Below are 54297 nucleotides of genomic sequence, written 5' to 3'. Positions count from 1 at the left end.
CCCGGACGGTGTGCGGGGACGAGCGGGGGAAGTCGGTGGGGGCCCGGCTGCTCAGGGGCCGTCCGCGCCGGTCAGCAGCCGGTGGACGGTGTGCCGGCGCGCGGGGGAGAGCAGCGCGAAGTAGTCGAGCCACTGGGGGAGGAGGATGTCCCGGTCGAGGATGTCCTTGGCGATGTCGACGATCACCGGCAGCGAGTACGCCAGCAGCAGCGGCATCAGCCGTGCCTCGTCGCCGACACCGAGCAGCCCCCGCCGCCGTCCCTCGGCGAGGAATCCGGCGAGCGCCCGGCGGGCCCCCGCACGGTCCGCGCCGCAGGCGTGCGTCGCCGTGTCGGCGAGCCAGGCCAGGTCGAGCAGCCGGTCGCCGACGTGCAGGTTGTCGAAGTCCAGCACGGCCACGACCCGGGCCGGCTCCCGCGCCAGCAGGAAGTGCTGAAGATGCAGGTCGCCGTGGACGACCCCCGGACGGGAGACGGTGAGGGCGCCACCGTCCTCCCCGGCGCGCCGCACCAGCGGTGCCGCGGCGCACAGATCGCGCAGCACCTCGGCGGCGGCGTGATGCCACGGACCGCTCCCGCGCTCCGCCTCGGGCAGCAGCCGCCGCTCGGCGTCGTCGAGGGCGGCCGCCCAGTCCTCCTCCTCGACCAGCCGGGGCAGCGGTACGCGGGCCAGCTCGTCCGCGACGGCGGGCGGCAGACCGTCCAGCGCCTCGCGCAGGTCCAGGCCCGTGCGGACGACGGCCTCGACCTGGTCCGGCGCACCGGTGGTGACCGTGCCGGCGCTGAGCGGGCTCAGTTCGCAGACCAGCCCGTCGAGGCGGACGCCAGGACTCCCGTCCGCGGCCGGCACCAGTGGCAGCGCCGGCACGCCCCGGCCACGGCAGTGGGTGATGACGCGGTCCTTGAGCACGGCGAACCGGTCGGCCCGTACGGCCTCGGGGTTGAGCTGCACCTTCAGCACGTGCCCGGCCCCGGGACCCGACACGTGCCACAGTCCCGCCGTATGGGTCAGGGGGCGCGCGCCGCCCACGGTGAGCGGCCGCAGTTCGCACTCCTCCCAGGGACCGGCCCAGTGGGCGCGCAGCACGCGGCGTACCCACTCCTCGGTTCCGGCGGACACGGCGACGGTCATGGACTTCTCCCCTCTAGGGCTGCTCGACGTCGTAGAAGCGCTCGCCGTCGAGGTAGCGGACGGTGGCGAGGTCGCGCAGGACGACGTCCTGGACCTCGTGGCGCAGCTCGACGAGCAGCGGATAGGTGAGGTCGTCGACGGTCCGTTCGATCCGGCCGCCGGGCTGCACGAACGTCCGCAGCCCGTGGTAGCTCTCCAGACGCTTCAGCTCCTCGAGCCCTCGGTACGCCCGCAGGGTGCCCTCGACCGGCGAGATCAGGGGTGCACCCGCGATGAACTCCCTTATCCGGTAGCGCTCCTGATGTCGTGCCAGGAAGCGTTCCGGGGCGGTGTAGGCGTCGACCGTCCAGTTGAGCTGGGACTCACCGGTGCCCATCCGCGCGTAGTGGTCAGTCCATCCGCCGCCCATCCGCGCGCCGACCTCGATGAGGCAGGGCCCGGACGGGGTCAGCTTCACGTCGAGATGGGCGGGGCCGTGGCGGATGCCCATGGCGTCCAGCACCCGCTCGCAGTAGGCGACCACCGTCTCGACCCGTTCGCCCTCGTGCGGGAGCAGGACGAGGCCGTCACAGAGGTCGAGGACCCCGTTCGCGGTGATCTGCGTCGCCTTCCAGATGTCGCACAGGTGGTGCCTGCCGTCCCGGCTGACGGTGTTGACCGAGTACTCGGTGCCGACGAGGTACTCCTGGGCCACGACCGCGTCGTTGCGCATCGAGAAGATGTTCTCCGTACCGATCAGGGACCGGTAGGCCTCCACCGCCCGCTCGGGGGTGTCGCAGTAGTGCACGCCCTGGCTGCCGGCGCTGCTCAGCGGCTTGATCACGATCCGGCCGCCCAGCTCCCGGTGCCAGGACGCCAGCTCGTCCGCGTCCGTGACCAGCAGTTGCCGGGCACCGCGCAGGCCGGCCGCCTTGACCGTCTCGATCATCAGGTACTTGTCGCGCCGCGCGGCGCTGAGCCCCGTCCCGTTCGTCGGCAGCCCCGCCCGTTCGCTCAGCAGATCCGCGAAGGGCACGCCGAACTCGCTGTCCGGCACCACCGCGACCGGCTCGTGCCGGGCGAGCAGCCCGATCGTCCTGTCGAGGTCCCCGTCGTGCACGATCTCGTCCACGAAACCGGTGGGCACCAGGGACTCGTACATCTTCGGGCGTACGGGCGTGCTCTGGACGTAGACGCACTCGTACCCGGCCTTGCCGAACTCGGAGACGAGGTTGCCGGTGGGGCCGACGGGGCTCGGGTCGACGATCGCGACGCGACCTTTCAGCATGGTGGCTCTTCCTCACTGGGGTTCACGGGGACGGGAGAGGGAGTACGGGGCCGCCGGGCACCGCCCGGCGTACGACGGAGTCCGTGAGCAGCTGTCGGGCCTCGAACAGGTCCGCCACCACGTGGTCGGCCCACGGGTGGGAGAGATGGCGGGTGAGGGCGGTCGGGACCGCGACGACCGTGCATCCGGCCGCCCGGGCCGCCGCCGTACCGGTCGGCGAGTCCTCCACCGCGACACACCGGCGCGCCGGCACTCCCAGCCGGCCGGCCGCGCGGAGATGGGCCATCGGGTCGGGTTTGCGCCGGGTGACCTCGTCCCCCGACACGACCACCGCGAACCGGTCCGTCAGACCGAAGTGGCCGAGCCAGCGCTCGACCCACTCCCTTGCGGACGAGGACGCGACGGCCAGGGGTTTCCCCGCGGCGCGCAGACCGTCGAGCAGGGGGAACACGCCGGGCATCAGCACGACATGGTCAGGGGTGAAGAACCGCTCCCAGTGGGCGCGCAGCCGGTCCTGGAGCTCCGCGTCGGTGCGGCCGGTCCCGGCCCGCTCCCTGAGCACCTCGAACAGCGCCGGGTAGCCTTCGGCGTTGCCGCACACGTGCTCGGCCCAGAACTCCGGCACGAACGCCGCACCGAACTCCTCGAACAGGGCCGTGCAGGCCAGGAAGTCCGGCCGTACCGAATCGATGAGGGTTCCGTCGAGGTCGAACACCACCGCGTCGAACGAGGGGTTCGGGCCCGTGGCTCTCATGACGCCCGCTCCGCGTCCTGGTCCACCAGCCGCACCACGCGCGCGGGATTGCCCACGGCGACGGCGTTCGCCGGCAGATCCCCGGTGACCACGCTGCCGGCTCCCACGACGGCGTCGGCGCCGATCGTGACCCCCGGAAGGACGGTCACCCCGCCGCCGAGCCATACGCCGTCCTCGATGCGGATCGGCTTCGCGCTCTCCCACATCCCGTGCCGCAGGGCGGCGCCGTGCGGGTGGTCGGCGGTGTACAGCTGGCAGCGCGGACCCATCCGGACGTCGGACCCGATGACGATCGGAGCACAATCGAGGAGGACCGCGTCGAAATTGATCCGGGACCGTTCACCGATCTCGATGAAGAACCCGAATTCACACAGGAATCGAGGCACTATCCGTACCCCCGCCCCCACCGCTCCCAGCAGTTCGGGCAGGATCGCGTCCCTGGCCGGCTGGTCGGCGAGCGCGGTGGCGTTGAAGCGGTCCAGCAGACTTTCGCACCGTTTGCGGTACGGACGCAGCGACGGATCGCTGGCCAGGTACGGTTCACCGCCCGCCATCCGGCGTCTGAGTTCGTCGAATTCCACAGGGCGACCTCTGACTCTTCTCGGAATGGCCGGGGGCCGACAGGAAGTCGGCCCCCGGCTGGCCGTTCGTGATGCGTCAGCGCTGGTAGTGGACCTTGATGGTGCGGGCGGAAACCGGCTTTGCGGACAGCTCGATCTTCTTCATGGGAGGTGCCTCTCGGTGAGTGGATTCGGCCGGTGAATCCGGTCGGTGCGCGCTCGGCGAGCACGTCCGGTGAATTCGCCGGGAATCCGGTGGGTGAGCCCGTTCGGCTCGACACCAAGTAGAGCCGGGAGGTAAGCCGGTCGGCATCGGTCACCCGACTGGTACTGACTGCCGGATGCCGGTGGTGGGGTGACGGACAGTCGGGTGAAGGGCCGATCCGAGGCCCTTCACCTGCGGGTTCCTGCGATCCACCGGCCCGGCGGGCAATGTCGCGCCGGCGCGGCGGGCCGGCCGCCGGCTCTGGCGGAAGGCCTCGGCGGGCCTTTTTGCTCCCGCTCCTTTCGTCCTGAAGCCGACCGGCGACCGCCGCTCGTCATTTCCCCGTCCGCCCGTCCGTCGACCACCGGCGCGAACGGTCCGGCAGGACCGGTCGGGCGACCGATACCGACGACCTGACCACCCGGCTCTACTGGATGGCGAGCCAGACGGGCTCACCCATCGAGAGGAGCACACCATGAAGAAGATCGAGCTGTCCGCGAAGCCGGTTTCCGCCCGCACCATCAAGGTTCACTACCAGCGCTGACGCATCACGAACGGCCAGCCGGGGGCCGACTTCCTGTCGGCCCCCGGCCATTCCGAGGAGAATCCATGCTGCTCCGGCGCGCGCACAACATCGTCTGCTACTGGCTCGACGGTTCCTTCGTCATCCAGAACTACCTCACCGGCACCCAGATCTCGCTCGCGACGGGCGCGGCCGACATACTCGCCGCGTTCACCGACTGGACGTCGGAGGAGGACGCCGTCTCGGCCTTTCCCGACTACGACCCGGAATCCTGCCGCGCGGCGGTACGGCAACTCCACTCCTACGGCTTCCTCGTCGCCCCCGACGAGAGCGAACGCGACGACCGGCTCGCCGAACACTGGCAGACCTGGTCGCCGGAGGCGGCCGCCCTGCACTTCTCCAGCAAGCACGCCGACTACACCGAATCGCCCGAGATCAACGACGAGTTCCGGGCCGGGAAGCGCTCGGCGCTCTTCAAGCACTACCCGGACGCCGACCGGATCCTGCTGCCCCGCGTCCCGCCCGACCTGGACGCCCCCTTCGTCGGCACCCTGTACCGCCGCCGCACCCACCGCAGCTTCCGGCGCACCGCGCTGCCCCTGACACGGCTGTCCCAGCTGCTCGCCATGGTCTTCGGCCCGAGCGAGTTCCTCGACGGCCAGGACTTCGGCGCCCTGATGAAACGGACCAGCGCGGCCGGCGGCGCACGCCAGGAACTCGAGGCGTACGTCGCCGTGTTCGCCGCCGAGGGCGTGGCGCCCGGCCTCTACCACTACAACGTCCTGGAGCACTCCCTGGAACTCCTGGACGACGGCTTCACCCGCGAACAGGCCGCACACCTGTGCTGCGACCAGACGGCGATCGGCGAGGCGGCGATGACCGTGTTCGTCACCGGCGTGATCGAACGCATGAGCAGCAAGTACCGGGCGCCCCGCGCCTACCGGGTCATGCTCACGAACGCCGGCCACCTCGGCCAGACCTTCGCCCTCACCGCCACCGCCCTGGGCCTCGGGCCCTTCCAGACGCTGGCCTTCCGGGACGAGGAGGCCGAGGACGCCCTCGGGGTGGACGGCATCGGCGAAACCCTCCTCTACGTCCTCGCCGCCGGCCTCCCCGACGAGGAGCCGGAGACCGAGTACGGCGCCGACCTGGACGCCTTCCGGCGAGCCGACCTGTACCCGGGCTGAGAGCCGCCACGGAAACCGGCGAGCCCCCGTTCCGCACCGTCATCACGACGTGCCGGAACGGGGGTTCCTCCTTCGGCGGGCCCGGCCCTCGGGGCCGAGCCGGGCCACACCGGGGCTACGCGCGGTCGGCGGCCGGAGCGTGCGGCACGTCCAGACGCAGCGTGCGCAGCTGATGCCGCGACGTGATCCCCAGTTTGGGGAACACCTTGTAGAGGTGGTGCCCCACGGTCCGGGGACTGAGGAACAGCTGCCGGGCGATGTCGCTGTTGGTCTTGCCCTCGGCGGCGAGCCGCACTATCTGGCTCTCCCTCGGCGTGAGACCGGCCCGCGTGTCCGCGTGCCCGCCGGCCGGCTTCTCGATCTGCTCACCGGCCGCCCGCAGCTCCTCCGACGCCATGTCCGCCCAGGGGGCCGCCCCCGCGCCGCGGAAGAGACGCAGCGCCTGGTGCAGCTGGTCCCGGGCGGATTTGATACGACGCGCCCGCCGCAGCCACTCCCCGTACAGCAGATGGGTGCGTCCGGCCTCGAACGGCGACGGGGCGGCCGCGTCGAGCGCCGCGCCGAACAGCGCGTCCACCCGCTCCGGGGTGCTCGCACCTTCGCCCTCGGCGAGCAGCGCCCGGCAGCGCAGCCATGCCGCGCGAAGGACCGGCACGTCGGCCCGCGCGGCCCAGCGTTCGAACCGCTCCAGGGCAGCGCGGGCGGGCCCGGTCTCCCCGGCCCGTGCACAGGCCTCGACCAGGTCGGGCAGCACGAGCCGGCTGATCGCGAAGTGCTCCGCGGGCGCGCCCGGCGTGGTGACCTCGCGCAGCAGCCGGGCCGCGCCCGCCGCGTTGCCCTCGGCCAGCGCGTTCAGCCCGAGGGCCCAGTGGACGAGCGCGAGGGCGGCGGCGCTCTCACGCGGCCCGGCGACGGCGAGGACCTCGTCGGCGAGCGCCCGGCACTCGGCACCCTCGCCGTGCACGGCGGCGGTCCAGGCGAGGACGGCGCGCAGCTGGGCGGCGGCGGCGAACTGGCCGGACTCGTCGGCGGCCGCGAGCGCCTCGCGGGCGTGGGCCGCCGCCGCGGTCCACTGCCCGGTGACCAGCTGGAGCGAGACCAGGGGCAGCACCGTCAGCGGCAGCGCCCCCGTGGCGCCGTTCCTGCGCACGGCCGCGACCGCCTGCCGCAGGGCCTCCGACGCGGATTCGGTCTCGCCCGTGAAGAACGGCAGGAAGTCCGAAAGCCACCAGGTCCAGGACGGCACCACACGGCCGATCCCGCCCCCGCTCCCGCCCGCGCCCGGTGCCGCGCCGGGGGAGCCGGGACCGGCGAGCCGGCGCAGCCGCGCGCGGAAGTGGTCCGGGGTGCGGCCGGTGGCCGGGCCTGTGCGCTCCATCAGGAGCGCCGTCCTCGCCAGCTCCCGCGGGCGGTTCGCGGCCCACGCGGCGCGGGCGGCCGTCACCAGCAGCTCCTCCGCGAGGTGGGGATCGTCGTCGAGGACGAGCCGCGCGCCGTCCAGGAGGGTGCGCACGGCATGGGCCGGATTGCCCGCGGCGAGGGTCATGGTGCCGTGCACCCGGGCCGCACGGGCCCGGACGGCCGGCTCGCGGGTCAGGTCCTCGGCCTCGTCCAGCAGGGCGCGGGCCTGGGCGGGTTCGGCCGTGTCCCAGGCGCAGGCGGCGGCATCGGTGAGCCACCGGGCACGCGTCCGGGGCGAGGTGGCGAACAGGGCGGCGCGGCGCAGGGCCCGGCCCGCGGTCACGGGGCGGCCCGCCTGACGGGAGCGGGTGCCGCAGTCCGCCAGGAGCCCGGCGACGGTGTCGTCCTGGCCCACCGTGGAAGCGGCGAGATGCCAGACCCGGCGGTCGTCGTCCTCGTCGAGGATCCGGGCCAGGGCCCGGTGCGCGGCATGGCGGGCACCCAGGGGCGCCGCCTGGTAGAGCGCGGAACGGACCAGCGGGTGGCGGAAGTGCACCCGTTGCTCGTCCAGGTCGATCAGGCCGGCGGCCGCCGCGGCGTACAGCGAGGCCGTCGCCGCGTCCCGGTCACCGGCGGCGGTGAGGATCGCGGTGAGGTCCCCGTCGTCCTGGAGCACCGCCAGCAGGAGCACCTCGCCGTGCCGCTCGGCGACCCCGGCCGCGCTGTCGAGGTGGATCTGCCGCAGCCGGGGTTCGAGGGGCAGATGGTCGGGCAGCGGCGAACCGCCGCGCAGCTGGGCGGTGGTGAGCGCCGCCGGCAGCGCGTGCAGGGCGAGCGGGCTGCCCTCCGCCTCGCGCAGGATGCGCCGCCGTACGCTGCGGACCGCCTGCGGAGCCGTACGGTCCAGCAGGGCCTCGGCGTCGTCGGGCGTCAGCGGGCCCAGCACGATGCCGGGCAGGTCCGGTGCGGCGAAGGGGCGGGAGCCGTCACGGGCGGCGAACACCATGGCCAGGCCCTCGGTCTCCAGCCGTCGGGCGATGAAGAGCAGCACATCGGCCGAGGCGGGGTCCAGCCACTGCGCGTCGTCCACGAGCAGCGCGGCGGGACCGTCCGCGCCGGCCCGCGACAGCAGGGACAGCGCGCCCAGGGAGAGGAAGAAGGGGTCGACGGTGTCCGGCCCGAGCCCGAACGCGGCCCGCAACGCCACGGCCTGCGGTTCGGGCAGCTCGTGCAGACCGGGCAGCAGCGGCCGCAGCACCTGGTGCAGCCCGGCCCAGGGCAGCTCGGCCTCGCTCTCGACCCCCGCGGCCCGCAGCACCCGCACCTGCGGGGGGACGTCGTGCGCCAGGTCGTCCAGCAGGGCGGTTCTGCCGATGCCGCCCGGACCGCGCAGCACGAGCGAGCCGCTGTGCCCCAGACGCGCACCGCTCACCAGGCCGCGCAGCCGCTCCCGCTCGGCTCCTCGCCCCACGATCACGGTCCCTGCTCCCTTCGCCGAGGCGGACTCCGCTCCGTTCACCGAGGAGCATCCCGTGGACTCCATGCCGTTCCTCCCGTCACCGAAGGCCGGACGGCGTACCGGACACCGTCCGACGCGCCGCCGCTCCCGGGCATCGCGCCGGATGCCGGGCAGGACGCCGTCGCGGTCCCGGACACGGCGGCCCTGGGCACCACGACGATCACCATGTCGATGATTTCCCGCGCCCGTGCCCCGCTCAAGTCACGTGATCTCGTGTGGTGTCGGGACCGGACGCGGGCATGGACCCCGCGTCCGCGACGTGATCGGCCGGTCAGGCCACCCGTAGTGCTTCGACGGGTTCCGGCGCTGGTTCTGCCGGTGGTGAGGGGAGACCGCAGGTGGTGCAGGCGCCGGTCCAGCACCTCAGCAGGCCTGCTGGACACCTACGACCGGGCCGGTGAGAACACCCTCACGGAAACCGATGTGATCCCGGTGATCCGTTGCTGAGTCCGCAGTCAGGCCTCAGCGTTCCGGGCACTTCGGCCCGGAACGTCCGTCACGTCAACAGAGCGTCCGGGGGCTCGGCTTGAGTACGGTCTCTCGTTTCCGCCTGCCGCTGGTGCGGCAGGGTTGCGCCACCTGCCCGCCCCGCCTCCGCCTTGCGGCGGGGGCGGGTGGTGCGGGTCTTCCGGTCGGCTCCGCGAGGCGTCGATCCCGCTCGCGCAGGTCTGGGGCGGTGGCCTGGTCGCCTCCGTCGACGGCATGCGCTTCGTCGTACCGGTGTCCCCGGTGTACGCCAGGCTGAACCCGAAGTACTTCGGCACCTCCACCGGCGGCGGACGCCGCTCAGGGGCGACGTGGCTGAACCTGATCAACGACCAGGCCGCCGGGCTCGGCGGGAAGGTCGTGGCCGGCACCCCGCGCGACTCCCTGTACGTGCTGGATGTCCTCTACGACCGCGACGGCGGGCGGCGCCCGGAGATGGTCGTCACCGACACCGCCTCGCACTCCGACATCGTCTTCGGCCTGCTCACCCTGGCCGGGTTCTCCTACGCGCCGCAGCCGGCGGACCTGCGCGACCAGAAGCTGTGGCGGATCGACCGGACCGCCGACTGCGGCGCCTTCAACGACGCCGCCTGCGGCCGGGTCGACCCGGAGCGCATCGAGCGGAACTGGGAGGACGTGCTGCGGATCACCGGCTCGATCCACACCGGCGCGGTGCGGGCTTACGACGTGATCCGCATGCTCTCCCGGGACGGCCGCCCGACCGTGCTCGGCGACGCCATCGCTCACTACGGCCGGATCGCCAAGACCCTGCACATCCTGCGCCTGGCCGACGAACCGTCCTACCGCCGGCAGATCAAGGCCCAGGCCAACCTCCAGGAGGGCCGCCACGCGCTCGCCCGGAAGATCTTCCACGGCCGCGTCGGCCAGCTCCACCAGCACTACCAGGAGGGCATGGAGGACCAGATCGGCGCGCTCGGCCTGGTCCTCAACGCCTTGGTGCTGTGCAACACCCGCTACATGGACGCAGCCCTGGACCGGCTGCGCGCCGACGGCTTCGACGTGCGTGAGCAGGACATCGACCGGCTGTCCCCGTTCGTACGGCACCACGTCGACATGCTCGGCCGGTACTCGTTTCTGCTGCCCGAGATGCCCGGCGGCCTGCGGCCGCTGCGCGACCCCGAGCAGGCCGACCGGGGCTGAGCGCACGGCACACCCGCTCCTCCGCACAGCGACGGCGCCCACCGGCCGGAGGCTCGCGGGCGCGGGTCAGCCGTCGAGGCGGCGCTTGCTGAGCCAGGCGACCATCTCGGGGTCGTGGTGGTCGAAGAACAGGGTCTTGCCGGTGTCGAGGGCGGCGATCTGCGTCATTTGGTCGTCGGTGAGCCGGAAGTCGAAGACGTCGATGTTCTGCGCCATCCGGTCCGGGTTGACGGACTTGGGGATGGTGACGATGTCGCTCTGGATCAGCCAGCGCAGTACGACCTGGGCAACCGACTTGCCGTGCGTCTCGCCGATGCCGGCGAGGACGGGGTTGGTGAACAGGTCGTTCTTGCCTTCGGCGAAGCCGCCCCACGCCTGGTGCTGCACACGGTGCTCGCGCATCAGGGCGTGGTCGGCGGTCCGCTGGAAGAAGGGGTGGGTCTCGATCTGGTTGACGGCCGGGGCGATCTCGTTGTTGAGGATCAGGTCCAGCAGCCGGTCGGGGTAGAAGTTGGCGACGCCGATCGCCCGGGTCAGGCCCTCGCGCTGGGCGGCCTCCATGGCGCGCCACTGGCCGTAGACGTCGCCGTAGGGCTGGTGCATCAGGTACAGGTCGACGTGGTCGAGGCCGAGCTTGGCCAGGGAGGTCTCCAGGGCGCGGCGGGTGTTGTCCTGGGCGGGGGCGTCTTGGACCCACAGCTTGGTGGTGACGAACAGTTCCTCGCGTGGGATGCCGCTGTTCTTGATGGCGTGGCCGACGGCTTCCTCGTTGCCGTAGGCGGCGGCGGTGTCCAGCAGCCGGTAGCCGGCCTCCAGGGCCTGGGTGACGGCCTGCTCGGTCTTGTCCGCGTCGATCTGGAAGACGCCGAAGCCGAGGATCGGCATCTGGACGGCGTTGTTCAAGGTGACGTGCTGCTGCACGGGATTCTCCTGGAAGGGACGGGTGGTCGGCCGATGGGCCGGCTCAGCGGGTGGGTTCGGTGACCTGGGCCAGGACGCCGGTGGCGCTCATCGCGGTGGGCCAGCCGGCGTAGAAGGCGAGGTGGGTGATCGCTTCGGCGAGTTCGCCGGGGGTGAGGCCGTTGTCGAGGGCGCGGTTCAGGTGGCCGGTGAGCTGGGCATCGCGGCCCAGCGCCACCAGGGCGGCCACGGTGACCAGGCTGCGCTCGCGCGGGGACAGCTCCGGGCGCTGCCAGAGGTCGGCGAACAGGACGTCGTCGGTGAGGTCGGCGAGTTTCGGGGCGGTGCGGCGGACGAGGTCCGGTGCGATGCGCGGGTTGGTGCCGGTCATCCGCGTTCCATCATGCGCATCAGGGCCTCGTTCATGCGCATCAGGGCCTCGTTGTGGGTGTCGCCGGCGGCCGGGGGCAGGCTGCTGAGCGTGGTGAGCTCGTCGTCGGTGCCGCAGCGCGGTGTTCTCTTTCCGTGCGGACGCGAGCGCGGACGGCGCTCGCCGCGGGAGGGCAGGTCAGAGCGCCTGGCCGGCGGGGCGGAGCAGGATCTCGTTGATGGCCAGGTGCCGGGGGCGCTGGAGGGCGAAGGTGACGACCTCGGCGATGTCCTCGGCGGTGACCTCGGCGACGTCGTACAGCTCCTTGGCGCCCTGGCGGGTGGCTTCGTGGGTGATGTGAGTGGGCAGCTCGGTGGCAACGACGCCCGGCTCGATCACGGTGACTCGCACGTCGGGCAGGAGCTCCTTGCGCAGGGACTCCGACCAGCCATTGATGCCGAACTTGGTGGCCGCGTACACGCCGCTGCCAACGTTGGCGACCCGGCCCGCGACGGAGGAGACGTTCACGATGTCGCCACCGCCGTCCTTGAGCTGGCTGAGGAACACCTCGGTGGCCGTGATCGCCCCGAGCAGGTTGACCTCGATCATCTTGCGGTAGTCCTCGCGCTGCTCGGCCGAGAACGGACCCAGCAGCATGACCCCGGCGTTGTTCACCAGCACGTCCGTGCCTCCGAACTCCCGCTTCACCTGTTCGGCCGCCGCGACCAGGGCGCCGCGGTCGGTGACGTCGGCGGAGACGGCGATCGCACCGTCGCCGAGCTCGTCGGCGAGGGCCTTGATGCGGTCCGTGCGGCGGGCGAGAAGCGCGACCCGGTAGCCGGCGGCGTGCAGGGACCGGGCGGTCGCGGCACCGATCCCGGAGGAAGCACCGGTGATGACGGCGACGCGCCCCTGCTGCTGGTCCTGGCTCATCGTATTGCCTGTCCTTCATTGTCACGTTGCGTGGCCGACCGCCCGGCGGAGGTCGAAGCCCGGCGGTCCGAAAGGTCCGGATCACCCGGACGTAGCCATTCCAGCACCGCTCCGCGGACGGCGCGAGGAACCGCTTATACGTGTACTGGCAGTCACTCCTACACGTCCCCGCACGGCCGTACCGTGGAGGCCATGGACAACCAGGCTGAGGTACGGGACTTCCTGCGCACCCGACGCGACCGCATCACCCCCGAGCAGGCAGGCATCGTCACCGGAGGCCGCCGCCGCCTGCCCGGCCTGCGCCGCGAGGAAGTCGCCATGATCGCCGGAATGAGCAGCGACTACTACGCCAAGATGGAGCGCGGCAACCTCGCCGGTGTCTCCCCCGAAGTACTCGACGCCCTCGCCCGCGCCCTGCGCCTGGACGACGCGGAGACCGAGCACCTGCACGACCTCGCCCGCGCCGCGAACCCCTCACCAAGCCGCCGCCGGGCCCGTCCCGCCCAGTCGACGATCCGCCCCTCCCTCCAGCGGTTCCTCGACGCGATCACCGGCGCACCCGCATGGATCGTCAACCAGCGGGGCGACATCCTCGCCACCAACCCACTCGCCCGGGCCCTGCTCGCCCCGATGCTCGACGACCCGGACACCCGGAACAACACCGCACGGTTCATCTTCCTCAGCCCCGCCGCGCGCACCTTCTACCCGCAGTGGGAGCACGCAGCAGACGCCTCCGTCGCCAACCTGCGCACCGCCGCAGGACGCAACCCGCGCGACAAGGCCCTTTCCGACCTCATCGGGGAACTCGCAACACGCGGCGACGCCTTCAGCCGCCGCTGGTCGGCCCACGACGTCCGCCTGCACCGCACCGGCACCAAGCACATCCACCACCCCGCCGTCGGCGACCTCGAATTCGTCTACGAAGGCGTCGAACTGCCCGACCATCCCGGCTGGATGATGTTCGCCTACACCAGCGCCGCCGGCTCACCGACCGAAGACCGGGTCAAACTCCTCGGCAGTCTCGCCGCCACACAAGCCGACGCACAGGCCCCCGCACCCGTCTCCCAGCCCGGCGAGACATGAGCCACTGCGACGGCAGGCCGGTGAAGCCGTGAAGTAGCGGCGGACGTTCTCAACCTTCTTGTGTCGCGACTTGGCCATCAGCATCAGCTCGGATGCCCCCTGCTCGCCGAGGTGGGTACCGGTTCGCCGTGTACGCCGGCTCGTGCCCGCTCACGCCGGAGATGTGGCGAGCCGCGTTCCCGCTGCCTCACGGTGGCGGTGCTCCAGCTCCCTCGACGCCGTTGCCTGCGCTCGACGCGGGCGTGCGTCAGGGCCGGGCTCTGGGGCGGGCGATGAGTAGCGACACGTCGTCGTGGTCGTCCGGATCGCGCAGTGTTTCCAGGAGCCGGTCGCAGGTCTCTTCCAGAGAAGGGTCGTGGCTGTCGAGTACGCGCAGGAGGAGGTCGAGGCGTTCATCGATGGCGTCGCGGCGTGTTTCGACCAAGCCATCGGTGTAGAGGGCCAGTTGATCGCAGGGGCGCAAGGGCACGGTGGTCGTTTCGAAGGGGACGCCGCCGACTCCGAGGGGTGCACCGGACGGCAGGTCGAGCAGTTCGGGGGGCCCGCCGGCAGGTGTCAGTGCGGGGGGCAGATGTCCGGCTGCGGCGATTCGGCACCGGTCGCTGTGCGGGTCGTATTCGGCGTAGATGCAGGTGGCGATGTAGGGGTCCAGGCCGGCGGTGATCTTGTCAAGGCGTTGCAGGACTTGGGCGGGTGGGAGGTCGAGGTCGGCCAGGGTCGCGGTGGCGGTGCGCAGGCGGCCCATCGTGGCGGCCGCATCGATGCCGCTGCCCATCACGTCGCCCACCACGAGCGCGGTCTTGTCCTGCGCGAGGGGGATGACGTCGAACCAGTCACCACCGACCTCGTTGGAGGTTCCGGCGGGTTGGTAGCGGGTGGCGATCTCCAGATTCTCGGGTGGTGTCGGCCGGGGCAGCAGGCTGCGCTGGAGTGTCACCGCAGTGTTGCGGACGCTTTGGTGCAGGCGCGCGTTGTCGAGGGACACCGCAGTTCGGCCGGCGAGCTCCACGGCCAGGGTGACGTCGTCCGCGTTGAAGGGCAGTTGATTGCGACCGCGCATCAGCCCCAGGACGCCGAGTGACCGGCCCTGCGCGGCCAGCGGTATCGCGAGATACGAGTGGATGCCGACACTGGCCAGGACAGCGGCTGCTGCGGCGTCACGGGCGATGCGCGCCAGATCCCAGTCGTCCACGCGGGGCACCATGATCGGCTGACCGGTCCGTACGCATCGAGTGGGCAGTCGGTCGGCGTCGTAGCTGACCGGTTGGCCTGCCGTGCCGGCGGCGTTGCTCGCCTCGGCAATATAGGCGGCCTTCACGGCCAGGGTGCGAAAGAGCGCCGGGCCGCTGTCGGGTGTCGCTGGGCGGCGATCGTCCAGGGCGGAGTCGAGTACGTCTACGACCGCGACGTCGGCGAGCTCGGGCACTGCGACGTCAGCCAGCTCGCGGGCGGTCTGTCGCATGTCCAGCGTGGTGCCGATACGGGCGGATCCCTCGGCGACCTGGGCCAGGCGATGTCGGGCCTGGGCCGCCGCTGTGATCGCGCCGTGCCGATCAGTGACGTCTATCACCGATGTGGCGACACCGAGAACCTGACCGCCCGGATCCTCCAACCGGTAGACGGAGACGGACCAGGCATGATCGTTGTCCGGGTCGGCCGGGGTGCGGCCGATGGTGTACTTGTCCACCAGGGGACGTCCGGTCTCGAGCACTTCTCTGACTGCCGCCTCGGATGCGTCGACACTGTCGGAGGACAGGACCTCGCGGAAGCCCCGGCCGAGGTGCTCCTCGGCGGACAGGCCATGCATCCGTTCCATCGCCGGATTGACAGCCACATAACGCAGATCGGTGTCCAGAACCTCCAGCGCGATCGGCGACTGGGCGATCAGCTGCGTGGACAACGCCAGGTCCTGCTCCACCTTACGCAGCGTCGACGCATCGGTGGCGATGCCCAGAGCGTAGAAGTCGCCCTGCCGGTCCGGCAGGCGACTGCAGCGGAATTCCACCAGCCGCGTACTGCCGTCCTTGGTCCGGAGGGGAAGGAGGCCGGCCCAGCTCCGGCCGGTCTCCATCATCTGCTCGCACTTGCCGGCCACCAGGTCCCTGCACGAGTCATGGAGCAACAGCTGAGCCGCGTGCCGGCCCAGCACTTCCTGCGCGGAATAGCCGAGAAGCTCCTCGGCCCGCGAGTCCCACAACACGAACCGCCCGGCCGTATCCAGCGCCACCACCGCCGCACCGAGTGTATCCAGCATCCCGAGCGGCAGCTCCAGCCGGAGGTCGGGCGAGCCGCTGTCGGCACCGAAGGATCCCGTGCCACTCATCGGGTTGCCTCCGTGGAAACCCCGGCCTTCGCGCCGGGGTCGGGGTACCTTCCGCTGGCGCTGGAGAAACGTACTCCTGCGGAACAGGGCACGAAGAGCCGGATCGCCGTCAGGGCGGTTCGGTGTTCGCCGACGACCGGCCGACACCCTGGGCCCGTACGGACGCCGAGAACTTCTTCGCCGAGCGCGCGCAATACCCGCGCTGCAAGTCCCGCAAGAAGTCCCGTGCTTCGGCCGAGTGGACCCGCCGCGCCTTCACGTGGCGTGGCCGACGTCTGACCCTGGCGAAGAGTACGGGGCCCCTGGACATCCGCTGGTCTCGTCACCTCCCGCAGCGTGCGCAGCCGTCGGCCGTGACCGTCTCCCACGACAGCGCGGGCCGCTGGTTCGTGTCTCTCCTGTGGGAGACGGACCTGTCCTTCATGCTGGAGTACCCATGCGCCTGGAACGGGCGCAACCTCGTCGTGGCCGACCGTTGATTCCCCGGTTCGAAACTGTGCGGGAACTGCGGCACGGTCCGCGGGGGACGGCTGCTGGACGTCTGCACCTGGAAGCGCGGCCCCGGCGGGACGCGCGATGGCGACGGGAACGCGACGTGCACCATCCTGCCCGCCGGGTCGGCGGCGTCTGCCTGTGGAGACGGTGTGGGACCTCAACGGGAATCCTCCCGGACGTGGCAGCCGTCGGTGGAGCAGGAACCCCAGCGGGCGATCGCTGGAATCCCCCGCCTTCGGCAGGGGAGGAGGTCACCCCGGGTGCTCCTTCCACCTGCCAGGGCGGCGCGCTCCGAGCGCAGGCCCTGGAGCGACAGCGCTGGGATGTCTTTAGTGCCTTTCTGTTGCTTCCATAGTCTCCTGGGACGACCGAGGACGCACAGCGCCGGGTGAGAACGTGTGGTCGCCGGGTGTGCGTGGTTGAGGTACGGGCAGTAACGCCAGGATCGATCACGGCCGGCCACCGCAGCAGCCTCCGCGGGCGGAGAGAAGCGGACCAGCGCCCTTCGGGCAACTGTTGCACCGGACGCCGGTGAAGAGGATTCCGTACAGTACCTTGCGGTCGTCCGGAGCTCTCGGTTCGATCCTGCGTCCGCAGACTCGCCACGGCCGGCCACGGGACAGGAGGACCGCTCCTGACCCGCGGAGGACCGAGTCGCCCGGGCGCAGCCCAGGACCGCCCCGCGTGCCGGCCGGAGCACGCTCAGCCGCGGTGGGTCTCCAGCAGCCGCAGCCAGACCTCGCCGAGCGTGGGGAAGGCGGGGACCGCGTGCCAGAGCCGGTCCAGGGGCACCTCGCCGGCGACCGCGATGGTGGCCGAATGCACCAGTTCTCCGACGCCGGGGCCGGCGAAGGTGACGCCCACCACGGTGTTGCGGTCGGTGTCGATGAGCATGCGGGCCCGGCCGCGGTAGTCCTCGCCGTACTGGTGGGCGCCGGCGACCTGGGCGAGGTCGTAGTCGACGACCTCGATGCGGCGCCCACTCTGCTCGGCCTCACGGCTGGTCAGGCCGACGGAGGCGACCTCGGGGGTGGTGAAGACGACCTGGGGGACAGCCGCGTGGTCGGCGGTGGCGACATGCGCGCCCCAGGGGGCGTCGTCGATGGGCTCCTTCTTGGCGCGGGCGCCGATGACGGCGCCGGCGATCCGGGCCTGGTACTTGCCCTGATGCGTCATCAGGGCGCGGCGGTTGACGTCGCCGACGGCGTAGAGCCAGCCGCCGTCGACGCCGGTGACACGGAAGGTGTCGTCGACGCTCAGCCAGTCGCCGGGGGTGAGACCGACGGTCTGTAGGCCGACGTCGTGAGTCTGCGGGGCGCGGCCGGTCGCCAGCAGGATCTCGTCCGCGGCCAGCTCCCCGCCGTCGGCCAGCGTGATCCGTACCTCGCCGTCCTCACGGGCCAGGGAGGCGACGGAGGTGTCGAAGCGGATGTCGACGCCTGCTTCGCGCAGTCCGTCGGTGACCAGTTCGCCGGCGAACGGCTCCATCCGCTCGAGGAGCCCGTTGTCGAGGACGAGCATGGTGACCTGGGAGCCGAGGGCCTGCCAGGCGGTGGCCATCTCGACGGCGACGACACCGCCTCCGACGACGGCGAGGCGGCCGGGCACCTTGTCGGCGCTGGTGGCCTCGCGGCTGGTCCAGGGACGGACGGTATCGAGTCCGGGGATGGGGGGCAGGGCGGCGCGGGTGCCGGTGGAGACGGCGACGGCGTGCCGGGCGGTCAGGGCGACGGTGTCGCCCTCCGGGGTCTGCACGGCCACCTGCTTGGGGCCGGTGAGGCGGCCGTGGCCGCGTATGAGGTCGACGGAGACCGAGTTCAGCCAGTCGACCTGGTCCTCGTCCTTCCAGTACGAGGACATCTTGTCGCGGTGGGCGAGGACTGCCTCGACGTCCAGCGGGCCGGCCACCGCCGGGTCGAGTCCGGGTATGCGGCTGGCGTCGGCACGTGCCACCACCGGCCGCAGCAGCGCCTTGCTGGGGTCGCAGGCCCAGAACGAGCACTCGCCGCCCAGTAGTTCGCGCTCCACAATTACGGTGCTGAGCCCTGCGGCGCGGGCGCGTTCGGCCACGTTCTCGCCGACCGGCCCTCCGCCGATGACGATCACGTCGTAGGTGCGGGTCGTCTCGTTCATCACTGCTGCGTTCCTCACTGTTTCGTTCCTCATTGCTTGTCCGGACTGCCGGGAGCGGAGAGCACCCTTGCGCTCGCCCGGCGGTCCGGTGCCGGCCCTCGGCCCGGACCGCCGGGCGGCCGCTGGGCCGGACCGGCTGCCATCCGGGCCGGACAGGGCCCGTTGCAGCCGGTTGACGGTGGTCTGTGGGTTTGTCAGCGGCCGGGGAGGCGCTGCGAGATCTCCTGGAGCACCCAGCCGTTGCCGTCCGGGTCGTTGAAGGTGGCGAAGGAGCCGTAGGAGGCACGCTCGGGGTGCAGGCCGGCGAGCCGCTCCTGGCTGGGGCCGCGGTGGGTGACGTCCCCGCCCTCGTGGCCGTGGAAGAGGCCGCCCGCGTCGTGGAAGATCTCGCTGACCTCGATGCCGCGGTCGGTGAGTTCCGCGCGGGCCTCCTCGATGTCCGGGACGATGAGGTACAGGCCCTGGAACGAGCCAGGTGCGGTGGACGTCATCCCCTCGCCGAAGATGATCGAGCACTCGGAGCCGGGCGGCGTGAAGTGCACGATCCGGAAGTCCTGGCCCGCCGTGTAGTCGACGTCCAGGCGGAAGCCGGCCTTCTCGTAGAAGGCCTTGGCCCGGTCGATGTCGGAGATGGGCAGCACGATCATTTCGAGCTTCAGATTCATGGGGATGTCCTTGCTTCTTGACGTCGGTGGATTACGCCGAATGCGTCACCGGACCGTCGAACGGGGATTCACCTTGGTCTGCGAGGCCTGAGTGTTCTGTGGGCCTTGCGCTGACCTGCAATCCAGAGAACCAGTCCGAAAGCCGTCTGGGGGCGGTCAAGCAGGCCTGCTTCGGCCGTGGCCCGCTGGTCCAGGTACTGGCAGACCCCCCTTCCCTGTAGCTGGGCAACCGCCCAGTCGGCTCCATCGCCGGCCCCGCTGTCAAAGTGATTTGGAATCTCTTTTCATTCGCCGAGACCATATTCGGAAAGCGGCTGACAGTGAGTGGCTCACGAGGTCACGCTATTTCGGAGTGCGTTTGCCGGGATGGCGGATCGAGGGCTAGCCTCCATATATGGGCACGATGCCATCAGGGTCAGGAGGCAACAAAGAGCTGAGCGATTTTCTGCGCTCCAGGCGCGCCCGGGTGACTCCTGAGCAGGTCGGGGTCACGCCGGGGGCGAGTCGACGTGTTCCGGGACTGCGGCGTGAAGAGGTTGCGCTCTTGGCCGGACTGAGCGTGGACTACTACATCCGTCTGGAACGCGGCCGCGTGGCCAACGCCTCGGAAGCGGTGCTGGAAGCTGTGGCCCGCGCTCTGCGACTGGATGATGCCGAACGGGCGCATCTGTTCAACCTGGCCAGACCGCAGTCCGTGGTCAGAGCGAGCCGTCCCGCCGTTCCGTGGAGGGTGCGCCCGGGTGCGTACGCGCTGCTTGAGGTTCTCCGGGATGCCCCCGCCATGATTCTGGACGGCCGCATGGATGTCCTCGCCCTTAATCGAATGGCTTGCGCGATATACGCCGATTTCGATGCCGTACCGGCCCGCGAGCGCAATTTGGCGCGATTTATATTTCTCGACCCTGCGGCGCGTGAACTGTTTATCGACTGGGATATGGCCGCCCACATGGTCGTCACGGGTTTGCACCTGTATGCGGGCCGGAATCCGGAAGATCTGCAACTGACCGAACTGGTTGATCAGCTGTCGGCCGTGGACAAAGACTTTCGCCGGTGGTGGGCCGCACACGATGTGGAGGAGTTCTCCCACGGCACCCGGCACTACCGGCACCCTCTGCTCGGCGAGGTCACCTTGGACTATGAGGTCCTGGTCTTTCCCGGTGATCCGGACCAGTGGCTGTTCGTGAATACAGCTCGGCCCGGCTCCGCGTCTGTCGAAGCCTTGCGGACACTCGCCTGTCGGATCGGCGCCCTGGACACCTAAGAGGCGCATGCAGGTTCCGTGAGCAGTCCCGAGCGAGTGTCTGACTGTCAGCTTCAGGTCCGTCGGGAGAAGGGTCCACTGCCCCTGGGCGATCCGGACGCGCCCGAGCCGGACGAGGATGACGACGCAGAGCAGCCCCGGCCGTCAGGAGCCGGCCAGGGCGTGGTCGACCGGCGCGCCTTCGCCGACCGCTTCTCGGCGTCGCGGTCCGCTTCCGGGGCGCGCGGTTCGATGCCGGTGACCTCGACCGCCTCGGTGAACTCGGTGGCGATCCGTTCGTGCCGGGCGTGCGACCGAGTTGGCCGGTCCGCGTGCGCGACGAATTCAGCCGCAGGCCCGGGGTGGCGTTCCTCCGGGCTGGGCGCTCGCTGGATTCGTCAGGATCGCGCTGGAGACAACGTCGAAGAGGTGATCGGCGCGCGGCGCGAGCGAGGGCTGATCGCCGAGCCAAGCGAGCGCCGCCACCAGCGCGAACAGGTCGGCGCCATCGATGTCGGTCCGCGCTATGCCCGCGGCCTGGGCGCGGGCGAGGAGTCGCGCACCGGCCGCGCGCAGGGTGACGCACGAAGCGTGGAGTGCGGACTCGGTGTCCTCGATCGCGGCTGCCATCAGTACGACCGCGCCCCGGTACTCCGTTGTCCATGCGACGCAGTCGCGCAGCCACGAAACGAGAGCATCGCCGGGCGAGCCGGACGTTTCGAGGGCGTCGGCCGTGGCGGTCATCTCGTCGAAGCTCGTGCGGAGCAGGGCGTCGAGCAGCGCCTCGCGCGTCGGGAAGTGACGCAGCAGTGTGGCGAGTCCCACATCGGCCCTGCGCGCGATGTCGCGCAGTGACACGTCGACGCCTTGCTCGGTGATGGCGGTGCCCGCCACTGCGAGCAGGTGGTCGCGGTTCTTCCTGGCGTCGGCGCGCATCTGTCCCTCTTGACTATCCGGATCAGTGGTCCATATATTCGGATCAGTGGTCCGGTTATGTGGATCGCTGATCCGAATAAGCCTATCCCGCGCTGCGGGCAGGAGGAAACGATGCCGACACACACGATGAGGGCAATCCGGCTCCATGAACACGGCGGCCCTGAGGTGCTGCGCTACGAAGAGGTGCCGATTCCCGAGCCGAGGCCGGGCGAGGTGCTCGTCCGCGTGCACGCGGTCGGCGTCAACCCCCCGGACTGGTACCTGCGTGACGGGATGTCCAACCTGCCTCCGGAAGTCCGGCCGAAGTTCAGCCTGCCCGTGATTCCGGGAACGGACCTGTCGGGCGTCGTCGAGGCCGTCGCCGCGGATGTGGACGACCTCCGCGTCGGCGATGAGGTCTTCGGCCTCCTCCGCTTCCCCGGCTTCGACGGCAGCACCTACGCCGAGTACGTGGCCGCGCCCGCGTCGGACCTCGCACGCAAGCCGGCCGGCATCGATCACGTGCATGCCGCCGGGGCGCCCATGGCCGGTCTCACCGCATGGCAGTACCTGATCGACCTCGGACACGATCACCCGTCGCCCTTCCAGGCGGCACAGCATCACCCGGTGCCGCTCGACGCCGACAAGACGGTGCTCATCAACGGCGCCGCGGGCGGCGTGGGACACTTCGCGCTACAGCTGGCGAAATGGAAGGGCGCACGTGTCATCGCGGTGGCGTCGGGCGCGCACGAATCGTTCCTGAGGGAACTCGGCGCCGACGAGTTCATCGACTACACCAAGAGCCGTCCCGAGGAACTCGTGCACGACCTCGACCTCGTGCTCGACGCCGTCGGCGGCCCCCACAGCAAGCGCTTCTTGCGCACGCTCAAGCGCGGTGGCTCCCAATTCCCCGTGTTCTTCGGTGAATTCGACGAAGAAGAGACCGCGAAACTGGGCGTCACCGTGACCGGCACCCAAGTCCGCTCGAACGGCGCACAGCTTGCCGAGCTGGCACGCCTCCTCGACGCGGGCACGGTCCGCGTCGCGATCGACAGCACTTTCGCCCTCGCGGACGCCCGGGCCGCGCACGAACGCGCCGCCCGAGGGCACATCCAGGGCAAGATCGTGCTCACGGTCGCTCACTGACCTTGTCGAATTGGCTTCGGTTGCCGGGGTTGAGGGTCAGGCCATTTTCAGTGAGGCAGCCGTCGATGAGTTCGGGGTGGCGCTGAATGTGGGCGAGGCCTCGGCGGAGGGTGCGGGTGAGGTGGTCGGGATCGGTGAATGCGATGTTGGCCATCGATCCTCGCCGCAGCAGGGACCGGACGCCTTCCACGGGATTCAGGTGCGGGCTGTCGGAGGGCAGCTGGACGACGGTGAGCCAGTCGTGGTCGGCTGCGTACTTCCGCATTCCGGCTGCACGATGGGTGTTCAAGTTGTCCCGGGCGACCACGATGGGGGCGCCGAGTTGCAGGTGACCTCGGACCAGTAGGTCGCGGTAGTCCAGCCAGGCGAAACTCTTGCGCGCTCCTTTGAGGTGGTGGAAGCGGGGCCGGTAGATCAGCCGGGACCTTTCGCCGGGTCAGTAGCAGCACAGTGCGGCGACCGAGATCCGTCGCCGGGACCGTCTCCGCACCCGGACCACGGGAGTGTGTCCGCGCCGGCCCCTGGTGCGGGCGTGTGGCGGCGTCATCGCGAACCCGGCCTCGTCCTCGAAGACGATGGAGGCCCCGAGCGCCGCCGCGATTCTTCCACCTGCGGCCACACGTCCTTCTTCCGGAGCTCGACCGCATGCTCGTCGCGCTGCCCGCATAGCCCTGTTCGCGGATCTCGGCCGGCAGATGGGTGACCGGGACGGCCGGGCCCTTCCCGCGGCGCGCTCGCGCCGCACCCGCTCGCCGACGTGGCGCCGCGAGGACGATGCCAGGGTCATGGGGTGGCGGGAGGCCCGGACTGCACGAGCCCCGACTGGTAGGCAGCGACGACGAGTTGGGCTCGGTCGCGGGCGTGGAGTTTGGTCATGGCGCGTTGGATGTGGGTACGGATGGTCAGCGGGCTGAGGCAGAGGGCGTCGGCGATGTCCGTGTTGGACATGCCGCGGGCCGCCAGGATCATCACTTCTCGTTCGCGTGCGGTGAGGGAGCTGAGCTGCTCCGGCAGTGCCGTGTCGACGGCCGGCTCGGGTGTGACCAGGAAGCGGGTCACGAGCATCTTGGTGGCGGTCGGTGACAGGAGTGCGTCGCCGTCCGCGACGGTACGGATCGCGTCGAGCAGGGCGTCGGCGGTGACGTCCTTGCCGAGGAACCCGCTCGCTCCGGCGCGCAGCGCGCGGGCGACGTACTCGTCGGTCTCGAATGTGGTGAGGATGAGGATGCGGACGTCCGAGAGCCCGGGGTCGGCACAAATGGCGGTCGTGGCGGCCAGACCGTCGGTGCCGGGCATGCGGATGTCCATGATCACGACGTCCGGCCGGAGCGTCCCGGCAAGAGCGACAGCTTCCGCGCCGTCGGACGCCTCACCGACGACCTCCAGATCGTCGGCGGAGTTGATCAGGATGCGGAAGGTGTCCCTGAGAAGGGCCTGATCGTCGGCGAGGAGCACGCGGATGGTCATGGGGTTCCCGGATCAGAAGTGGAGGGGCAGTTCGGCGATGACGGTGTAGCCACCGTCGAGGCGGGGGCCCGCGGTGAACCGGCCTCCGGTGGAGAGGGCGCGTTCGCGCATGCTGATGAGTCCGAACCCGGAATTCGCGGCCGCGGAGGCTGTCGCGACCCGGTGTCCCAGCTTGTTGCTGATTTCGATCTTCAGTATGTCGTCCGTGTAGGTCAGCGTCACCTGTGCCGTAGGGGTGCCGGCGTGCTTGGAAACGTTGGTGAGCGCCTCCTGGATGATCCGGAAGGCTGTCAGGTCCACGGCGGGGGAGAGCGGCCCGGGCTCTCCCTCGGTTGTGACGGTGACATCGAGTCCGGTGGTCGCGAGGGCCGCCACCATGGTGGGGAGCTGCTCGAGTTTCGGGGCCGGCTGGAGTGGCGAGTCGGAGTCCTCGGGGCGGCGCAGCAGTCCTACCGTCGCCTTGAGTTCGCGCAGGGCCGTGGCGGTCGTGCCGCTCAGGCCGGTGAGCAGTCGCTCCGCCTGTTGGGGGTCGTTGCGGATGAGGTGCGCGGCGGTGATCGCCTGGGCGTTGGCGAGGGTGAGGTGGTGGGCCACGACATCGTGGAGTTCGCGGGCGATGCGTACACGTTCCTCCGCCACCCGGCGCAGCGCTTCCTCCTCGCGGGTGCGTTCCGCGTGCTCGGCACGGGCCCGCAGCGAGTCGGTGAACGCACGGCGCAGTCGTAGAGCCGAGCCCCAGGCGACCGGGAGGAGCAGTGCCAGGGCCGGGTTCAGCGTCACGATGATGAAGCCGCCGCCGTAGCGGGGGGCCTGCAGGACCCCGATGGGGACCATGACCACGACCAGGCCGAGGCCGAAGAGGTGGGCGGTCCGGCGCTCGTCGAGGAGCGCGAGCCAGAACAACGCCACCATGACGGGGGCGAGCAGCAGCATCGTGGGAAGGTAGCCGACGCTCACCGCGGCGAGGGCGCAGACGCCTGTGACGACGACGACCGGACGAGGATGGGTGCGCCGCCACAGCAGGGCGGCGGTCGCGATGACGCCCAGGACCAGCCCCGGCCACCAGGCGACGGGTTCCCGCGCGTCCCACGTGCCGAAGAAGCTCGCGGAGACCACGCAGGCGAGCACGAAGGTCAGCAGCGCCGTGTCCACGACGTGCGGGTGGTTGAGAGCAAAGCGGCGGGCGGCGCTGGGCATCGCGGTCTCCGGTTGCGGTGGCGGTCGGATCCATGGTGGAGCATCCACGGGTGAAGGCCGGTGAAGGTCTATGAGGGCCGCTCGACGTCGTCGGGCGGCCCTCACCTGGGTGTGCTCAGATTCCGGCGGTTTCCCGTGGCTTCTCGTAGGGCTGAGCCGCGGGCGTGTCGCCGTGGGCGAGTGCCTCGCCTTCGATGTCGACGCGGGGGAGCATGCGGTCGAGCCATCGGGGCAGCCACCAGGCCCGGTGGCCGAGGAGGGCGAGGACGGCGGGTACGAAGGCCATGCGGATGACGAAGGCGTCGAAGAGGACGGCGATGGCGAGACCGAAGCCGATCATCTTGATCATCGATTCCCCGGCGGTGATGAAGCCGGAGAACACGCTCATCATGATCAGCGCCGCCGCGACGACGACGCGCGCGCTGTGGCCGAACCCGGTGACCATGGCGCGGCCCGGGGTCTGGCCGTGGACGTAGGCCTCCCGCATGCGGGACACGAGGAACACCTGGTAGTCCATGGCCAGGCCGAAGACGATGCCGACGAGGAAGATCGGCATCATGCTCATGATCGGGCCGGTCTGCTCGACGCCGAGGAGGTCGGCGGCCCAGCCCCACTGGAACACCGCGACGACCGCGCCCAGCGAGGCCAGGACGGACAGGAGGAACCCGACGGCCGCCTTGACGGGCACCAGGATGGAGCGGAAGACGACGAGCAGGAGCAGGAAGGCCAGCCCGACCACGACGGCCAGGTAGGGGATCAGCGCGCTCTGCATCTTCTGCGCGACATCGATGTTGGATGCCGTCGTCCCGGTGACCTGGAACGTCGCGTCCGTCGCCGTTTCCAGCCCCGGGCGCTCGCCTCGGATGGTGTGGACGAGATTCTTCGTCTCCTCGCTGGTGGGCGAGGTGGACGGCGTGGCGGAGATGATCGCGGTGTCCCCGGCCTGGTTGAAGCGCGGCTCGGACACGGACACGACGCCGTCCGTCGAGGCGATCTTCTTCGCGATGGTGTCCACCGCGCCCGCCGCGTCGGGGACGCCCTGAGCGTCGACCACGATGGTCAGCGGACCGTTGAAGCCGGGACCGAAACCGTCCGCGAGGGCGTCGTAGGCACGTCGTTCGGTGGTGGAGGTGGACTTGGCCTCGTCGCCGGACATACCCAGCTGAAGATCGGCCGCCGGCAGGGCGAGCACTCCGAGACCGATGACGGACAGCAGGAGGACCGGCAGCGGGCGGCACAGCACGAAGCGGGCCCACCTCGACTCCTTCGTGGCGCCTGCCGCGGCGGAGGCGGTCTCGAGGTGGTTCTCGCCGGTGTGGCTGCCCTTGCGGTTGCGGCGGCGCAGACGCCGGGGCAGGACCGCGTTCGGCCAGAAACCGAGCAGCGCCGGAACCAGTGTCAGCGCGATGACCACGGACAGCAGGACCGCTCCGGCGGCTGCGAGCCCCATCTTGGTCAGCATCGGGACGCCGACGACCGAGAGTCCCGCGAGTGCGACGACGACGGTGAGCCCGGCGAAGACGACGGCGGAGCCGGCCGTACCGGTGGCCCGGCCAGCTGCTTCCTGCGGGGCATGTCCCTTGCCCCGCTCCTCCCTGTACCGGGAGACGATGAACATCGCGTAGTCGATCCCGACCGCGAGGCCCAGCATGGTGGCCAGGGTTCCCGTCGAGGACGACAGGCCGAAGGCGCTGCTCAGGGCCAGGATGGCGAACATGCTGGTGGCCACGCCGATGACGGCGGTCAGCAGGGGCAGCCCGGCTGCGGCCATGGATCCGAAAGTCACCAGCAGGACGAGCGCGGCCACCAGCACACCCGCCGCCTCGCCCACGCCGCCGGCCTCCGTCTGCGCGGCCAGGGCGTTGCCGCCGGTCTCGACGGTGAGACCGGCCTTCCTTGCCTCGCCCAGGGCCTTCTGGAGCTCGTTCTTGCTGCCGTCGGAGAGGTCCTTCACCTTGTAGGTGACGGTCGCGTAGGCGGTGCTGCCGTCCTTGCTGACCGAGTTCGCCCGGAACGGATTCACCGCGCTCGCGACCTCGCTGCCGTGGGCGGCATCGGCGACCGTCTTCTCGATGGCCTCGCGGTTGCCGGCGGCCGTGACCTTCTGTCCGTCCGGCGCGACGAAGACGATGCGCTCGCTGGCCCCGTCGGCCGCGGTTCCGGGGAAGCGCTGGTCGATCAGGTCGAAAGCCTTCTGGGATTCGATTCCCGGCATCGATGACGAGTCGTCGGGGCCGGCGGCGGCGGTGAGGCCCTTGAAGCCGACGACGGCAACGACAGCCACCCACAGCAACAGAACCCAGCGGCGCTTCCGGAAGGCCGTCCGGCCCAACCGGTAGAGAAAGGACGCCATGACAGAGGATCTCCACATCTGGTCTCGGGAATCTTCCACAAGACTCCAGGACCAGCGCCGTCGCGTCGTCGTGCAGGTGCTGACAGTCCGCCCTACTGCACGCGCACTACTCGGGTCCGCTGGACCGATGCCGGAGAAGGAGCGACGACTCCACAGGCGCAGCCTGCCGCACCGCTTCGTTGCTCTCCGTGCCCGGCCCGTAGCGGCGGGGCGGGCATCGGAGGCAATCGCCGGACTGCCCATGCTCACGGCAGGAGGGGGCAGCGAGCCGGCCGACGGACACGGCAGATGCATCCCATGACTGCGGAGCCCGGTCAGGGAACGCGCAGGGCCAGCACCACGACGTCGTCCTCGGGAACGGGGTCCGCCATGGTCCTGCCGATTCGGTGGAGCACTTCGGCCGGTGGACGGTCACCGTGGCGGGCGAGGAGTGCAACGAGTTGTCCGATGGCGGCGTCGATGTCTTGACCGCGGCGCTCGATGAGCCCGTCGGTGTACAGCAGCAGCGTCGAGCCCGAGGGCAGGGCGCACCGGTGCTCGGTGCGGAGGGACGGTTCGAGGGCTGGGTGGAGAAAGATGTCGTGCTCCTCCAGGACGATCACCTGGCCGTCGGGAGTGCGCAGCAGCGGCGGCGGATGGCCGGCGTTGGACCAGGTCAGAGTCCAGTCCGGGCCGCCGTCGGCGAGGTCGAGGCGGCCGTGGACCAGTGTGCCGCCGGCCTCGATGGGCAGCGCGGAGCAGGCCGCGTCGAGGGCGGTCAGCGAGGTGGCAGGGCTGTAGGGGACGTGGTCGACCGTGGCCTGCCTCAGCATGCTGCGTACCTGCCCCATGACGGTGGCGGCATGCATGTCGTGACCCGTGATGTCACCCACCGTGACCATGAGTGGTTCGGGCTCACCGGACGAGGCGGGCGGAAGGTAATAGGCGTCGTACCAGTCTCCGCCGATCATCTGGCCGTCGGCGGCCGCCTGGTAGAGGGCGCTGATCTCCACAGGACCGGTGCTGGGGAGATCGGTGAGCATGGCGGCCTGGAGTTGCCGGGCCAGGGAGATCCGCTCGTCCAGGTACAGGGCGCGTTCCACTGCCTGGGCGATGTAGCCGGACGCGGCGGTGAGCGTGGCGCGCTCGGTGACGCCCACCTCGTGCCGCTCGGCCCAGCAGATCGTGAGCACGCCCAGAAGTATGCGGCTGCCCCAGAGGGGCACGCACAGCACTGTGGTCAAGCCCATGCGGTCGAAGTATCTGACCGCTTCGGGGCCGTAGTCGGCCACGAGTGCCTCGCGGTCGGGTACGACAACCGTCCGTCGTTCTCTCAGGGCCCGGGTGCTGGGGAACGCCGCATTCAAGGGCTGGACGTCGAGCTCGTGTTCCACCGCGTGAACGAGGTCCGGGTCGGGAACCCGGCGCAGTTCGTCCTCGTCGACGACCAGCAGGCCGACATAGGAGGGCTTGCCGACGCCGCCGAACAGGTTCCGCAGCCGGCGTCGTACGTCATCCAGGCCGGAGGTCTGGGCCAGTTCCTCGGACGTCCTCAGCAGCAGTTCGGCGTGGCCGAGGCCGGCCTGGGCCTCCTGTTCCAGGCGCTGGGCGTCGCGCCGGGCCTGCTCGGCGGCGGCCCACGCGGTCTCCAGTACCTTCTGTTCGGATCGGCGTTGCGTCGACAGGATGCGCTGGCGCAGTTCGGCCGAGCAGGCCGCTGCAAGATCCTCGAGGTCGGCCAGCTCCTCGGCGGCCCAGGCGCGGGGTTTGTGGTCGATGGCACACAGAGAACCCAGGACGAGCCCGTCGCCGTCAGTCAGCGGCATTGCGGCGTATGCGATCACTCCGAGGGCCGTGATCGCCGGGTCGGTGCGCGTACGGTCGTCGGCGCGGGCATCGGTCACGATCAACGGCTGCTCGGGGACCGCCAACTCCTGGAGCGTCGAGGGTGACAGCGGCAACGCGCGCCTGCCCGGCCAGGGCTCGGGCAGTCCCATCACGCCGGGCAGGATCAACCTGTCCTGCTCGGCGAGCGACACGAAGGCGGCAGGGACGTCGAGCAGGCGTGCCACCAGACGGGCGAACCGGTCCATGCTCGTATCGGAGGCAGCCGACAGCGCGGTCAGCCGCAACACGCTTTGCCGCGCGTCGCCCGGGGCCGTCTCCGTTTCGGGTCGACGGATCTGATCAGCCATCTGGCCTCCGGTAGCCTCGCCGAGGCGCTTCCCAACCGCATCGTAGAACACGGGGGGCGCAATACCGGGCCGTGCTCTCGACGGACCGCCGTGACGAAGTCGCCGGTGCGCCGGTTGGGCGGAGGGTCATCGGTTCGTCGCAAGACGCGAAAAGGGTGTGAGGCGTGCGGTTCGGCCCAGGTGCTGAGGAAGCCACCCCTGCCTTGACATGGGGTGAGGGAAGAGCGCCGTGTTCGCGGATCAGGCGGGCGACCTCACGCAGCTCGGTGTTGTTTCGCTGGGAGTGGTGGCGCAGCGTGTCGAGCGCCTGCTCCTCGGTGAGGTGACGGCTGCCCACGCGGATGCCCATCGCTTCACCGGTGATGTGACGAGTGGCGACGGCCTGCTCCGTCTGGGCGTGGGTGCGTGCCCTGGAGAAGGCGACCGCGGCGTGCGACGCCGGTAGCCGGCCCGTCAACTCGCTCGCCTCGGTGAACGCGCCCGGCTCGCGGGAGCAGAGGTCGAGCGGGCCGAGGCCGTGTGCGTGGAGCGGCACTGTGGCGGTGCGGCGGCCGAGGAGGCGTTCTCCACGGGTGCCGCCACCTGCGCAAGGGCGGGCGGTCAGCGGCCGAGGGCCTCGCGCAGCTCGTCCTTGGTCATGGTGGAGCGGCCGTCGATGTGCCTTTTCCTGGCCTCCTGGTAGAGCTGGTCCTTCGTGGGTCCCTGCGATCTGCTGCGGGAGTGCTCGCCGCGGTGGGACGCGCGCGCCGCGACCACTTCGGCGAGCTGGTCGGAGACGCCGTGTTCCTTGGCGTTCTCCCTGATTCGCTCGTACCGACGTTCGCTTTTGTCGTCCCGTCCTGTAGACACGATGCCTCCTGGCGTTGATCGGATTCCTGCCCTGTCGGGGATGTCCTGCCGTGCGGAGCACCCCGCGTGCATCTCCACTCAACGCCCGGCGTACCCGTCGTGCCACATAGGGGCGACATTCACGCGAAGTGTTCCGCACCCCGGGGGCGGCGGTGGCTGTCGGCCGCAGCGCGGTGCGGATTGGGCGCCGAGCGGCAGGTCCGGCCTCGGAAGCCGAGGTGCTCGGATTCCTCGTGCCACGGTTGAGTACGCCCTGAGTACGCATGCGGATACGGCTTCCGAGGTCAGGCCTCACGCTGGGGGTATGAAGAGGTCTGACTCTGTACCTGATGGCGCGATCGCCGCCCACCGGGTCGATCAGCACTGGTGGAAGGCCCCGCTGATCGCATCCGTCATCGCGGCACCCGTGCTGGGCGTCTGGTCCGGTATGGCGCAGGCCGACCGGACACTGAATCTGCAGACGGTAGCGCTGGCCGTGGCTGACGCGGCCCTGATCGTGCTCTGGGTACTCCCACACCGGCGACGATGGCGCGCCTTTCGGCTCCTTCTGAGCGCGCTCCTTGGTGGCTTCGCTCTGGTGAGCGCGGCCGTAGCCGGCTGGGTCCTCCTTCACTGGCAGGACTACTGAGATTCACAGCGTGGCCGCCGGGGCTCTCGGTACGTGCCAGGCCGCTTCCGGCTGCGGGGGACGGCGCGCAGCACAGCCACGGGCCGCGGCGGACGACAGACGGAGCGACCGCACCGGCCGGGACGGGTACCGGCTTCCCGGCCATCCGCCTGATCACCGGCCTGCCGTGGACAGCGGCTCCGTACGCAGGATCAACACACAGGGGGTGACAGGACCGGGCAGCCCGACGACCACTCCCATGTTCTGCCAGCCCCAGGACGAGAAGACGGTTTGTCCCGCGCGGTCGGCAGGATGGAGAAGGACGACTCCTAGCGAGGAGTGCAGGTCTGAGAGCAGGCGCCGTTGCAAGCGGCGGGCGATGTCGTGGTGCTGGGCGTGCTGATGGGCCACGACCTGGGTGAGGACCACGAACCGCGCGCAGGAGGTGAGCCGTTGGATGCTCTCCTGGAGCGTTCCGCCGAACCCGCGGCACCCGGAATTGCCAGGGCCCACCGGAAAACCGAAGGCGCATCCGACCAGCACCGTCGTCTCGGCGACCAGCAGCGCGAAGCCACGGTGGTGGGCACCGGCCGCCAGGCGGCCCAGGAAGTCTCCACGGCGGTGGTACGCCTTGCCGGGGGTGCCCGCGACCGATTCCGCGGCCAGGTCCGCGATGTCCTCGCGCATGTCCTCGGCCTGCCAGCGGGTGAGTCGGCGAAGACGGATCCCGTCCTTGAGGACCGGCTGGTCCGACGGGCGAGCGGGGTCCTCGGGCACCCGTGTTCCGGTAGCCGTGAGGTCGCCGGACAGGGCGGGCGGTACGGGACTCGCGGGGGCCGCGAGAAGCAGCGGGGCAGATCCGGTGTCAGCGAGGAGGCGGCTGATCTGCGCGCATGGGTGGTGCAGCAGCAGGGAGGCGTGGACTCGGCCGGCGCGCCGTGACGCCGACAGGAAGACGTCCAGGCCTCTGGCGTCGCAGGAGCCGACCGTGCTCAGGTCGATGTCGATGACGGTGACGCCGTCGAGCAGGCACCGCTCCAACGCGGCCCGCAGCAGAGGTGTCGTGGCCGGTCCGATGTCACCGGCAAGCGTGACGAGCGTCCGCTCCCCGCGGTTGCGCCGGTGGATGTCCAGCCGGGAAAGAACCATCACGCCTCCCCCCGGCAGGGGCTCGCGCGGCTACGGGTACGTGCTGTCGGCGCAGAGACACGGAGCTTGCGCGGAGGTGCTTCGACCGCGGCGGACATGATGCCGACCCGTCTCGAGCCGAGTGCTGGGGCGGCCCGGATTCGTCTGTCGCCGAGGACGACCCGGCGTGGCGTCGGAATGCGTGAAGCCCTCGGTATGTCAAACGTACGTCGTTTGCGAACCGGAAGCGCCGAGGGGGCGACGAGTACGTGCGGTGTGCCGTCCGGAAGCCGAGCAGGCGGTGACCGGGGCCGCGCCTGCTCGCACGCGGCGCGAGCGGGTTCACCGGCGGGCTCGCCTTCGCCGAGCTGCGCCGCCGCGAGATCACGCCGGTACTGGTCGGCTGCGATCGGGAGTGCCTGCGCGCCGCCGCGGTGCGGGTCGGCGCGCAGGACGCCGAGGTCCGGGTCGCGGACCTGGCGGATCCCATGGAGGTGCCGCGGCGTTCGCCGACCGCGACGCGGTGGTCGACTGCGCCGGCCCGTTCACGCTGTGGGGCGAGCCGGTGGTGCGCGCTGCGATCACTGGCGGGACACCGTACGTCGACACCACCGGCGAACAGGGGTACCTGCGGCGGGTCTTCGACACCTTCGGTGGAGAGACCGAATGCGCCGGGGTGAGCGGATACCGCCCTCGCCAGACGGTCCGTGGCCGTCGATCTGTCGGTGTCGGTCCGAAGGCTGTTCCGCGACCATGCGGGGTGTCCGCGCCGTACCCTTGCCGAGGAGGTCGAGGGCCTGAGCGCAGCCGTGCGACGCGGAACAGTGAGCGCGGTGCCGTGATGGTGTTGCGCCGCTGCCAGTCGACCTCGGCGACCGCCGGGCCCAGCCCGTTCGCACCGGCTCGGCCGCGGCTTCCGGCCGGGGACGGGCGCCCTGTCCGCCGTGGGGGGACGGCTGCCAGGGCGGCGCAGGCCTGGCCCATCAGCAGCAGCACCTCCGACGAAGGCGGCATGACATGGCCTATGGCTACCTCGGCTCGATGAAGACCGAGCCCGGCAAGCGCGACGACGTGGTCGCGATCCTGCTCTCTGGAGCCGCGAGTCTCCCGGAGCTCGGCTGTCGAAGCTACGTGGTGTGTCTGGCCGCCGACGACCCGGACACGATCGTGGTGACGGAGGTCTGGGAGTCGAAGGAGCAGCACGACGCGTCCCTGCGGTTGCCCGAGGCCAAGGAAGCGATCGCTGCCGCCATGCCCATGCTCACCGGCGAGTTCACCAGTCGCGAACTGATCGTCGCAGGCGGCCTCGGCGCCGGCGGCTGAGGAATCACGGAATCCGGCGGACCGCCGGGGCGGCTCGATTCTCTGGGCGGCCGTCGCCGTCACCGAGGGGCACGGGTGCTTCCGGCCGTCGGCCGCACCACGGGAGCGGGGCGCGCTGGTGCGCTGGTTCGGCGAGGCGTCCGAGACTCTGCCGAAGGCGCTGGATGCGGATCCGACCGCACCTGCCTGGACGTTCCCCCACCGCATACGGTCGGCTGCTGGCAGCGGCGTCGGTGTCTGGAGGCTCTCGTCCACCGCTGGGACGTCGAGCATGGCCTGGGTGCCCCGGATCCACTCGACGCCGAACTCGCGGGCGAGGGTGTGGCCGAGGTGTTCGAGGTGATGGCGCCTCGGCGGGTCGTACGACGGCGAGCGCGGGCGGTGACCGGGAGGATCACACCGGAGTGCCCTCGGCTCCCCACTGTCCGTGCCCGGTCAACGATCCACCCGGTCCAGTGACGTGCCACCAGCAAAAAGATCCCGACCGGGCAGTGATTAGGATCACCGGTGGAACTCGCTTGAGGCTGGAGGGGGCTGGCAGGCGTGCGAGATGAATTGGCAGGACAGTTACGCCAGTTGCGTGATCTGACGGGACGGAGTCTGCGAGAACTGGCCCGTGATGTCCGGGGGAGCAGTTCCTCGCTGTCGCGGTACTTCTCCGGGCAGGCGGTTCCGTCGTGGCCGACGGTGGTGGCGCTGTGCCAGGTGGCCGGGCGGGACCCGAGGCCGCTGCGCGAGGTGTGGGAGCGGGCCAGGGACGAGTCTCGTGCGTCGGCGGAGAGCGCGCCTTCTGCGCCGGTGCGCAACGATCTGCCGCACGACATCACCGCGTTCACCGGCCGCGGGCGGGAGCTGGCCGCGCTCCTGGGAGCCGCGCGGAGTTCGACGATGGTCGCGATCGACGGTATGGGCGGAGTGGGCAAGACCGCGCTGGCCGTCCACGGTGCGCATCGCCTGGCCGCCGACTTTCCCGGGGGCCGGCTCTATCTGGACCTGCACGGGTTCACTCCGGGCCGGGAGCCGGTCGAGCCCGCGGAGGCGTTGCGGGTGCTGCTGGCCGCGCTCGGGGTGTCGGCCGGCAGGATTCCCGACGGGGTCGGCGAGCGGTCCGCGCTGTGGCGGTCGGAGCTGGCGGCGCGGCGCGTGCTCGTGCTGCTGGACAACGCCGCCGACGCCGCTCACGTGCGTGACCTGCTGCCCGGTGCGGGCCGGAGTTTCGTGCTGATCACCAGTCGGCGGCGGATGGTGGGGCTGGACGGCGTCGAGCCGATATCGCTGGACGTCCTGCCGTCCCGGGAGGCCGCGGAGCTGTTCGTCGAGTCCGCGGGAGGGATGCGTCCCGGTGATGTCGGCGAGGTGGTGCGCCGCTGCGGGAACCTGCCCCTGGCCATCAGGGTGGCTGCCGCACGGCTGCGGCACCGGCCCGCGTGGACCCTCGACACTCTGGTGGAGCGGCTGCGCGAGGGCGAGTTGGCGGTGTCGGACGTGTTCGGGATGTCCCTGCGCCAGCTCGACGCCGCTCAGCGGCGGATGTTCGCTCTGCTGGGGCTCGTACCGGGTGAGGACATCGACGCCTACGGCGCGGCGGCCTTGGCCGGGATCCCGCCGGCCAACGCCCGTTCCCTGCTGGAGGACCTGGTCGACGTCCATCTGCTGCAGGAACCGGCGGCGGGCCGTTACCGGATGCACGACCTGTTGCGGCAGGCCGCCCGCGCCGAGGAGGCAGCGGCGGACCCCGGGCCGGTGATCGCCCGGCTGGCCGACTACTACCTGAGCGGCATGCTGGCCGCGACGAAAGTGATCGAGCTGGTCGTCGTCCCCGTGCCGATCGTCGTGTCGCAGCGGCCCGCGGCTCTTCCCGGCCTCTCCCACGACGAAGCCCTCGACTGGCTGGACACCGAGTGGGCCAACATCACCGCGACGCTCTCGCTCGCCGTGGAACTGCGCGTCGACGCGCCCGCCGTCGGACTCGCCCAGTGCGCCTTCGTGATTTCCCTCGGCCGGCGCGGGGGCATGCCGCAGCTGTGCCGCGGGCTGGAGGTCAGCAGGTCGGCCGCCGAAGCGCTCGGCGCGCGCCGGACCCTCGCCTCCCACCGGTACCTGCTGGGCGCCGCGCTGCTGCGGGTGGGCCGGCTGGACGAGGCGGTGCCGGAACTGGAGGCGGCCCGCGCGCTGATGGTCGCCGAGGGCGACAGCGTCGGCGAGGCACTGGCCCTCGAACAACTGGCGCAGGTCCGCCTGTACACCGCCGACGCCGCAGGCGCGATGGAGCTCTTGCGCGAGGCGACCGGCCTGGTGCCGTCCGGTGCGAGCGCCGTGCGGGTGTACATCGGCGTACGCCTCGGGCGTGCCCTGGTGCTGCGCGGGGAGCACAGGGAGGCCCGCGAGCTGGTCTTGGACCTGCTGGAGACCGCGCGCGGGCTGGACCGGCAGAAGGTGCGGATGTGTCTTGACGTGCTGGGCCGGTCGGCGCTGGGGCTGGGCGACGCCCGGACCGCTCTCGGCCTGGCGGAGCAGGCCATCGCGATCAGCCGGGAGACCCGTCATCCGGTCCTGGAGGCCGTCAGCCGGACGGACGCGGCCGTGGCCCTGCGCCACCTCGGTGACATCGAGGCGGCGACGGCCGTGCACGCGGGGGCCCTGGCGTTGCTCGAAGAGGCCGGTGAGTCGCATCGGATGGTGCACAGCCTCCTGCCGTACGCGGAGGCGTGTCTGGCCACAGGAGACCGGGAAGCCGCGGCACGGCACTTCGGGCAGGCGCTGGAGATCGCCACCGCTCAGGGCGTCTCCTATCTGGTGGCGACGGCGCGTTCCGCTCTGGCACGGGTGCCCTGAGGCGCTCTGGCACGGGTGCCCTGAGACCGTCCCGCCCGGCCCGGGTGTCCCGCCCGACTCGGGTGTCCCGTCCCGTCCCGGGACACCCGCATCGCGGTACCTCAGCCGGTGTGACGGCGCAGGTCGCCCTGGGGGCGCCGAGGCGTCCCGCGTCCCGCCGGCGCGTCACGGGCTGTCCCCGAGCGGATGGCACGGTGAACCTTCTCACCATGCACACCACGCCTTCTCTGCTTGCCGAACTGGACGCGCTGCCCGCCCGATGGGAGGCGCACGGCACGCTCGCCGCGCCGGCCACCGCGGTCGCCGCACTCCTGCTCGCCGTCGCCGAGGGGCGGGTCGGCGACGACAACCTGCTGGTGCTGGCCAGGGCTTCGGCCGCCCGGCAGGGGGCGATGACGGTTGTGGCCGGAGCCCGCGCGGACACCTACCGTGCCGAGTACGCCGGGCCGGTGGAGCCGGTGGAGATCCAGGTCGACCGCGCCCGTTCCTGCCTGGCGGTGCAGAGCTGGTACGCCGGGGTCCACACCGTCACCGCCGGCCCCGAAGGCACTCGGGTGACCCATGCCGTCCAACGGGTTCTCCCCGACCATCCCGGGTTCGCGGACGGGATCGCCGAGCTCGGCCTGCGCACCCGCATGGCACGCGATCTGAACAAGGTGCTGGCCGTCATCGCCGACCGGCTCGGCTGCTGACGAACCGCTCGTCACGTCAGGGCGGGGCGCGAACGACACCGCCCTCTCGCCGCAGGGCGGGGCGCCATCAGAACCGTATTGCCCCGACGGCTGTCCACCCGTTCGGTCCATCGATCAACCAAAAGGAGCACACCACCATGTCCATGGGCTTCGCCGACCAGCACCGTGGCTTCTCCAAGGCAGGGCTGCAGAGAGTGCGCGACGTGCTGGCCCGGCATGTCGATTCCGGCCGCATACCCGGGGCCGTAGCGCTGTTCAGCCGGGGCCAGGAGACACATGTCGAAGAGCTCGGGACGATGCGCCACGACGGTGGCGCGCCGATGCGCCGGGACACGATCTTCCGGATGGCCTCGACGTCCAAACCGGTCTCGGTCTCGGCGGCGATGGTCCTGCTCGACGAGTGCAGGCTGCGCCTCGACGACCCGGTGCAGGAGTGGCTGCCGGAACTCGCCGACCGCCAGGTGCTCAAGCGGCTCGACGGCCCCCTGGACGAGACCGTGCCGGCGCGGCGGCCGATCACCGTCCGGGACGTGCTGACCTCGACCTTCGGGCTCGGCATGGATATGACGTCCCTGGGCACCCCGATCATGAACACGGTCTTCGCGCGCGGACTCACCCCCAATCTGCCGGAGCCGATGCCCGCGCCGGACGAGTGGATCCGCCGCCTGGGCGAGCTTCCGCTGATGCACCAGCCCGGCGAGCGCTGGCAGTACCACATCGCCAGCGACCTGCTCGGCGTCCTCGTCGCCCGGGTGACGGGCCAGTCGTACGAGAAGTTCCTCCAGGAGCGCGTCTTCGGTCCGCTCGGCATGAAGGACACGGGCTTCCATGTGCCCGCCGACCGGATGGACCGGCTGCCGCCGCTGTACGCTCCCGACCCGCAGACCGGCGAGTTCCTCGTGTGGGACGAGGCCGAGGGCGGACGCCACAGCGCGCCTCCGGCGTTCCAGGGCGGCGGTGGCGGACTCAACTCCACGGCCGACGACTACCACGCGTACTTCCGGATGCTCTTGAACGGCGGCTCGCACGGCGGCGAGCGGATCCTGTCCAGGGCGGCCGTCGAGCTGATGACCACCAACCGCCTCACTCCCGAACAGCAGGCCGCACGCCACGAGTTGGCCACCAGCAACGTCCACATCTCCCACGGCCAGGGACAGCACGGCGGCTGGGGCTTCGGGATGGCGGTGCGTACCTATCGCGGCGACTACGCGCCGGTCGGCCAGTTCGGCTGGGACGGCGGAAGCGGTACGTCTACCTACGCCGACCCCGTCAACGGGCTCACCGGCATCCTGCTCACCCAGGTCGGGGCGTCCGTCCCGGACCCGGTGCGGCTCATGCACGACTTCTGGACCACGCTCTACCAGGCCATGGACGACTGACGGCACCGAAGGCGACGCCTGCCCGCCGAGGGACGCGGATCCCCTCGGCGGGTGTGCGGCCCCCGCCGCTCCCGGCGACCCGCGCCGAGGCGTTGCAGCCGCCGACCGGACCGGTCCACCTGTCGATCCCCATGGGCGACCGGAGGCAGCCTGAACCGGCGGAGGAGCAATGATCGAGCCGGACCCGGGGCCGAACGGCCGCCGCTGCCTTCGTCCGATCGGCAAATCCCAAGATCGGTACGGCAACAGCCACTAACGTGGCCGGTGACGACGGTGAACTGCGCTGCATCGGAGACCGAGTTGGCTGAACGGCTGCACGGGCAACGCCCCACGCTCGAGGACGTGGCGCGCAGGGCAGGGGTGTCGAAGTCGACGGTCTCCCGGGTGATCAACGGCGAGCCGAAGGTACGGGCGGCGGTCGCCGAACGTATACGGGGCGCGGTGGCCGAGCTCGGCTACGTACCGAACCAGGCCGCCAGAAAGCTGGTCACCCGCCACAACAACGCCGTCGCGGTGGTGGTCACCGAGCCGCAGAACCGCCTCTTCGTCGACCCGTACTTCGACTGCCATCTCCGTGGCATACGACAGGAACTCGTCCGGCACGGAGCCCAGCCCGTACTCCTCTTCATCGAGGAACAGGACGACTATCCCCGTGTCTGCGACTTCCTGGGAGGCGGTCACGTCGACGGTGCCCTGCTGTTCTCGCTGCTCGCCGACGACCCGTTGCCTGACATGGTCGAACAGATGGGGCTGCCGGCTGTCTTCGGCGGACGTCCCCTTCTCGGTTCCGGACACCGCAGCGACGTCTACACATACGTCGATGCCGACAACCGCGGTGGTGCCCGGGAAGCCGTTCGGTACCTCGTGTCGCTGGGACGCCGGCGCATCGCGACGATCACCGGGCCGCTCGACCAGGCGGCCGCGATCGACCGCCTCGACGGCTACCGCGACGTCCTGCCGGCCACCCCGCCCCGACTGCTGGCCCAGGGCGACTTCACGGTGCGGGGCGGCGCCGACGCCATGGCCCTGCTTCTCGACCAGGCACCGGATCTGGACGCGGTGTTCGTCGCCTCGGACCTGATGGCCTCCGGCGCGCTGCGGACCCTGCGCGAGCGGGGGCGTACCGTGCCGGACGATGTGGCCGTCGTCGGCTTCGACGACCTCACGCCCATCGCCGAGGTGACGGAGCCACCGCTCACGACGGTGCACCAGGACATCGAGGAGATGGGACGCTTGATGGCGCGGATGCTGTGCCACCGGACATCGCACCCGCCGCTCCGTGGAGACGATGCCCCGTCCCTGGCGTCCGTGGTCACCCCCACGCGACTGGTCATCCGCGATTCGGCCTGAGCGCGGGCCGGACCCGACAACGCGAGCGTCCCGTCGGTCACTCAGCAGGTCCGGCCGAAGGAGTCGTCGACGCGGTGGAGACCCCATTCCTCCTCGGTGAAATCACGGCTTACGGAACGGCAGACGCTGTCGACGGCCTCCGTCCGGGACGACAGCGCGACGTTCCACAGGCGCACCACGCCGTAGGCGCTGCCGGCGGCGAAATCACCGGCAGGTGAGCGACGGGATTCCGCACTGGCGGGATCTTCCCGAGCCTTTCGGGCCGTGGAAGACCGTCTGCGAACGCCACCGGCTGTGGTCGGCCGACGGCACGTGGGAGCGTCTGCTGCAACAGGTTCAGGCCGCTGTCGATGTCGCGGGCGGGATCGACTGGGACATCTCGGTGGACTCCGCCATCATGCGGGCCCATCAGCGTGTCGGCATCGAGTACCTCGCCGGCTGAGAGGCAGATCCGAACGGCATTGACCGGGACACCAACGCCGCACGCAACCTCGCCGCCCTCGCGGCAGCCTGCACGACTGGTACCGGAGTGGCCGGAGACCAGGACACCGCCCCGGCGGTGTCGAAACCTCGTGGAGCCGACCAGAGGACCCGCACTACCCGCCGCCGCACGGCGGAGGCGGGGCGGGCAGGTGACACGACCCTGCCGCACCAGCAGCAGGAGGAAACGAGAGACCGTACTCAAGCCGAGCCCCTGATGCTTTGGCGATGAGACGGACCTTCCGGGCCGAAATGCCCGGAATGCTGAGACCTGACTACGGGCTCGGCAACGGTTCCGTTGCTGTAGGTCATGCATGCACGCTGATGGGCAGGCCGATGCCGTCGTAGGCGGTGGTGATGGTCTGGCCCGGGCGTTGGCGGTCTTGGTGGGGTGCGAGCAGTGTGAGCGCCGTGTGCCGAAGCGCAGTGCAGGAGAGCCTATCGGCAGAAAACGTTGCGTAACGGTGTCCTGGCTGGGTCGGGCGCCGCGGTTACGATGCCCGGGCAATGCCGTACCACTCGGAGTGACCCCCATGGCCCAGCTTCAGGAGGCGCCCTTTGGGGTTGACCTTCCCCCCGACCGGCCACCCGGCCCAGCCGCCCTCGGCCCCACTGCCTGGCGCACCTCCGCCCTCGCGGGCATGGCCTCCTACCTGGATGCCGGCTCCATCGTCGCGCTTGGGGCGGGGCTGACCCTGTTCCAAACGCAACTGCACCTGTCCAGCGGCGCCATCGGCGCGCTCGCGGCGCTCGGCCCCAACGCCCTGGGCTGCGCCTTCGGCGCCTTCATCGGTGGCCGCCTGGGCGACCGCCTGGGGCGCAAGCGCATCTATAGATACGACCTGTTGCTGTATGCCGCTGGCATGCTGGTCATGGCGCTGTCCGTCAACGCGGCCATGCTGTTTGCCGGCACGGTCGCCGTTGGCGTGGCGGTGGGCGCCGACGTGCCCACCTCCCTCGCCCTGGTCGGGGAGAACGCCCCACCCCGCGCCCGCGGAAAACTCCTCGGTCTGACACAGGTCGCCTGGAACCTGGGCCCTGTCGTGGTCCTGCTGCTGGCGTTCGTCGTTGCACCGCTCGGGCTGCTCGGCGTCCGCCTGGTCTTCCTGCACCTGTTCCTTGTCGCCATGGTCGTCTGGGGCCTGCGCCGCGGTGTCGTGGAATCCGCGCGCTGGAAGTCCGCCCTCGCACCGGGCACGATTACACCGCGCCCACGCATGCTCTTCCGTGGTGCGAACCTCGCGGCTCTGGCGTGGACGACGACGATCTACCTGTTCTGGAACCTCGCTGCCGGCACCAGCGGTAGCTTCACTCCCTACATCGTCGAGACCCTTCACGCGGGAAGCCGGGCCGCGGGCCTGGCGCTGAGCAGCGTCGGCTTCGTCATCGGCCTGGCCACGACGGTCCTGCTGTTCATGCGTTTCGCGGACCGTTCTCACCGAATCCGCAAACGCATGTGGGCCCTTGGTGGGATCTTCCAGGTCACCGCCTACGTCCTGTTCCTGGTGTTCCCGCTCGGCATCCCGGTCATCCTTGCCAACATCGTGTTGTTCGGCGTCGGATCAGCCCTGGCAGGCGAAGGCTTGTACAAGGTCTTCAGCCAGGAACTGTTCCCGACCCTGCTGCGCAGTACCGCGCAGGGCTTCACCTTTGGTGCGGCCCGCACCGTCCTGGGCGTCTGGAGCTTCCTGGTGCCGTTCCTGGCGCACGTCGGTATCCGCCCGCTCAGCGCCCTCCTCGCCCTGTTCCTTCTGGTGAGCGCCGTCGTGGGCTATGCCTTCATGCCCGACACCACAGGCAAGACCCTCGAACGCATTGAGGAGGAGCGCGGCACGGCGGCGGCGTGACCCCGGCGCCGGCCCGCTTCGTCATGCCGCCCGGGCCGGGCTGTCGGGCGGCGTGAGTCGAGCCGGAGACGGCCGTCGGTACCGGCATCCTGCCGGCGCCGGCGGCCGTCTCCGATTTCAGGGCCGCGGTCGTCACCGCCCCCGCTGGCCAGGGGGAGGGTCAACCGTAGGGTGCCGGCATTGCCAGGACTGTTGGCCGGTGTCGGCCGTGATCACTTGGCGGGCGGCAGTGGTACGTGCCGGACGGCCTCGAAGCGGAGGCGACGGTGCGTGATCGGCTGCACCGCGGCAGGGGACACGACCGTGGGCTGTGACAGGAGCCGACCGGGAACGGGCTCCGGAAGGCGTGCTTGCCGTGCCGGTTGGCGTTTCGGTGACCTGGCTCCGCCCCGCAGCGCGCTCGCGGGCGCCGGCTCATGGACGGGTGGGTGCCGCGGTGCTGTGGCGGATGACGAGGCGGGGCGTCATGGTGACCTGCGTGGCCCGGTCGCGGTGGCCTTCGACGCGTTCGATGAGCATTTTGGCGGCGGTGGAGCCCATGGTGCGTCCGGCCTGGTCGACGCTGGTCAGCTGCACCGTGGCCAGGTCCGCGATGGCGGTGTTGTTGTAGCCGACCAGGGAGACGTCCTCAGGGACCCGCAGTCCCAGCTCGTGCGCGGCCCGCCACACCCCCAGGGCGGCCACGTCGGCACCGGTCATGATCGCCGTGGGGCGGTCCGGCGAGGCGAGCAGGCTCAACCCCGCCTTGTGGCCACCTTCGTCGGAGTAGGCGGTCTTGTGGACACGGGCGTACGCCTGCAGCCCGTGGCGTTCCATCGCCTCCAGATAGCCGTCTGCCAGGACGATCTCGGGGGTGCGTGTCCACTTGCTGGCCCGGGAGCCGGGGGAGGACACCAGGGCGATGTCGCGGTGACCGAGGGACACGAGGTGGTCGACGACCAGCCCGGCCCCGAGCCCGTCCGCGTCGAGAACGGAGTCGTGAAGGTCGGACGCGTCGTGGTGGCCGATGACGACGGTCGGGGTGGACTGGGCCGTGGCGAGTACTTCCGTGCGCACGGTCCCCGGGGCGATCAGGATCAGGCCGTCCATCTGCCTGTCGACCATGGAGCGGATGGTCTTGGCCTGAGAATCCGCGTCGAACCCGGCTGCGCCGATCATGACGGTGTACTCGCTGTCGCGCAGTGCGTCGCGGATGCCGTCGAGGATGTCGGCGAAGAAGGTGTTGCGGATGTTGTCGAGCAGGACGCCGATAGTGTAGGTGCGGCCGCGCATGCCGCGTGCCGCGGCGTGCGGCCGGTAGTTCAACTCGGCCATCGCCGCCCTGACGCGTTCCTGCATGGCGGGGCTGACTCCGTAGGCGTTGCGCAGCACCTTGGAGACCGCGGCCGTCGATACTCCCGCGTGACGTGCGACGTCGGTGATGGTCACACGCTTCTTCCGCTGTGGTGCGGACTCCATGCCGGCTGCCCTTCGTTCTCCGAACCCGGTCAATGTAACGGTCTACAGCATGCTCGCTGCTCATCGCCAGGTGGGAAGCACGTTTCCATGACGCTGCAGGCGAATGTCTTGGCGGAAGCCGGTGCAGCGTGCGCTGTTGTGTCCGCTGACCGTGAAGAACGTTATGCACATTCTGGAGGTCATGGAGGTCATGGAGGTCATGGAGGGCAAAGCCAAGCCGACCGACCTCAGCTACGTCAAGGTCGCTGAAGAGATCGCCGCCCTGGGCAAGAAGGGCTGCTTCGGCAAGGCGCCGGCTCGATCGACCTCCGATCTGGACGATCTACTGGCTCGGCTCGGCTCGACCGCCCTGCATCCGCCGATCGGCACCAAGAACCCTCCATCGCCCTGGCAGCCCGATCGACCCCGAAGGACTTCGAGTGCCGACCACTAAGCGCGGGGGGCGTCGGTGCTGCGCCGTACGACGAGGCGCGGAGTCATGCTGGTCTGTACGGCATGGTCTCGCCTGCTTTCCACTCGCTCGATGAGAAGCCTGGCGGCGGTGGCGCCCATGTTGTGACCGGCCTGGTCGACGCTGGTGAGCTGGACGGTCGCGAGGTCGGCGACCGCGGTGTTGTTGTATCCGACGATCGAGACGTCCTCCGGTACACGCAGGCCCAGTTCGTGAGCTGCCCGCCACACACCGAGGGCCGCCACGTCGGCGCCGGCCATGACGGCGGTGGGCCGGTCTTCACCGGCGAGCAGGCTCATGCCGGCTTTGTAGCCGCCTTCGTCGGAGTAGGCGACACGGCAGACCGTCGTCTCGTCGCCGAGGCCGTGCCGTCCCATGGCCTCGGTATAGCCGCTGGTCAGGACGATCTCCGGGGTCCGCGTCCATTTGCTGGAGCGGGCTCCCTGGGCCGATACGAGTGTGATCTTGCGGTGTCCGAGGGAGACGAGGTGGTCGACCACGAGGCCGGCTCCCGCGCCGTCCGCGTCGACGACGGAGTCGTGCAGATCGGAGGGGTCGTGGTGGCCGATGACGACGGTGGGCGTGGTCTCCGCCATGGTGAGGACTTCGGCCCGTGGTGTGCTGGGGGCGATGAGGATCAGGCCGTCCATCTGACGGTCGGCCATGGACTGGATGGTCTTGCTCTGGGCGTCGGCCCCGAACCCGGCCGCGCCGATGAGCACGGTGTACTCGCTGGCGTGCAGTTCGTCGCGGATGCCGTCGAGGATGTCGGCGAAGAAGGTGTTGCGGATGTTGTCGAGCAGGACGCCGATCGTGTAGGTGCGGCCGCGCATTCCGCGGGCTGCGGCCTGCGGCCGGTAGTCGAGTTCGGCGATCGCGGCACGGACCTTCTCCTTCATGGCCGTGCTGACGCCGTACGCGTTGCGCATCACCTTGGACACGGCGGCCGTCGACACGCCCGCGTGCTGCGCGACATCCGTGATCGTCACGCGCTTCTTGCGCGATGAGCCCTGCTGCATCCGTTGTGCCCCCTGAGCTTCGCTTCTGAGTGCAACGGTCTACACCATGGCCGGGCGAGCGCGCCAGATGTGGAGGGCTTTTCTGCGGTGTTTCCGTGGGATGTCTTGACGGGCGCTGGGTGTACGTGCACTGTTGTGCCCACTTCGGCGTAGAGAACGTTATACAAAACTCTCTTCGTCGTTGATCCTCTCCGCAGGCCTTCGCCGTACGCCTTTGCTCAACGATGACAGGGAGCCATGCTGTGATCACCGACTCGTCCGCCGCCAGAAGGGCGCGCCTCGCCGGCATGACCGCGAGCGCCGCTGCGATGGTCGTTCTCGTCTCCGCGTGCGGAGGGACGGGAGGCGGCTCGGCCTCCCCGGCCAAGAACTTCAGCTACCTGAGCGTCACAGAGAACACCACGGTCAAGACAGCGCTCACGACCCTGTCCAAGGGGGCCTGCAAGACGGCTCAGGACGCCCAGCCGCTCAAGGTGGAGACCGTTCCCCAGGCCAGCCTCGACCAGAAGCTGCAGCTGCTCGCCGGTCAGAACGCGCTGCCGGTGCAGTTCGCCGCGGGCAACGCGCCCGCCCTCACCCAGCAGCTCGCCGGATCCGGCCAAGTCGCCGACCTGGAGAAGGAACTGAAGAAGCTGGGCGTCTACGACCAGCTGGAGCCGGCCGCGGTCTCGACCATCAAGGCGCTGTACGGAGGCAAGCTGGATGTCCTGCCGTACGAGTACAACATCGAGGGAATCTTCTACAACAAGAAGGTCTTCGCCGCCAACGGCATCGCGGTGCCCGGCACGTGGGCCGAGCTCACGTCCGCAGCGGCGAAGCTGAAGGCCAAGGGCATTCAGCCGTTCTCCGCGTCCGGCCAGCAGGGATGGCCGCTGACCCGGCTGATCAGCGGCTACCTCTACCGCAGTCTCGGCCCGGACGCGCTGAAGGACGTCGCCGACGGCAAGGCCAAGCTGACCGACCCGAAGTACGTGAAGGCAGCGGCGGAGGTAGCCGCGCTCGGCAAGAAGGGCTACTTCGGCAAGGGCGTGGGCTCCATCGACTACGACACGGCGATGAACCAGTTCCTCTCCGGCAAGGCAGCCATGCTCTACATGGGCAGCTGGGCGCTGGCGAACATCGCCGACCCCAAGCAGGACACGGTCGGCGCCGCCAACGTGGGCTTCATGCCGTTCCCGGCGGTCACCGGCGGCACCGGCTCCATCGACCAGTACCCCTCCAACGTCGGCCTGGGCATCGCGCTGGGCGCCAAGTCGTTCGACAAGAACACCGGCGACTGGGTCTCCTGCATCACCAAGAACTACGGCAGCACCGCGCTGAAGGACCAGGGCGCGATCTCAGGCTTCAAGGTCAACGCCGACGTCAAGGACGCCAGCGAAGTCGCCGGGCAGGTCCGCCAGACCATCAGCTCCTCGAAGCAGAACGTGCTGTGGTTCGAGGCGCTGTTCTCCACGAAGGCCACCACGGTCAGCCAGACCAACGCGGCCGGACTGGTCAACGGCAGCCTGAGCCCCGAGAAGTTCATGCAGACCGTTCAGGACGCCCTGTCCAGCAAGTGACGAGACGCGGCTCAGGGAGCACCCGCACCGCGCCCTGAGCCACCTCGCGTCAGCAGGCAACTTCAAGAACTGGACTTCACTCATGCACCGCGTACTCGGCGACCGCAAAGCGGTCCTGATCCTGCTGGGCCCCGCCCTGCTCGTCTACTCCCTGATCATGCTCGTCCCGATGGTGTGGTCCCTCGGCTACTCCTTCACCAAGGGCAACACGATCCAGGGGTTCACCGGCAACGGCCTGGGCAACTTCCATCGGCTGTTCACCGACCCGGCCGTACGGGAAGCCTTGTGGTTCACCGCCAAGTACGCGGTCGTGGTGACGCTCGGCCAGGTCGTCGCCGGCTACCTGCTGGCACTGCTGTACGTCTTCTTCCTCAAGAAGGCGTCGGCACTGGTCCGCACCCTGGTCTTCTTCCCGGTCGTCCTGCCGACCGTGGCGGTCGGCCTGCTGTTCCAGAAGTTCTTCCAGGTCGCACCGCAGACCGGTCCCGTCAACTCACTGCTGAACGCCGTCGGCATCGGATCGATCGACTGGTTCGGCAGTGCCGGGCACGCCTTCTGGGTCCTGATCATCATGGACATCTGGCGGTCCATGGGCTTCTACGCCGTCCTGCTCTTCGCCGGCCTGGTCGACATCCCCGAGGAAGTGCTGGAGTCCGCGCGCCTCGACGGAGCCTCCGGCCTGCGCCTCGTCCGCCACATCGTCCTGCCGATGTCGTTCCCGGTGCTGTTGTCGTCACTGATCTTCAGCATCAACGGCACCCTCAAGGCCTTCGACTCCATCGTCGCGCTCACCAACGGCGGTCCCGGCAACGCGACCACACCGCTGACCCTCTACATGTTCCAGACGTCGTTCACCTACGGCGACTACGGCTACGGCAGCACCATCGCCCTGCTGCTGACCGTCGTATGTCTGCTGGTGACCCTGGTCGTCTTCCGCGTCTCGCGGCGCGACCTCACGAAGGGCTGAACCCATGGCCATCGACACGCCTTTGAAGACCGCCGGTGCTCCCAGCGGTGGTGGCCGGGTGCCCGCCTCGTCCGCCGCGCCTCGTCCGCCGCGACATCGCCGCATCGGCCGACTCTGGGTGAAGATCGTCGTCGCGTTGCTGCTGGCCATCGAGATCTACCCTCTGATCTGGATGTTCCTCACGTCGCTGAAATCCAACAACGACTACCTCAACCACTCCACCTGGAGCCTGCCCACCCACTGGGAGTGGAGCAACTACGGCGAGGCCTGGACCACCGGCAACATCGGCCTGTACATCCAGAACAGCCTCCTCGCCGTGCTGCCGGCCCTCGCCCTCATCCTGCTCCTGGGCACCGCGGCCGGCTTCGCTCTCCAGATCATGGTGTGGAAAGGCCGCAGCCTCACCCTGCTGATCTTCCTGGCGGGCATGATGGTGCCCTCACAGATGATCCTGCTCCCGCTGTTCACGGTGTACTTCCAAGCAGGCCTCTCCGGCACCCTGTGGCCGCTGATCCTCACCTACACCGGCACCGGACTGCCGCTGACGGTGTTCATGATGGCCACCTACTACAAGACCGTCCCGCGTGAGCTGTTCGAGGCGGCGACCATCGACGGCGCGAGCATCCTGCGCGCCTTCTGGACCATCAGCGTCCCCATGGTCCGCAACGCCATTCTGACCGTCGGCCTGGTCCAGTTCTTCTTCATCTGGAACGACCTCCTCATCGCACTGACCTTCACCAACAACCAGGACCTGCGCACCATCCAGGTCGGCCTGCTGAACTTCACCGGCGACTTCGGCGCCACCCAGTACGGCCCGCTGTTCGCCGCCATCTGCATCAACGTCTTCGGCACCTTGGTGATCTATCTCTTCCTCAACCAGAAGGTGATGAAGGGCCTCACCTCCGGCGCCGTCAAGGGCTGACAACCAACCCCACAGCCCCGCTGGTTGTCCCACGCCCACCTCACGGAAGGTTCCCCCGCTGTGTCGCTTCAGCCTGCCCTCGTCACGTTCGAACACCTGCGTGACGGCCTCGGAATCGGCTCGCCCGAACCGCGGCTGTCCTGGCAACTGCCCGCCGGCAGCGAGATCCAGAGCGCCTACGAACTCGAACTCGCCCGAGATGGCTCCGTGTTCCGCACCGGCCGCGTCCCCGGCAGCGACCAGAACCTCGTGGCGTGGCCGGATCGGCCGCTGGCCTCCCGTGAACGCGTCATCGTCCGGGTGCGCACCTGGGCAAGCGGCGACGAACCCTCCGCCTGGTCGCCGCCCGCCGCCGTCGAGGCGGGACTCCTCGACGCTGCCGACTGGCAGGCCCAGCCTGTGGGCGCAGGCTGGGAGGAAGACCCCGACAGCGACCGCCGCCCTGCCCGCGTGCGCCGAGACTTCCAGTTGAGCAAGCCCGTCGTGCGCGCCCGGCTCTACATCACCGCACACGGCCTGTACGAAGCCGAGATCAATGGCGCACGCGTCGGAAACGACACCCTCTCCCCAGGCTGGACCGTCTACGGCCAGCGGCTGCGCTACTACACCTACGACGTCACCCGCCACCTCACCGAAGGTGCCAACACCATCGGAGCCTTCCTCGCCGACGGCTGGTACCGCGGACGAATCGGCTTCGACGGAGGAACGCGCAACATCTACGGCACCACCCAAGCCCTCATCGCTCAACTCGAGGTCACACACCCCGACGGCACCACCACCGTCATCGCCACCGACCGGAGTTGGGAGGCCGCCGTCGGCCCGATCCTCACCTCCGGCCTCTACGAGGGCGAGACCTTCGACGCCCGCCTGAACGACCCCGCCTGGTCCACCCCGCACCACGCGGACACCGGCTGGACCCCGGTGGCGGTGCACGAACGCGACCCGAACACCTTCATAGCTCCGAAAGCCTCCCCGGTCCGCTGTACCCAGGAGATAGCACCCGTCTCCATCACGCCCAAGGGGCAGGGCACCTACCTCTTGGACTTCGGACAGAACCTGGTCGGGCGGCTGGCCGTCACCGCCGACGGTCCCCAAGGCACCACGATCACCCTGCGCCACGCGGAAGTCCTGCAGGACGGCGAGCTCGCCACAGGCCCGCTGCGCGGCGCGACCTCTACGGACGTCCTCACCCTCGCCGGGAACGGCCCCCTCGTCTGGGAGCCGCGTTTCACCCTGCACGGTTTCCGCTACGCCGAAGTCGACGGCTGGCACGGGGAGTTCACCAGCGCAAGCGTGACCGCCCGCGTCTACCACACCGACATGCGCCGCACCGGCTGGTTCGAGTGCAGCAACGAGCAGATCAACCGACTGCACGAGAACGTCGTGTGGAGCATGCGGGGGAACTTCGTCGACCTGCCCACCGACTGCCCCCAGCGCGACGAGCGCCTCGGCTGGACCGGCGACATCCAGGTCTTCGCCCCCACCGCCAGCTTCCTGTACGACTGCGTCGGGATGCTCGACTCCTGGCTCGCCGACGTCGCCGCCGAACAGCTGCCCGACGGCACCATCCCCTGGTACGTCCCCGTCATCCCCGGCGGCCCCCAGTGGACCCCGATCCAGCCCGGCGCCGCCTGGGGCGACGTCGCCACGCTCACCCCGTGGGTCCTGTACCAGCGCTTCGGTGACCTGGAACTCCTGCGCCGCCACTACCCGATGGGCCGCGCCTGGGTGGATCTCCTGGAGAGGCTGGCCGGAGAGGACCGCATCTGGGACACCGGCGACCAACTCGGCGACTGGCTCGACCCCATCGCGCCGCCGGACGACCCCGGCGCGTCCCGCACCGACCGCTACCTGGTCGCCACCGCCTACTTCGCCCACTCCGCCCGCCACCTCGCCTACTCCGCGGCCGAGTTGGGCTACCGGACGGCCGCCGCCTCGTACAACCGTCTCGCCGACGAGGTCGCTGCCGCGTTCCGCGCCCGCTACGTGGCCGACTCCGGCCGCATGACCAGCGACAGTCCCACCGCCTACTGCGTCGCCCTGATGTTCGACCTCCTCGGCAACGACGAACAGCGCCGCTTCGCAGGCGACCGACTGGCCGAACTGGTCCTGGAAGACGACGGCCGGATCGCGACCGGCTTCGTCGGCACGCCACTGATCTGCGACGCCCTGACCTCCTCCGGCCACCTGGATGTCGCCTACCGGCTGCTCACCCAGACCGAGTGCCCGTCCTGGCTCTACACCGTGTCCATGGGCGCCACCACCATCTGGGAGCGGTGGGACAGTCTGCGCCCCGACGGCACCCTCAACCCCGGAGGCATGACCTCCTTCAACCACTACGCGCTCGGCGCCGTCGCCGACTGGCTTCACCGCACCGTCGCCGGCCTCGAGCACACCCAGCCCGGCTACCGCACCCTCGCCTTCCGACCCCGCCCCGGCGCCGGCCTCACCTGGGCCAAGGCTCGCCACGAAACCCCCTACGGCACAGCCGCCATCGCCTGGGAACAGACCGCAAACGGCATCAGCGCCCACATCACCGTGCCCGACGGCTGCCAGGGCCTGGTGGAGCTGCCCGGATGCCCGCCGATCACCGTCGGCGCAGGCGAGCACCGCATCGACAGCAGCGCACTCGGCGACCAGGCCGCCTGAACCCTTCTCCCGCCGACCTGCCTCCCGCACCAGCGCGGATGGCGGGAGAAGCCCCACCCGGGCGGCGTCGGAACCGTCCTGACCACGGCACCGGCGCCGCCCGCTCCACCGCGCCGCCTCCCGAACTCGGCCGCACAGGACGACAACCGCGGCCAGCACCCGCACCACCTGTTGATCCAGCACACCTCCCGCCGCAAGGAGACGTGACGTGACCCGTTCCGCAGGAATGACCCGACGCGAAGCCGTCGCCGTATCCGTAGCCTCCCTGGGAGGAGCCGCGGTGATGACCATAGGCCTTCCCACCTCGGCTGCTGCCGCCACTGGCACTGCCGCGGCCGCAGGCGACCAGCCCTGGCGCGACAAGAACAAGTCCGCGGCCCGCCGCGCCGACGCTCTGCTGAACGCCATGACCTTCGACGAGCAGGTGGTCCTGGTGACGGCCGTCGACCCCGCCGACTACCAGCCGCTGGCCCACCTCGGCATCCCGGTCATGAACCGCGTCGACGCCTCCGACGGCCTGCGCGGGGACACCGGCGTCACCGCCTTCCCCGCCCCCAACGCCCTGGCCGCCACCTTCGACCCCGATCTCGCCGAGAAGTACGGCGACGCGATCGCCAAGGAGGCCCGCGGCAAGAGCTGGAACATCCTGCTCGGCCCGACCGTCGACATCGACCGCAACCCGCGCAACGGCCGCGAGTCCGAGGCCTACGGCGAGGACCCGCTGCTGAGCGGACTCATCGGAGCCGCGGTCACCAGGGGCTTTCAGAAGAACGACGTCATCGCGCAGGTGAAGCACTTCACCTGCTACAACCAGGAAGAAGGCCGCAACTCCCTTGACGTCGTGGTCTCCGAGCGGGCTCTGCGCGAGGTGTACTACCCGGCCTTCGAGCACGCGATCCGCGACGGCGGCGCCCTGTCCGTCATGGGCTCCTACCCGCGGATCAACGGCGTGTTCGCCTGCGAGAACCCGCACACCATCGGCGCCCTGAAGAACGACCTGGGCCTCAAGGGCTACCTCGGCACCGACTACTACCCCTCGGGCGACCGCGTCGCGGAATTCAACGCCGGCGTCGACTCCGCCGCCCTCACCCCCGACACCCCCAAGGCCGCCTTCACCGACGGACGTATCCCCAAGGACCGCACCAGAGACGCGGCCCGCCGCACGCTCTACGCCCTGTTCGCCTCCGGCGCCTACGACAACCCGGTCCCCGCCACGCCCGCCGCCGTGGTGACCACGGACGCGCACCAGACCATCGCCCGGATCACCGGCGAGCAGGCCACCGTACTGCTCAAGAACGAGCGCGGCCTGCTGCCGCTGTCGAAGAAGAAGACCATCGCGGTCATCGGCCCGGCCGGCAAGGACGCCATCACGGGCGTCGAGGGCTCCTCCTACGTCGACCCCGGCGCTTTTACCACCGCGCTGGACGCCATCAAGGCCAAGGCCGGAGCCTCCAACGTCCTCTTCTCACAGGGCAGCGTCGGCGACGTGGCCCTGCCGGTCATCCCGGGCGACGTGTTCACGACGCCGGACGGCAAGGCCGGCCTCAAGGCCGAGTTCTTCTCCGGCGAGAGCCTGTCCGGCGACCCCCTGGCCACCACGGTCACCTCCACCATCGACTTCCGCTGGGGCAACCCGATCGCCGACCTGCCCGCCAAGTGGTCGGCCCGCTGGACCGGAAAGCTGACCCCGCCCACCACCGGACTCGTCCGGATCAACACCCTGCTGTCCGGAGCCGCGAAGATCGTCGTCGACGGTGTCACCCTCCTCGATGAGTCCCGCTTCCTGTGGGACTCCTTCTTCGGCCCCAAGGAGAGCGCGATCGGCGGTGTCATCGAGCTCACCGGCGGCAAGGCCGTCGACATCACCGTCGAGTACAGCACCAAGGACGCCGGCTTCTACGGCCCCAGCATGAAGCTGTGCTGGCAGCCCCAGTCGCTCATCCCCGACGCCGTGGCGACGGCGAAGAAGGCCGACATGGCCGTGGTCTTCGTCAACAACTACAGCGGTGAGGCGTTCGACCGCGACAACCTCGCCCTGCCCGGCGACCAGAACCAGCTCATCGAGGCGGTCGCCGCGGCCAACCCCAACACCATCGTCGTCCTGAACACCTCCGGCCCGATGCTCATGCCGTGGCTCGCCAAGGTCCCCAGCGTGCTGCAGGCCTGGTACCAGGGCGCAGCCACCGGAACCAGCATCGCCAACATCCTCTACGGCGACGCCGAACCCGGCGGACGCCTGCCCGTCACCTTCCCCGCCGACGAGCAGCAGGGCCCCTCCACCTACACCGGCGGCAAGAGCGACAGCGCCTACGGCAGCATCACCTACGACGAAGGCATCTACGTCGGCTACAAGTGGTACGACAAGCACGCCGCCAAGCCGCTGTTCCCGTTCGGCCACGGTCTGTCGTACACGAGCTTCAGCTACCGCGACGCCCGCGTAACCGGCCGCGGCCGCGGGGACATCGCCGGCGAGATCAGCGTCGAGGTCCGCAACACCGGCAAGCGCACCGGCTCCGACGTCGTCCAGGTCTACGTCGGCCACCTGCCCACCCGGGTCGACACCCCCGCCAGGACCCTCGCAGGCTTCGCCCGCGTTGCACTCAAGCCGGGCGAACGCACCACCACCACGATCGAGATCAGCCGACGACTGCTGTCCTACTGGGACGAGGACAAGAACCGCTGGATCACCCCCACCGGCAAGGTCCCGGTCTACGTCGGCACCTCGGTGGCCGACGCCGGCTACGCGGGCTCGATCACCGTCAATTGACGTGCTCCCTGGCCTAAAGTCCAGGGATTCCGGCCTGGGTCGTCTGACCCTTCCGGGGGCTTCCTGCTTCAACGCGCTGTGCGGGCACATGTGCCCGTCTTACCGGCGCTCCACAGGCGTTTAGCGTCTCCACCCGTCCGGTGGCGACGATGCGGCGTCCTTCGAAGAGGACGTTGCGGGCTGCGTTGTGGTCGCGGTCGTGCACGGTGCCGCAGGCGCTGCACGTCCATTTTCGGACGTGCAGGGGCTTGGGGCCGTCCCTGAATCCGCAGGCCGAGCAGACCTGGGAGGACGGGAAGGCGCGGTCCACCTTGGCGAAGGTGCGGCCGTGCCGGGCCGCCTTGTACTGCAGCATGCCGACGAACGCGGACCATCCCGCATCGTGCACGGACTTGGCGAGCCGGGTACGCGCGAGAGCGGACACCGT

At 70.2% G+C, this 54297-nt stretch carries 39 protein-coding genes and 5 pseudogenes; 20 read left to right on the top strand and 24 right to left on the bottom strand.

The window, feature by feature from the left end; translation table 11 throughout:
• Positions 1 to 51: 51 nt before the first annotated feature.
• From FNH09_RS11280 to FNH09_RS11265, 4 genes are read right to left on the bottom strand one after another with little or no spacing between them, the layout of a single operon-like run.
• Positions 52 to 1131 carry a phosphotransferase family protein gene (locus FNH09_RS11280; protein ID WP_152886711.1) on the bottom strand — a complete coding sequence of 360 codons (1080 nt, stop codon included), beginning with the start codon at positions 1129 to 1131 and terminating at the stop codon, positions 52 to 54.
• 13 nt (positions 1132 to 1144) lie between these two features.
• Positions 1145 to 2398, bottom strand: coding sequence for an ATP-grasp domain-containing protein (locus tag FNH09_RS11275; protein ID WP_152886709.1), 1254 nt, complete (start codon positions 2396 to 2398; stop codon positions 1145 to 1147).
• A gap of 22 nt (positions 2399 to 2420) precedes the next feature.
• The gene (locus FNH09_RS11270; protein ID WP_152886707.1) at positions 2421 to 3152 is read right to left on the bottom strand and encodes an HAD family hydrolase; all 732 of its coding nucleotides are present in this window, start codon (positions 3150 to 3152) and stop codon (positions 2421 to 2423) included.
• A complete protein-coding gene (locus tag FNH09_RS11265; RefSeq protein ID WP_338017536.1) occupies positions 3149 to 3733 on the bottom strand; it encodes a sugar O-acetyltransferase in 585 nt (194 codons plus the stop codon). The genes FNH09_RS11270 and FNH09_RS11265 overlap by 4 nt, the downstream gene beginning before the upstream one ends.
• A 793-nt stretch (positions 3734 to 4526) precedes the next feature.
• Here FNH09_RS11265 and FNH09_RS11260 point away from each other — a divergent pair.
• Complete coding sequence (locus FNH09_RS11260) at positions 4527 to 5627, top strand: SagB/ThcOx family dehydrogenase (RefSeq protein WP_152886705.1); 1101 nt, start codon at positions 4527 to 4529, stop codon at positions 5625 to 5627.
• 115 nt (positions 5628 to 5742) lie between these two features.
• Here the strand turns inward: FNH09_RS11260 and FNH09_RS11255 are convergent, their stop codons facing one another.
• Complete coding sequence (locus FNH09_RS11255) at positions 5743 to 8571, bottom strand: helix-turn-helix transcriptional regulator (protein WP_152886703.1); 2829 nt, start codon at positions 8569 to 8571, stop codon at positions 5743 to 5745.
• Between the two features lie 618 nt (positions 8572 to 9189).
• Between FNH09_RS11255 and FNH09_RS11250 the strand changes: the two are divergent.
• Positions 9190 to 10194, top strand: a pseudogene (locus FNH09_RS11250) (Tn3 family transposase); the annotation flags it as partial.
• Positions 10195 to 10260: 66 nt separating this feature from the next.
• Here FNH09_RS11250 and FNH09_RS11245 read toward each other — a convergent pair.
• From FNH09_RS11245 to FNH09_RS11235, 3 genes are all read right to left on the bottom strand, one after another.
• Positions 10261 to 11079, bottom strand: a complete 819-nt coding sequence (locus FNH09_RS11245; RefSeq protein WP_152886720.1) for an aldo/keto reductase — start codon at positions 11077 to 11079, stop codon at positions 10261 to 10263.
• A 79-nt stretch (positions 11080 to 11158) separates the two neighbouring features.
• Positions 11159 to 11485 carry a carboxymuconolactone decarboxylase family protein gene (locus FNH09_RS11240; protein WP_152886701.1) on the bottom strand — a complete coding sequence of 109 codons (327 nt, stop codon included), beginning with the start codon at positions 11483 to 11485 and terminating at the stop codon, positions 11159 to 11161.
• A gap of 177 nt (positions 11486 to 11662) precedes the next feature.
• On the bottom strand, positions 11663 to 12397 hold the full coding sequence (locus tag FNH09_RS11235) for an SDR family oxidoreductase (RefSeq protein ID WP_152886699.1): 735 nt from the start codon (positions 12395 to 12397) through the stop codon (positions 11663 to 11665).
• A gap of 192 nt (positions 12398 to 12589) precedes the next feature.
• Here FNH09_RS11235 and FNH09_RS11230 point away from each other — a divergent pair, with 192 nt between their 5' ends.
• Positions 12590 to 13480 (top strand): helix-turn-helix transcriptional regulator, encoded by an 891-nt coding sequence (locus FNH09_RS11230; RefSeq protein ID WP_152886697.1) that lies wholly within the window; start codon positions 12590 to 12592, stop codon positions 13478 to 13480.
• A gap of 20 nt (positions 13481 to 13500) precedes the next feature.
• Here the strand turns inward: FNH09_RS11230 and FNH09_RS50120 are convergent.
• Together FNH09_RS50120 and FNH09_RS11225 are read right to left on the bottom strand one after the other, a co-directional pair.
• Positions 13501 to 13597 (bottom strand): annotated as a pseudogene (locus tag FNH09_RS50120) (site-specific integrase); the annotation flags it as partial.
• Positions 13598 to 13727: 130 nt separating this feature from the next.
• Positions 13728 to 15803 (bottom strand): SpoIIE family protein phosphatase, encoded by a 2076-nt coding sequence (locus FNH09_RS11225; protein ID WP_152886695.1) that lies wholly within the window; start codon positions 15801 to 15803, stop codon positions 13728 to 13730.
• A gap of 170 nt (positions 15804 to 15973) precedes the next feature.
• Here FNH09_RS11225 and FNH09_RS48390 point away from each other — a divergent pair.
• Positions 15974 to 16534 (top strand): annotated as a pseudogene (locus tag FNH09_RS48390) (hypothetical protein); the annotation flags it as partial.
• Between the two features lie 466 nt (positions 16535 to 17000).
• Here the strand turns inward: FNH09_RS48390 and FNH09_RS11215 are convergent.
• Positions 17001 to 18431 carry a dihydrolipoyl dehydrogenase family protein gene (locus tag FNH09_RS11215; protein WP_152886692.1) on the bottom strand — a complete coding sequence of 477 codons (1431 nt, stop codon included), beginning with the start codon at positions 18429 to 18431 and terminating at the stop codon, positions 17001 to 17003.
• A gap of 194 nt (positions 18432 to 18625) precedes the next feature.
• Complete coding sequence (locus FNH09_RS11210) at positions 18626 to 19096, bottom strand: VOC family protein (RefSeq protein WP_152886690.1); 471 nt, start codon at positions 19094 to 19096, stop codon at positions 18626 to 18628.
• A gap of 394 nt (positions 19097 to 19490) precedes the next feature.
• Between FNH09_RS11210 and FNH09_RS11205 the strand changes: the two genes are divergently transcribed.
• Positions 19491 to 20357 (top strand): MmyB family transcriptional regulator, encoded by an 867-nt coding sequence (locus FNH09_RS11205; protein ID WP_152886687.1) that lies wholly within the window; start codon positions 19491 to 19493, stop codon positions 20355 to 20357.
• Positions 20358 to 20681: 324 nt separating this feature from the next.
• Here FNH09_RS11205 and FNH09_RS11200 read toward each other — a convergent pair whose 3' ends face one another.
• Positions 20682 to 21272 (bottom strand): TetR/AcrR family transcriptional regulator, encoded by a 591-nt coding sequence (locus FNH09_RS11200; protein ID WP_152886685.1) that lies wholly within the window; start codon positions 21270 to 21272, stop codon positions 20682 to 20684.
• A 111-nt stretch (positions 21273 to 21383) separates the two neighbouring features.
• Between FNH09_RS11200 and FNH09_RS11195 the strand changes: the two genes are divergently transcribed.
• Positions 21384 to 22397, top strand: a complete 1014-nt coding sequence (locus tag FNH09_RS11195; protein WP_202919645.1) for an NADP-dependent oxidoreductase — start codon at positions 21384 to 21386, stop codon at positions 22395 to 22397.
• Here FNH09_RS11195 and FNH09_RS11190 read toward each other — a convergent pair.
• The 7 genes and pseudogenes from FNH09_RS11190 to FNH09_RS11155 all read right to left on the bottom strand — a co-directional run.
• A pseudogene (locus tag FNH09_RS11190) lies at positions 22381 to 23057 on the bottom strand (transposase); the annotation flags it as partial. The gene FNH09_RS11195 and the pseudogene FNH09_RS11190 overlap by 17 nt on opposite strands.
• A 123-nt stretch (positions 23058 to 23180) precedes the next feature.
• Positions 23181 to 23864 (bottom strand): response regulator transcription factor, encoded by a 684-nt coding sequence (locus tag FNH09_RS11180; protein ID WP_152886682.1) that lies wholly within the window; start codon positions 23862 to 23864, stop codon positions 23181 to 23183.
• 12 nt (positions 23865 to 23876) lie between these two features.
• Positions 23877 to 25061, bottom strand: coding sequence for a sensor histidine kinase (locus FNH09_RS11175; RefSeq protein WP_152886679.1), 1185 nt, complete (start codon positions 25059 to 25061; stop codon positions 23877 to 23879).
• Between the two features lie 115 nt (positions 25062 to 25176).
• Entirely contained in the window at positions 25177 to 27414 is a 2238-nt protein-coding gene (locus FNH09_RS11170; RefSeq protein ID WP_152886677.1) for an MMPL family transporter, read from the bottom strand.
• A gap of 314 nt (positions 27415 to 27728) precedes the next feature.
• Positions 27729 to 29486, bottom strand: coding sequence for a SpoIIE family protein phosphatase (locus tag FNH09_RS11165; RefSeq protein ID WP_238426608.1), 1758 nt, complete (start codon positions 29484 to 29486; stop codon positions 27729 to 27731).
• Between the two features lie 94 nt (positions 29487 to 29580).
• Positions 29581 to 29937, bottom strand: a complete 357-nt coding sequence (locus tag FNH09_RS49770) for an ANTAR domain-containing protein (protein WP_338017537.1) — start codon at positions 29935 to 29937, stop codon at positions 29581 to 29583.
• 251 nt (positions 29938 to 30188) lie between these two features.
• Entirely contained in the window at positions 30189 to 30437 is a 249-nt protein-coding gene (locus FNH09_RS11155; protein ID WP_162468411.1) for a plasmid stabilization protein, read from the bottom strand.
• A gap of 304 nt (positions 30438 to 30741) precedes the next feature.
• On the opposite strand from FNH09_RS11155, the gene FNH09_RS11150 reads away from it, so the two are divergent.
• Positions 30742 to 31065, top strand: a complete 324-nt coding sequence (locus FNH09_RS11150; protein ID WP_152886673.1) for a hypothetical protein — start codon at positions 30742 to 30744, stop codon at positions 31063 to 31065.
• Positions 31066 to 31218: 153 nt separating this feature from the next.
• On the opposite strand, the gene FNH09_RS11145 is transcribed toward FNH09_RS11150, so the two are convergent.
• Positions 31219 to 32193 carry an STAS domain-containing protein gene (locus FNH09_RS11145; protein ID WP_152886671.1) on the bottom strand — a complete coding sequence of 325 codons (975 nt, stop codon included), beginning with the start codon at positions 32191 to 32193 and terminating at the stop codon, positions 31219 to 31221.
• Positions 32194 to 33189: 996 nt separating this feature from the next.
• On the opposite strand from FNH09_RS11145, the gene FNH09_RS11140 reads away from it, so the two are divergent.
• The 7 genes and pseudogenes from FNH09_RS11140 to FNH09_RS11105 all read left to right on the top strand — a co-directional run bounded on the left by FNH09_RS11140 (position 33190) and on the right by FNH09_RS11105 (position 42078).
• Positions 33190 to 33495: a putative quinol monooxygenase gene (locus tag FNH09_RS11140; protein WP_152886669.1), complete on the top strand. Its 306-nt coding sequence runs from the start codon at positions 33190 to 33192 to the stop codon at positions 33493 to 33495.
• A 543-nt stretch (positions 33496 to 34038) separates the two neighbouring features.
• Positions 34039 to 36330, top strand: a complete 2292-nt coding sequence (locus FNH09_RS11135) for an ATP-binding protein (protein ID WP_338017535.1) — start codon at positions 34039 to 34041, stop codon at positions 36328 to 36330.
• A 209-nt stretch (positions 36331 to 36539) separates the two neighbouring features.
• A complete protein-coding gene (locus tag FNH09_RS11130) occupies positions 36540 to 37022 on the top strand; it encodes a hypothetical protein (RefSeq protein ID WP_152886665.1) in 483 nt (160 codons plus the stop codon).
• 137 nt (positions 37023 to 37159) lie between these two features.
• Positions 37160 to 38401 carry a serine hydrolase domain-containing protein gene (locus FNH09_RS11125; protein ID WP_238426607.1) on the top strand — a complete coding sequence of 414 codons (1242 nt, stop codon included), beginning with the start codon at positions 37160 to 37162 and terminating at the stop codon, positions 38399 to 38401.
• Positions 38402 to 38701: 300 nt separating this feature from the next.
• Positions 38702 to 39751, top strand: a complete 1050-nt coding sequence (locus FNH09_RS11120; RefSeq protein WP_152886663.1) for a LacI family DNA-binding transcriptional regulator — start codon at positions 38702 to 38704, stop codon at positions 39749 to 39751.
• A gap of 196 nt (positions 39752 to 39947) precedes the next feature.
• A pseudogene (locus FNH09_RS49460) lies at positions 39948 to 40163 on the top strand (transposase); the annotation flags it as partial.
• Between the two features lie 709 nt (positions 40164 to 40872).
• Entirely contained in the window at positions 40873 to 42078 is a 1206-nt protein-coding gene (locus FNH09_RS11105; protein ID WP_152886659.1) for an MFS transporter, read from the top strand.
• A 414-nt stretch (positions 42079 to 42492) separates the two neighbouring features.
• On the opposite strand, the gene FNH09_RS11100 is transcribed toward FNH09_RS11105, so the two are convergent.
• Positions 42493 to 43536 carry a LacI family DNA-binding transcriptional regulator gene (locus FNH09_RS11100; RefSeq protein WP_152886657.1) on the bottom strand — a complete coding sequence of 348 codons (1044 nt, stop codon included), beginning with the start codon at positions 43534 to 43536 and terminating at the stop codon, positions 42493 to 42495.
• Between the two features lie 181 nt (positions 43537 to 43717).
• Between FNH09_RS11100 and FNH09_RS11095 the strand changes: the two genes are divergently transcribed.
• Entirely contained in the window at positions 43718 to 43969 is a 252-nt protein-coding gene (locus tag FNH09_RS11095) for a hypothetical protein (RefSeq protein ID WP_152886655.1), read from the top strand.
• Here the strand turns inward: FNH09_RS11095 and FNH09_RS11090 are convergent.
• Positions 43966 to 44976 carry a LacI family DNA-binding transcriptional regulator gene (locus FNH09_RS11090; RefSeq protein ID WP_338017534.1) on the bottom strand — a complete coding sequence of 337 codons (1011 nt, stop codon included), beginning with the start codon at positions 44974 to 44976 and terminating at the stop codon, positions 43966 to 43968. The two genes, FNH09_RS11095 and FNH09_RS11090, sit on opposite strands and share 4 nt — an antisense overlap.
• 272 nt (positions 44977 to 45248) lie before the next feature.
• On the opposite strand from FNH09_RS11090, the gene FNH09_RS11085 reads away from it, so the two are divergent.
• The 5 genes from FNH09_RS11085 to FNH09_RS11065 all read left to right on the top strand — a co-directional run bounded on the left by FNH09_RS11085 (position 45249) and on the right by FNH09_RS11065 (position 53870).
• Entirely contained in the window at positions 45249 to 46565 is a 1317-nt protein-coding gene (locus tag FNH09_RS11085; RefSeq protein ID WP_162468410.1) for an extracellular solute-binding protein, read from the top strand.
• Positions 46566 to 46647: 82 nt separating this feature from the next.
• Positions 46648 to 47532 (top strand): carbohydrate ABC transporter permease, encoded by an 885-nt coding sequence (locus tag FNH09_RS11080; protein ID WP_152886649.1) that lies wholly within the window; start codon positions 46648 to 46650, stop codon positions 47530 to 47532.
• Positions 47533 to 47536: 4 nt separating this feature from the next.
• Positions 47537 to 48454: a carbohydrate ABC transporter permease gene (locus tag FNH09_RS11075; protein WP_152886647.1), complete on the top strand. Its 918-nt coding sequence runs from the start codon at positions 47537 to 47539 to the stop codon at positions 48452 to 48454.
• Positions 48455 to 48514: 60 nt separating this feature from the next.
• On the top strand, positions 48515 to 51103 hold the full coding sequence (locus FNH09_RS11070; RefSeq protein ID WP_162468409.1) for a family 78 glycoside hydrolase catalytic domain: 2589 nt from the start codon (positions 48515 to 48517) through the stop codon (positions 51101 to 51103).
• A 283-nt stretch (positions 51104 to 51386) separates the two neighbouring features.
• Complete coding sequence (locus FNH09_RS11065; RefSeq protein WP_162468408.1) at positions 51387 to 53870, top strand: beta-glucosidase; 2484 nt, start codon at positions 51387 to 51389, stop codon at positions 53868 to 53870.
• 13 nt (positions 53871 to 53883) lie between these two features.
• Here the strand turns inward: FNH09_RS11065 and FNH09_RS11060 are convergent.
• A partial coding sequence (locus tag FNH09_RS11060) for an RNA-guided endonuclease TnpB family protein (RefSeq protein WP_152886641.1) occupies positions 53884 to 54297 on the bottom strand: 414 nt, incomplete at its 5' end.

Source organism: Streptomyces adustus (assembly GCF_009377175.1).
Taxonomy (GTDB): domain Bacteria; phylum Actinomycetota; class Actinomycetes; order Streptomycetales; family Streptomycetaceae; genus Streptomyces; species Streptomyces adustus.
This window is presented reverse-complemented; position numbering and strand designations above follow the sequence as displayed.

Bases quoted from the DNA above. Each gene is read 5' to 3' on its own strand.
- FNH09_RS11280 (WP_152886711.1), bottom strand. From the start codon at position 1,131: ATGACCGTCGCCGTGTCCGCCGGAACCGAGGAGTGGGTACGCCGCGTG.
- FNH09_RS11275 (WP_152886709.1), bottom strand. From the start codon at position 2,398: ATGCTGAAAGGTCGCGTCGCGATCGTCGACCCGAGCCCCGTCGGCCCC.
- FNH09_RS11270 (WP_152886707.1), bottom strand. From the start codon at position 3,152: ATGAGAGCCACGGGCCCGAACCCCTCGTTCGACGCGGTGGTGTTCGAC.
- FNH09_RS11260 (WP_152886705.1), top strand. From the start codon at position 4,527: ATGCTGCTCCGGCGCGCGCACAACATCGTCTGCTACTGGCTCGACGGT.
- FNH09_RS11255 (WP_152886703.1), bottom strand. From the start codon at position 8,571: ATGGAGTCCACGGGATGCTCCTCGGTGAACGGAGCGGAGTCCGCCTCG.
- FNH09_RS11245 (WP_152886720.1), bottom strand. From the start codon at position 11,079: ATGCCGATCCTCGGCTTCGGCGTCTTCCAGATCGACGCGGACAAGACC.
- FNH09_RS11240 (WP_152886701.1), bottom strand. From the start codon at position 11,485: ATGACCGGCACCAACCCGCGCATCGCACCGGACCTCGTCCGCCGCACC.
- FNH09_RS11235 (WP_152886699.1), bottom strand. From the start codon at position 12,397: ATGAGCCAGGACCAGCAGCAGGGGCGCGTCGCCGTCATCACCGGTGCT.
- FNH09_RS11230 (WP_152886697.1), top strand. From the start codon at position 12,590: ATGGACAACCAGGCTGAGGTACGGGACTTCCTGCGCACCCGACGCGAC.
- FNH09_RS11225 (WP_152886695.1), bottom strand. From the start codon at position 15,803: ATGAGTGGCACGGGATCCTTCGGTGCCGACAGCGGCTCGCCCGACCTC.
- FNH09_RS11215 (WP_152886692.1), bottom strand. From the start codon at position 18,431: ATGAACGAGACGACCCGCACCTACGACGTGATCGTCATCGGCGGAGGG.
- FNH09_RS11210 (WP_152886690.1), bottom strand. From the start codon at position 19,096: ATGAATCTGAAGCTCGAAATGATCGTGCTGCCCATCTCCGACATCGAC.
- FNH09_RS11205 (WP_152886687.1), top strand. From the start codon at position 19,491: ATGGGCACGATGCCATCAGGGTCAGGAGGCAACAAAGAGCTGAGCGAT.
- FNH09_RS11200 (WP_152886685.1), bottom strand. From the start codon at position 21,272: ATGCGCGCCGACGCCAGGAAGAACCGCGACCACCTGCTCGCAGTGGCG.
- FNH09_RS11195 (WP_202919645.1), top strand. From the start codon at position 21,384: ATGCCGACACACACGATGAGGGCAATCCGGCTCCATGAACACGGCGGC.
- FNH09_RS11180 (WP_152886682.1), bottom strand. From the start codon at position 23,864: ATGACCATCCGCGTGCTCCTCGCCGACGATCAGGCCCTTCTCAGGGAC.
- FNH09_RS11175 (WP_152886679.1), bottom strand. From the start codon at position 25,061: ATGCCCAGCGCCGCCCGCCGCTTTGCTCTCAACCACCCGCACGTCGTG.
- FNH09_RS11170 (WP_152886677.1), bottom strand. From the start codon at position 27,414: ATGGCGTCCTTTCTCTACCGGTTGGGCCGGACGGCCTTCCGGAAGCGC.
- FNH09_RS11165 (WP_238426608.1), bottom strand. From the start codon at position 29,486: ATGGACCGGTTCGCCCGTCTGGTGGCACGCCTGCTCGACGTCCCTGCC.
- FNH09_RS49770 (WP_338017537.1), bottom strand. From the start codon at position 29,937: ATGGGCATCCGCGTGGGCAGCCGTCACCTCACCGAGGAGCAGGCGCTC.
- FNH09_RS11150 (WP_152886673.1), top strand. From the start codon at position 30,742: ATGAAGAGGTCTGACTCTGTACCTGATGGCGCGATCGCCGCCCACCGG.
- FNH09_RS11145 (WP_152886671.1), bottom strand. From the start codon at position 32,193: ATGGTTCTTTCCCGGCTGGACATCCACCGGCGCAACCGCGGGGAGCGG.
- FNH09_RS11140 (WP_152886669.1), top strand. From the start codon at position 33,190: ATGGCCTATGGCTACCTCGGCTCGATGAAGACCGAGCCCGGCAAGCGC.
- FNH09_RS11130 (WP_152886665.1), top strand. From the start codon at position 36,540: ATGCACACCACGCCTTCTCTGCTTGCCGAACTGGACGCGCTGCCCGCC.
- FNH09_RS11125 (WP_238426607.1), top strand. From the start codon at position 37,160: ATGTCCATGGGCTTCGCCGACCAGCACCGTGGCTTCTCCAAGGCAGGG.
- FNH09_RS11105 (WP_152886659.1), top strand. From the start codon at position 40,873: ATGGCCTCCTACCTGGATGCCGGCTCCATCGTCGCGCTTGGGGCGGGG.
- FNH09_RS11100 (WP_152886657.1), bottom strand. From the start codon at position 43,536: ATGGAGTCCGCACCACAGCGGAAGAAGCGTGTGACCATCACCGACGTC.
- FNH09_RS11095 (WP_152886655.1), top strand. From the start codon at position 43,718: ATGGAGGTCATGGAGGTCATGGAGGGCAAAGCCAAGCCGACCGACCTC.
- FNH09_RS11080 (WP_152886649.1), top strand. From the start codon at position 46,648: ATGCACCGCGTACTCGGCGACCGCAAAGCGGTCCTGATCCTGCTGGGC.
- FNH09_RS11075 (WP_152886647.1), top strand. From the start codon at position 47,537: ATGGCCATCGACACGCCTTTGAAGACCGCCGGTGCTCCCAGCGGTGGT.
- FNH09_RS11065 (WP_162468408.1), top strand. From the start codon at position 51,387: ATGACCATAGGCCTTCCCACCTCGGCTGCTGCCGCCACTGGCACTGCC.